General features: G+C 69.6%; 51 protein-coding genes, 2 tRNA genes and 1 riboswitch (1 of these 54 cut by a window edge). Of the genes, 28 read left to right on the forward strand and 25 right to left on the reverse strand.

The genetic code is table 11. From position 1 onward, the window contains the following. Window positions 1-314 precede the first annotated feature (314 nt). From AW270_RS33260 to AW270_RS33285, 6 genes are all read right to left on the reverse strand, one after another. Window positions 315-2,897 (reverse strand): valine--tRNA ligase, encoded by a 2,583-nt coding sequence (locus tag AW270_RS33260; protein ID WP_439649099.1) that lies wholly within the window; start codon window positions 2,895-2,897, stop codon window positions 315-317. Between the two features lie 48 nt (window positions 2,898-2,945). Continuing rightward, window positions 2,946-4,223, reverse strand: coding sequence for an ATP-dependent Clp protease ATP-binding subunit ClpX (gene clpX, locus AW270_RS33265; protein ID WP_061300106.1), 1,278 nt, complete (start codon window positions 4,221-4,223; stop codon window positions 2,946-2,948). Window positions 4,224-4,421: 198 nt separating this feature from the next. Next, window positions 4,422-5,066 carry an ATP-dependent Clp protease proteolytic subunit gene (locus AW270_RS33270; protein WP_061300107.1) on the reverse strand — a complete coding sequence of 215 codons (645 nt, stop codon included), beginning with the start codon at window positions 5,064-5,066 and terminating at the stop codon, window positions 4,422-4,424. 11 nt (window positions 5,067-5,077) lie between these two features. Further along, window positions 5,078-5,722 carry a ClpP family protease gene (locus tag AW270_RS33275; protein ID WP_030456813.1) on the reverse strand — a complete coding sequence of 215 codons (645 nt, stop codon included), beginning with the start codon at window positions 5,720-5,722 and terminating at the stop codon, window positions 5,078-5,080. 210 nt (window positions 5,723-5,932) lie between these two features. Next, complete coding sequence (gene tig / locus AW270_RS33280; RefSeq protein ID WP_061300108.1) at window positions 5,933-7,312, reverse strand: trigger factor; 1,380 nt, start codon at window positions 7,310-7,312, stop codon at window positions 5,933-5,935. A 173-nt stretch (window positions 7,313-7,485) separates the two neighbouring features. After that, complete coding sequence (locus AW270_RS33285; RefSeq protein ID WP_082802030.1) at window positions 7,486-8,355, reverse strand: Sco1979 family transcriptional regulator; 870 nt, start codon at window positions 8,353-8,355, stop codon at window positions 7,486-7,488. Window positions 8,356-8,619: 264 nt separating this feature from the next. Here AW270_RS33285 and AW270_RS33290 point away from each other — a divergent pair, with 264 nt between their 5' ends. Further along, window positions 8,620-9,087: an ATP-binding protein gene (locus AW270_RS33290; RefSeq protein ID WP_061300109.1), complete on the forward strand. Its 468-nt coding sequence runs from the start codon at window positions 8,620-8,622 to the stop codon at window positions 9,085-9,087. Window positions 9,088-9,271: 184 nt separating this feature from the next. Here AW270_RS33290 and AW270_RS41610 read toward each other — a convergent pair whose 3' ends face one another. Genes AW270_RS41610 through AW270_RS33305 form a run of 3 tightly spaced genes read right to left on the reverse strand, consistent with a single transcriptional unit; the run spans window position 9,272 to window position 11,552 of the window. Further along, window positions 9,272-10,180: a GNAT family N-acetyltransferase gene (locus AW270_RS41610; RefSeq protein WP_245674987.1), complete on the reverse strand. Its 909-nt coding sequence runs from the start codon at window positions 10,178-10,180 to the stop codon at window positions 9,272-9,274. Beyond that, window positions 10,177-11,073 carry an SDR family oxidoreductase gene (locus AW270_RS33300; RefSeq protein WP_061300110.1) on the reverse strand — a complete coding sequence of 299 codons (897 nt, stop codon included), beginning with the start codon at window positions 11,071-11,073 and terminating at the stop codon, window positions 10,177-10,179. Before AW270_RS33300 ends, AW270_RS41610 begins: the two co-directional genes overlap by 4 nt. Window positions 11,074-11,078: 5 nt before the next feature. Further along, window positions 11,079-11,552: a flavoprotein gene (locus tag AW270_RS33305; RefSeq protein ID WP_061300111.1), complete on the reverse strand. Its 474-nt coding sequence runs from the start codon at window positions 11,550-11,552 to the stop codon at window positions 11,079-11,081. A 25-nt stretch (window positions 11,553-11,577) separates the two neighbouring features. On the opposite strand from AW270_RS33305, the gene cutA reads away from it, so the two are divergent. Continuing rightward, the gene (gene cutA, locus AW270_RS33310; protein WP_061300112.1) at window positions 11,578-11,898 is read left to right on the forward strand and encodes a divalent-cation tolerance protein CutA; all 321 of its coding nucleotides are present in this window, start codon (window positions 11,578-11,580) and stop codon (window positions 11,896-11,898) included. On the opposite strand, the gene AW270_RS33315 is transcribed toward cutA, so the two are convergent. After that, a complete protein-coding gene (locus AW270_RS33315; protein ID WP_061300113.1) occupies window positions 11,892-13,157 on the reverse strand; it encodes a hypothetical protein in 1,266 nt (421 codons plus the stop codon). The genes cutA and AW270_RS33315 overlap by 7 nt on opposite strands. Window positions 13,158-13,281: 124 nt before the next feature. Beyond that, a tRNA-Gly gene (locus AW270_RS33320) sits at window positions 13,282-13,355 on the reverse strand. Window positions 13,356-13,444: 89 nt separating this feature from the next. On the opposite strand from AW270_RS33320, the gene AW270_RS33325 reads away from it, so the two are divergent. Continuing rightward, a tRNA-Pro gene (locus tag AW270_RS33325) sits at window positions 13,445-13,518 on the forward strand. A 272-nt stretch (window positions 13,519-13,790) separates the two neighbouring features. Beyond that, complete coding sequence (locus AW270_RS33330) at window positions 13,791-15,527, forward strand: ATP-binding SpoIIE family protein phosphatase (RefSeq protein ID WP_061300114.1); 1,737 nt, start codon at window positions 13,791-13,793, stop codon at window positions 15,525-15,527. Window positions 15,528-15,539: 12 nt separating this feature from the next. Here the strand turns inward: AW270_RS33330 and AW270_RS33335 are convergent, their stop codons facing one another. Further along, a complete protein-coding gene (locus AW270_RS33335; RefSeq protein ID WP_061300115.1) occupies window positions 15,540-15,956 on the reverse strand; it encodes a DUF7144 family membrane protein in 417 nt (138 codons plus the stop codon). Window positions 15,957-16,289: 333 nt separating this feature from the next. On the opposite strand from AW270_RS33335, the gene AW270_RS33340 reads away from it, so the two are divergent. The 11 genes from AW270_RS33340 to AW270_RS33390 all read left to right on the forward strand — a co-directional run bounded on the left by AW270_RS33340 (window position 16,290) and on the right by AW270_RS33390 (window position 30,810). Then, window positions 16,290-16,862, forward strand: coding sequence for a TIGR03086 family metal-binding protein (locus AW270_RS33340; RefSeq protein ID WP_063819429.1), 573 nt, complete (start codon window positions 16,290-16,292; stop codon window positions 16,860-16,862). 74 nt (window positions 16,863-16,936) lie between these two features. After that, the gene (locus AW270_RS33345; protein WP_061300116.1) at window positions 16,937-17,710 is read left to right on the forward strand and encodes a DeoR/GlpR family DNA-binding transcription regulator; all 774 of its coding nucleotides are present in this window, start codon (window positions 16,937-16,939) and stop codon (window positions 17,708-17,710) included. After that, complete coding sequence (locus AW270_RS33350) at window positions 17,711-18,727, forward strand: galactose-1-phosphate uridylyltransferase (RefSeq protein WP_061300117.1); 1,017 nt, start codon at window positions 17,711-17,713, stop codon at window positions 18,725-18,727. It abuts the gene before it with no gap. Window positions 18,728-18,802: 75 nt separating this feature from the next. Further along, window positions 18,803-18,940, forward strand: a riboswitch (cyclic di-AMP (ydaO/yuaA leader). Between the two features lie 52 nt (window positions 18,941-18,992). Continuing rightward, on the forward strand, window positions 18,993-19,916 hold the full coding sequence (locus AW270_RS33355; RefSeq protein ID WP_245674988.1) for a coiled-coil domain-containing protein: 924 nt from the start codon (window positions 18,993-18,995) through the stop codon (window positions 19,914-19,916). A gap of 897 nt (window positions 19,917-20,813) precedes the next feature. Beyond that, the gene (locus tag AW270_RS33360) at window positions 20,814-22,031 is read left to right on the forward strand and encodes a glycosyltransferase family 2 protein (RefSeq protein WP_218009406.1); all 1,218 of its coding nucleotides are present in this window, start codon (window positions 20,814-20,816) and stop codon (window positions 22,029-22,031) included. Between the two features lie 5 nt (window positions 22,032-22,036). Beyond that, a complete protein-coding gene (locus tag AW270_RS33365; RefSeq protein ID WP_157523008.1) occupies window positions 22,037-24,157 on the forward strand; it encodes a right-handed parallel beta-helix repeat-containing protein in 2,121 nt (706 codons plus the stop codon). Continuing rightward, complete coding sequence (locus tag AW270_RS33370; protein WP_061300120.1) at window positions 24,154-26,019, forward strand: right-handed parallel beta-helix repeat-containing protein; 1,866 nt, start codon at window positions 24,154-24,156, stop codon at window positions 26,017-26,019. Before AW270_RS33365 ends, AW270_RS33370 begins: the two co-directional genes overlap by 4 nt. A gap of 2 nt (window positions 26,020-26,021) precedes the next feature. Beyond that, on the forward strand, window positions 26,022-27,236 hold the full coding sequence (locus tag AW270_RS33375; RefSeq protein WP_061300121.1) for a right-handed parallel beta-helix repeat-containing protein: 1,215 nt from the start codon (window positions 26,022-26,024) through the stop codon (window positions 27,234-27,236). 21 nt (window positions 27,237-27,257) lie between these two features. Next, window positions 27,258-28,589, forward strand: coding sequence for a UDP-glucose dehydrogenase family protein (locus AW270_RS33380; RefSeq protein ID WP_061300122.1), 1,332 nt, complete (start codon window positions 27,258-27,260; stop codon window positions 28,587-28,589). Between the two features lie 74 nt (window positions 28,590-28,663). Then, the gene (locus AW270_RS33385; RefSeq protein ID WP_245674989.1) at window positions 28,664-30,391 is read left to right on the forward strand and encodes an MFS transporter; all 1,728 of its coding nucleotides are present in this window, start codon (window positions 28,664-28,666) and stop codon (window positions 30,389-30,391) included. Beyond that, on the forward strand, window positions 30,388-30,810 hold the full coding sequence (locus AW270_RS33390) for a MarR family winged helix-turn-helix transcriptional regulator (protein WP_063819431.1): 423 nt from the start codon (window positions 30,388-30,390) through the stop codon (window positions 30,808-30,810). Before AW270_RS33385 ends, AW270_RS33390 begins: the two co-directional genes overlap by 4 nt. A 16-nt stretch (window positions 30,811-30,826) precedes the next feature. On the opposite strand, the gene AW270_RS33395 is transcribed toward AW270_RS33390, so the two are convergent. Further along, window positions 30,827-31,609: an SDR family NAD(P)-dependent oxidoreductase gene (locus AW270_RS33395; RefSeq protein ID WP_061300125.1), complete on the reverse strand. Its 783-nt coding sequence runs from the start codon at window positions 31,607-31,609 to the stop codon at window positions 30,827-30,829. A 58-nt stretch (window positions 31,610-31,667) separates the two neighbouring features. On the opposite strand from AW270_RS33395, the gene AW270_RS33400 reads away from it, so the two are divergent. Then, a complete protein-coding gene (locus tag AW270_RS33400) occupies window positions 31,668-32,168 on the forward strand; it encodes a DinB family protein (RefSeq protein WP_061300126.1) in 501 nt (166 codons plus the stop codon). Here the strand turns inward: AW270_RS33400 and AW270_RS33405 are convergent, their stop codons facing one another. Further along, window positions 32,169-33,470 carry a M50 family metallopeptidase gene (locus AW270_RS33405; protein ID WP_061300127.1) on the reverse strand — a complete coding sequence of 434 codons (1,302 nt, stop codon included), beginning with the start codon at window positions 33,468-33,470 and terminating at the stop codon, window positions 32,169-32,171. 187 nt (window positions 33,471-33,657) lie between these two features. Between AW270_RS33405 and AW270_RS33410 the strand changes: the two genes are divergently transcribed. Next, window positions 33,658-34,263 carry a response regulator transcription factor gene (locus tag AW270_RS33410; RefSeq protein WP_061300128.1) on the forward strand — a complete coding sequence of 202 codons (606 nt, stop codon included), beginning with the start codon at window positions 33,658-33,660 and terminating at the stop codon, window positions 34,261-34,263. A gap of 176 nt (window positions 34,264-34,439) precedes the next feature. Here AW270_RS33410 and AW270_RS33415 read toward each other — a convergent pair whose 3' ends face one another. Further along, entirely contained in the window at window positions 34,440-35,552 is a 1,113-nt protein-coding gene (locus tag AW270_RS33415) for a PP2C family protein-serine/threonine phosphatase (protein WP_061300202.1), read from the reverse strand. Window positions 35,553-35,668: 116 nt separating this feature from the next. Here AW270_RS33415 and AW270_RS33420 point away from each other — a divergent pair, with 116 nt between their 5' ends. Beyond that, entirely contained in the window at window positions 35,669-36,892 is a 1,224-nt protein-coding gene (locus tag AW270_RS33420; RefSeq protein WP_061300129.1) for a GNAT family N-acetyltransferase, read from the forward strand. A gap of 14 nt (window positions 36,893-36,906) precedes the next feature. Further along, window positions 36,907-37,053 (forward strand): hypothetical protein, encoded by a 147-nt coding sequence (locus AW270_RS39255; protein WP_157523011.1) that lies wholly within the window; start codon window positions 36,907-36,909, stop codon window positions 37,051-37,053. Here the strand turns inward: AW270_RS39255 and AW270_RS33425 are convergent. Beyond that, a complete protein-coding gene (locus tag AW270_RS33425; protein ID WP_061300130.1) occupies window positions 37,050-37,517 on the reverse strand; it encodes a ribose-5-phosphate isomerase in 468 nt (155 codons plus the stop codon). The two genes, AW270_RS39255 and AW270_RS33425, sit on opposite strands and share 4 nt — an antisense overlap. A gap of 67 nt (window positions 37,518-37,584) precedes the next feature. On the opposite strand from AW270_RS33425, the gene def reads away from it, so the two are divergent. Then, complete coding sequence (gene def, locus AW270_RS33430; RefSeq protein WP_061300131.1) at window positions 37,585-38,073, forward strand: peptide deformylase; 489 nt, start codon at window positions 37,585-37,587, stop codon at window positions 38,071-38,073. Here the strand turns inward: def and AW270_RS33435 are convergent. The 3 genes from AW270_RS33435 to AW270_RS33445 are packed head-to-tail and all read right to left on the reverse strand — an operon-like array spanning window position 38,070 to window position 41,383. Then, window positions 38,070-39,275 (reverse strand): nucleotide sugar dehydrogenase, encoded by a 1,206-nt coding sequence (locus tag AW270_RS33435; protein ID WP_061300132.1) that lies wholly within the window; start codon window positions 39,273-39,275, stop codon window positions 38,070-38,072. The genes def and AW270_RS33435 overlap by 4 nt on opposite strands. Window positions 39,276-39,312: 37 nt before the next feature. Then, the gene (locus AW270_RS33440; RefSeq protein ID WP_157523014.1) at window positions 39,313-40,716 is read right to left on the reverse strand and encodes an aldehyde dehydrogenase family protein; all 1,404 of its coding nucleotides are present in this window, start codon (window positions 40,714-40,716) and stop codon (window positions 39,313-39,315) included. Between the two features lie 46 nt (window positions 40,717-40,762). Next, entirely contained in the window at window positions 40,763-41,383 is a 621-nt protein-coding gene (locus AW270_RS33445; RefSeq protein ID WP_061300134.1) for a mycothiol-dependent nitroreductase Rv2466c family protein, read from the reverse strand. A gap of 167 nt (window positions 41,384-41,550) precedes the next feature. On the opposite strand from AW270_RS33445, the gene pepN reads away from it, so the two are divergent. Together pepN and AW270_RS33455 are read left to right on the forward strand one after the other, a co-directional pair. Next, window positions 41,551-44,118, forward strand: a complete 2,568-nt coding sequence (gene pepN / locus AW270_RS33450; RefSeq protein ID WP_061300135.1) for an aminopeptidase N — start codon at window positions 41,551-41,553, stop codon at window positions 44,116-44,118. Between the two features lie 71 nt (window positions 44,119-44,189). Continuing rightward, on the forward strand, window positions 44,190-45,158 hold the full coding sequence (locus tag AW270_RS33455) for a hypothetical protein (protein ID WP_061300136.1): 969 nt from the start codon (window positions 44,190-44,192) through the stop codon (window positions 45,156-45,158). Window positions 45,159-45,161: 3 nt separating this feature from the next. Here AW270_RS33455 and AW270_RS33460 read toward each other — a convergent pair whose 3' ends face one another. Continuing rightward, window positions 45,162-46,559: an amidase gene (locus tag AW270_RS33460; protein WP_061300137.1), complete on the reverse strand. Its 1,398-nt coding sequence runs from the start codon at window positions 46,557-46,559 to the stop codon at window positions 45,162-45,164. Window positions 46,560-46,850: 291 nt separating this feature from the next. Between AW270_RS33460 and AW270_RS33465 the strand changes: the two genes are divergently transcribed. From AW270_RS33465 to AW270_RS33480, 4 genes are all read left to right on the forward strand, one after another. Next, window positions 46,851-47,501 (forward strand): nuclease-related domain-containing protein, encoded by a 651-nt coding sequence (locus AW270_RS33465; protein ID WP_245674990.1) that lies wholly within the window; start codon window positions 46,851-46,853, stop codon window positions 47,499-47,501. A 144-nt stretch (window positions 47,502-47,645) separates the two neighbouring features. After that, on the forward strand, window positions 47,646-49,481 hold the full coding sequence (gene ilvD / locus AW270_RS33470) for a dihydroxy-acid dehydratase (RefSeq protein WP_061300139.1): 1,836 nt from the start codon (window positions 47,646-47,648) through the stop codon (window positions 49,479-49,481). A gap of 38 nt (window positions 49,482-49,519) precedes the next feature. Then, window positions 49,520-50,008 (forward strand): helix-turn-helix transcriptional regulator, encoded by a 489-nt coding sequence (locus AW270_RS33475; protein ID WP_061300140.1) that lies wholly within the window; start codon window positions 49,520-49,522, stop codon window positions 50,006-50,008. A 50-nt stretch (window positions 50,009-50,058) separates the two neighbouring features. Continuing rightward, on the forward strand, window positions 50,059-50,922 hold the full coding sequence (locus tag AW270_RS33480) for a serine hydrolase (protein WP_157523017.1): 864 nt from the start codon (window positions 50,059-50,061) through the stop codon (window positions 50,920-50,922). A gap of 56 nt (window positions 50,923-50,978) precedes the next feature. Here AW270_RS33480 and AW270_RS38185 read toward each other — a convergent pair whose 3' ends face one another. From AW270_RS38185 to AW270_RS33490, 3 genes are read right to left on the reverse strand one after another with little or no spacing between them, the layout of a single operon-like run. Continuing rightward, window positions 50,979-51,200 carry an FmdB family zinc ribbon protein gene (locus AW270_RS38185; protein WP_082802033.1) on the reverse strand — a complete coding sequence of 74 codons (222 nt, stop codon included), beginning with the start codon at window positions 51,198-51,200 and terminating at the stop codon, window positions 50,979-50,981. Window positions 51,201-51,218: 18 nt separating this feature from the next. Then, window positions 51,219-52,037 (reverse strand): GNAT family N-acetyltransferase, encoded by an 819-nt coding sequence (locus tag AW270_RS33485; RefSeq protein WP_061300142.1) that lies wholly within the window; start codon window positions 52,035-52,037, stop codon window positions 51,219-51,221. 10 nt (window positions 52,038-52,047) lie between these two features. Continuing rightward, on the reverse strand, window positions 52,048-52,557 hold the full coding sequence (locus AW270_RS33490; RefSeq protein ID WP_061300143.1) for an HNH endonuclease: 510 nt from the start codon (window positions 52,555-52,557) through the stop codon (window positions 52,048-52,050). Between the two features lie 287 nt (window positions 52,558-52,844). On the opposite strand from AW270_RS33490, the gene AW270_RS33495 reads away from it, so the two are divergent. Then, window positions 52,845-54,911: a prolyl oligopeptidase family serine peptidase gene (locus AW270_RS33495; protein ID WP_061300144.1), complete on the forward strand. Its 2,067-nt coding sequence runs from the start codon at window positions 52,845-52,847 to the stop codon at window positions 54,909-54,911. Window positions 54,912-55,153: 242 nt separating this feature from the next. Here AW270_RS33495 and purU read toward each other — a convergent pair whose 3' ends face one another. Further along, window positions 55,154-56,002 (reverse strand): formyltetrahydrofolate deformylase, encoded by an 849-nt coding sequence (gene purU, locus AW270_RS33500; protein WP_061300145.1) that lies wholly within the window; start codon window positions 56,000-56,002, stop codon window positions 55,154-55,156. Window positions 56,003-56,082: 80 nt separating this feature from the next. On the opposite strand from purU, the gene AW270_RS33505 reads away from it, so the two are divergent. Next, the gene (locus AW270_RS33505) at window positions 56,083-56,520 is read left to right on the forward strand and encodes an NUDIX hydrolase (protein WP_061300146.1); all 438 of its coding nucleotides are present in this window, start codon (window positions 56,083-56,085) and stop codon (window positions 56,518-56,520) included. Here AW270_RS33505 and AW270_RS33510 read toward each other — a convergent pair. Next, window positions 56,501-57,076, reverse strand: partial view of an MFS transporter gene (locus AW270_RS33510; RefSeq protein ID WP_061300147.1) — the 3' end only. It continues 585 nt past the right edge of the window; 576 of the gene's 1,161 nt are visible here — the last part of the coding sequence; its start codon lies off the right edge, out of view — the gene reads right to left on this strand; the stop codon is at window positions 56,501-56,503. The genes AW270_RS33505 and AW270_RS33510 overlap by 20 nt on opposite strands.

Below are 57,076 nucleotides of genomic sequence, written 5' to 3' on the forward strand. Positions count from 1 at the left end.
GACTTGCTTTTAAGCTTTTATTTTTTCTTGCTGTTGTGCCTTTATCTTTTCAGCGGTTCCGGTTAGTGTCAAACTGGCACTTTTTCCGGTTCCTGCTAAAAGACAACCCGTCCAACTTACCCGCGTTCCCGGCGATGTCAAATCGCCCGGTTTCCCGGAGGAAGTTGATGGGACCGCCTCGGGGATCTGATCGCCCCGGCTCTTCCGAGTCCGGGCCGCGCCGTCCCGCTTGGCGTAACAAGAACATTAGCACCTGTGCGGCGATGTCGCGACCCGTTTCGGCAACCCGGTAATCATGCCCTGGCCATGGATCCCTAAACCTGGGGCAACGCAGAGAGTTGGGCCTCGAGGCGCGCGATGTCCTCGGCCGCCTGGGCGGCCCGCGCGCGGACCTTCCCGACCACGTCGTCGGGGGCCTTCGACATGAACTGCTCGTTGCCGAGCTTGCCGGTGACCTGTGCCTGTTCCTTCCTCGCGACCGCGAGGTCCTTCTCCAGGCGCTTGCGCTCGGCGGCCACGTCGATGGTGCCGGCCGTGTCGATCTCCACGACGACCGTGCCCACGGCGAGCCGGGCGGTCGGGGTGAAGTCGTCTCCCGACGGGTTGAGCCGCAACAGGGAACGGATGGCGTCCTCGTGCGCGGCGGTGGCCGTACCGGAGAGAGAAAGACGGGCGGCGACCCGCTGGCCGGGCTTGAGACCCTGGTCGGAGCGGAAGCGGCGGACCTCGGTGACCAGGTTCTGGACCGCCTCGATCTCCGACTCGGCCGCCGGGTCGGCATAGGACGGATCGCTCACCGGCCACGGGGCCACCACGATCGACTCCTTGCCGGTGACCGCGCGCCACAGCTCCTCGGTGACGAACGGGGTCAGCGGATGGAGCAGGCGCAGCAGCGCGTCGAAGACGTGGCCGAGGACGCGCTTGGTGTTCTCGGCGACCTGGCCGCCGCCGGCGATCTGGATCTTGGCGAGCTCCAGGTACCAGTCGCAGACCTCGTCCCACGCGAAGTGGTAGAGCGCGTCGCTGATCTTGGCGAACTCGAAGTCGTCGAAGGCGGTGTCGACCAGCGACACCACCGACTGGAGGCGCGACAGGATCCAGCGGTCGGCCGCGGTCAGCTCCTCGGGCAGGCCGTCGCTGACGGCGCCGTTCATGAGGGCGAACCGAGTGGCGTTCCAGATCTTGTTGCAGAAGTTACGGGAGCCGGCCGCCCAGTCTTCACTGATCGCCACGTCGGAGCCGGGGTTGGCGCCGCGCAGGAGGGTGAAGCGGGTGGCGTCGGCGCCGTAGCGCTCGATCCAGTCAAGGGGATCGATGACGTTGCCGAACGACTTCGACATCTTCTTGCCGTATTGGTCGCGGACCATGCCGTGGAGGGCGACGGTCTTGAACGGCGGCTGGCCGTCCATCGCGTAGAGGCCGAACATCATCATCCTGGCGACCCAGAAGAAGAGGATGTCGTAGCCGGTGACCAGGACGGTGGTCGGATAGAACTTCTTGAGGTCGTCGGTCTGCTCGGGCCAGCCGAGCGTCGAGAACGGCCACAGGCCCGAGGAGAACCAGGTGTCGAGGACGTCGGGGTCCTGCGTGTAGCCCTCGGGGATCTCGTCGTCGGGGCCGACGCAGACGACCTCGCCCTCGGGTCCGTAGTAGACCGGGATGCGGTGGCCCCACCACAGCTGGCGCGAAATGCACCAGTCGTGCATGTCGTCGACCCAGTCGAAGTAGCGCTTGGCCAGCTCCGGCGGGTGGATGCGGGTGCGGCCGTCGCGGACGGCGTCGCCGGCGGCCTTGGCCAGCGGCGAGACGTTGACGAACCACTGCAGCGACAGCCGCGGCTCGACCACGGTCTTGCAGCGCGAGCAGTGGCCGACGCTGTGGAGGTAGGGGCGCTTCTCGGCGACGATCCGGCCTTCGGCGCGCAGCGCCGCGACGACCGCGGGGCGCGCCTCGAACCGGTCGAGCCCCTCGAACGGGCCGGGGGCGGTGATCACGCCGCGTTCGTCCATCACCGTCAGGGACGGCAGGTCGTGGCGGCGGCCGATCTCGAAGTCGTTGGGGTCGTGGGCCGGGGTGACCTTGACCGCGCCGGTGCCGAACGCCGGGTCGACGTGGTCGTCGGCGACGATCGGGATGCGGCGGCCGGTCAGCGGCAGCTCGACCTCGCGGCCGACCAGGTGGGCGTAGCGCTCGTCGGAGGGATGGACCGCGATGGCGGTGTCGCCGAGCATGGTCTCGGCCCGGGTGGTGGCCACGACGATCGCGTCGGCGCCCTCGCCGTAGCGGATCGAGACGAGCTCGCCCTCGTCCTCCTGGTGTTCGACCTCGATGTCCGACAGGGCGGTCAGGCAGCGGGGGCACCAGTTGATGATGCGGTTGGCCCGGTAGATGAGGCCGTCGTCGAAGAGCCGCTTGAAGATCGTCTGGACGGCCCGCGACAGGCCCTCGTCCATCGTGAAGCGCTCGCGGGACCAGTCGACGCCGTCGCCGAGCTTGGTCATCTGGCCGAGGATCCGGCCGCCCGACTCCTCTTTCCACTGCCAGACCCGGTCGACGAAGGCCTCGCGGCCGAGGTCGTGGCGCGAGAGGCCCTCTTTGGCCAGCTCGCGCTCGACGACGTTCTGGGTCGCGATTCCCGCGTGGTCCATGCCGGGCAGCCACAGTGCGGCCTTGTCCTGCATGCGGGCCCGACGGGTCAGCGCGTCTTGGATCGAGTGGTCGAGGGCGTGGCCGACATGGAGCGAGCCGGTCACATTCGGCGGCGGGAGGACGATGCTGTACGGCTCTCGCCCGTCTACCGCGCTCGCTCCGAAGTGACCGGCCGCTACCCAGCGCTCGTAGCTGGGGGCCTCGACGTCGGCAGGGGCATACTGGGTCGGCAGTTCAGGCGTCGTCACGAAAGCCAAGTCTAGAAGCTCCGGACGAGCACCCCGGCCCAATATGTGTTATGCGGACTTCTCTCGCGGGGTGCGCTGCTGCTTGAGCTGGTCGCGCGGGATCAGCGTCGGGTTGACGTGTTCGAGGACGGCCTCACGGGTGATCACGACCCGGGCGACATCCTGTCGCGAGGGCACTTCGTACATCACCGAGAGGAGGACCTCCTCGAGGATCGCGCGCAGGCCACGGGCGCCGGTGCCACGCAGGATCGCCTGGTCGGCGATGGCCTCGAGCGCGTCGTCGGAGAACTCCAGCTCCACGTTGTCGAGCTCGAACAGCCGCCGGTACTGCTTGACCAGGGCGTTGCGGGGCTCGGTGAGGATCTGGATCAGCGCCGCGCGGTCGAGGTTGTGGACGCTGGTGATGACCGGCAGACGGCCCACGAACTCGGGGATCATCCCGAACTTCAGCAGGTCCTCGGGCATCACGTCGCCGAAGATGTCGACCGAGTCGACCTCTTCCTTCGACCGGATGATGGCGTTGAAGCCGATGCCCTTCTTGCCGACCCGGGACTCGATGATCTTCTCGAGGCCGGCGAAGGCGCCACCGCAGATGAACAGCACGTTGGTGGTGTCGATCTGGATGAACTCCTGGTGGGGATGCTTGCGGCCGCCCTGCGGAGGCACCGATGCGGTGGTGCCCTCCAGTATCTTCAGCAGCGCCTGCTGCACGCCCTCGCCCGAGACGTCGCGGGTGATCGACGGGTTCTCGCTCTTGCGGGCGATCTTGTCGACCTCGTCGATGTAGATGATGCCGGTCTCGGCCTTCTTGACGTCGTAGTCGGCGGCCTGGATCAGCTTCAGCAGGATGTTCTCGACGTCTTCGCCCACGTAGCCGGCCTCGGTGAGGGCGGTGGCGTCGGCGATGGCGAACGGCACGTTGAGCATCTTGGCCAGCGTCTGGGCCAGCAGCGTCTTGCCGGAGCCGGTGGGGCCGAGGAGCAGGATGTTGCTCTTGGAGAGCTCCAGCCCGTCGTCGCGGCCGCGCTCGCCCGACTGCACGCGCTTGTAGTGGTTGTAGACCGCGACGGAGAGCGCCTTCTTGGCCTTGTCCTGGCCGATGACGTAGGCGTCGAGGAATTCGTAGATCTCTCGGGGCTTGGGGAGGTTGTCCCACTTCAGCTCGGAGGACTCGGACAGCTCCTCTTCGATGATCTCGTTGCAGAGCTCGATGCACTCATCGCAGATGTAGACACCTGGCCCAGCGATGAGCTTCTTGACCTGCTTCTGGCTCTTGCCACAGAACGAGCATTTGAGCAGGTCTCCCCCGTCGCCGATGCGTGCCACCCCAGAATCTCCTTTGCGTGGGACCACCATGCTGACGCGGTCCGGTCATTCGCGCCGGTCACTTCGGTGCGAAAACGTCATCCCGCTCAGGTTTCGACGTTACCGTCTTCCGGGCCCTCAGTGAGCCCCCTAGCGGTGAGTCGCACCGGAAGGTGCCCAATTGGGCACCGTTCCGGTGCACTTGCGACCTTCGATCTCCTACGAGGCGACGGCAGCCGTCTGCCGCTTGCGGGACGGAATGATGTCGTCGACGATTCCGTACGCCTTGGCCTCTTCGGCGCTGAGGATCTTGTCGCGCTCGATGTCACGACGGACCTCGGCCGGGTCCTTGCCGGTGTGCTTGGCCACGATCGTCTCCAGCAGATCCCGCATGCGCAGGATCTCGCGGGCCTGGATCTCGATGTCGGATCCCTGGCCGCCGCCCTCGGTGGAGGGCTGGTGGATCAGGACCCGGGCGTTCGGCAGGGCGAAGCGCTTGCCGGGCGTGCCGCCCGACAGGAGCACCGCCGCGGCCGAGGCCGCCTGGCCCAGGCACACCGTCTGGATCTCCGGCCGGACGAACTGCATCGTGTCGTAGATCGCCGTCATGGCCGTGAAGGAGCCGCCGGGCGAGTTGATGTAGATGCTGATGTCACGGTCGGGGTCGAGCGACTCGAGCGTCAGGAGCTGCGCCATCACGTCGTTCGCCGACGCGTCGTCGATCTGCACGCCGAGGAAGATGATGCGGTCCTCGAACAGCTTGTTGTACGGGTTCATCTCCTTCACGCCGTAAGTCGTGCGCTCGACGAACGAAGGGATGATGTAGCGGCCGTTGATGTCACCCGGCCGGATCAGGTCACTCATGGACGCTCCCGTCATGAAACGGCGCCCTCGGAGGGCACCTGCCGCGCGCTGCGCACGACTTGGTCGATGAAGCCGTAGTCCTTGGCCTCGTCGGCCGTGAACCAGCGGTCGCGGTCGGAGTCGCGCTCGATCTGGTCGAGCGGCTGCCCGGTGTGGTGGGCGATGCGCTCGGCCAAGGTCTTCTTGACGTAGAGCATCTGCTCGGCCTGGATCGCGATGTCGGCGGCGGTGCCGCCGATGCCGCCCGAGGGCTGGTGCATCATGATCCGGGCGTGGGGCAGGGCGTACCGCTTACCGGGAGCGCCGGCGCAGAGCAGGAACTGGCCCATGGAAGCGGCCAGGCCCATCGCCACCGTGCAGACGTCGTTCGGCACATACTCCATCATGTCGTAAATCGCCATGCCGGCCGTCACGGAACCGCCGGGAGAGTTGATGTACATCCAGATGTCCCGGTTGGGATCGTCGGCGGCGAGCAGCAGGAGCTCGGCGCAGAGCCGGTTGGCGACCTCGTCATTGACCTGAGTGCCGAGCACCACGATTCGCTCACGCAGCAGACGCTGGTAGAGCTGGTCTTCAAGCCGGGCGGGGCCGTTCTCTCTGCCACGCGACTCGGGCTCGAAGCCGATGGGCTGGAAGAAGGTCGGCGGGCTGGTCACAGCGTCACCTTCCGATGCGTCGTTATCGATTGGCTTTGCTCGACCCTAACGCGCGCCACCGATAGGTCATGCCCCCTCACCCGGGTGTTCGCTGACGGCGCATGCTCCCCCACGCCCTGTTTGTACGGCTTTCGCCCTGTGCATGACGTACCGAACAAATGCCAACAGGCCCCCGGTGGAAACCGGGGGCCTGTCGAACGGCGGTGAGCCCTACTCGGCGGCGGCGCCGGCCGGGGACTGCTCGAGCCCCTCAGCGGCCTGCTCGGGGTTGAGCTCGGCGTAGATGGCCTTGAGGTCGACCTCGTTGCCCTCGGTGTCGACGACCTTGGCGGCGTCGCCCACGACCGACTTGGCCTTCTCGCGGACGATCTCCATCATCGCGAGGGTCAGCTGGTCGTTGTCGGCGAGGTGCTGGGCCAGCGTGTTGGGCGCGACGCCCATCTGGGCGGCCCGGCGGACGACGAACTGGGTCAGCTCCTCCTCGGCCACGCCGATGTCCTCGGCCTTGACGATCTTGTCGAGGACGAAGCCCATCTTCAGCGCGCGGGCGGAGTTGGCGTCGAACTCGGCGAAGCGCTCCTCCTCCGTCGTCTGGTAGAGACGGAAGTAGGCCTCGCGGCTCAGGCCGCTCTCGGCGATCTGGTGCTCGAGGTTGTGCTTGCGCGCGTCGACCTCGGACTTGAGGGCGCTCTCGGGCAGCGGGATGTCGAGCGAGCCGATCAGGGCGTCGACGGCCTTCTCACGGGCCTGCACGACCTGCTCGATCAGCTTGTTGCGGCGGACCTGCTCGCGGATGCTGTTCTTCAGCTCCTCGAGCGTGTCGAACTCGCTCGCGAGCTGGGCGAACTCGTCGTCGAGCTCGGGGAGGACCTTCTCCTTGACCGACTTGACGTTGATGATCACGTCGGCCTCCTCGCCGGCGTTCTCACCGCCGACGAGCGTGGTGCGGAAGGTCTTCTCCTCGTCGGCCGCCAGGCCTTCGAGAGCGGCGTCGAGGCCCTCGAGGACCGAACCGGCGCCGACCTCGTAGGAGACGTCGGCGGCCTGCTGCTCGTCGAGGTTGCGGCCGTCGATCTCGGCGCGCAGGTCCATCACGACGTAGTCGCCCTTGGTGGCCGCGCGGTCGACGCCGGCCAGCGTCGCGAAGCGCTGGCGCAGCGCGTCGAGCTGGGTGTCGACGTCGGCGTCGGCGACGGTCGCGGGCTCGACGGTGACCTCGGTGCCCTCGTAGGCGGGCAGGTCGAAGGTGGGACGGACGTCGACCTCGGCGGTGAACTCGACCTGCTGGCCGTCGTCGATCCGGGTGACCTCGATCTCCGGCTGGCTCACGGGGAAGAGATCGACTTCGTCGACGGCGCGGCCGTAGAGGCCGGGCAGCGCGTCGTTGAGCGTCTCCTCGAGCACGACCGCGCGGCCGAAGCGCTGCTCGATGATCCGGGCCGGAACCTTACCGGGGCGGAAGCCGGGGACGCGCACCTGCTGCGCGACCTTCTTGTAGGCGGCCTTCAGGCTCGGCTCGAGCTCCTCGAACGGCACCTCGACGGTGAGCTTCACCCGAGTGGGGCTGAGCTCCTCGACAGCGGTCTTCACGGGGTGGTCTCCTAAATAACAGCATCTGGTGATCGCGGGCGCGTCATGCACAGCTACCGCGGCACGTTACGCGCACCGCGCCCACGAAGAGGGCACATGGGCATGCTCCACTGCGGCGGGGTGTCCAGCGCCAAACTTCAGCATAGAGCAGAGCGGCCCCCGCCAGTGACGCCTCAGAGCTCGCGCGAGATCTTTCTGAGAATGTCGACGGTCTCGGTCGGCGTGGTGGAGACGGCGCACAGCCGCTCCATCACCTCGCTGTACTTGTCGACCTCGTCGCGTTTGTCGAGATAGAGCGCGCTGCCGAGCTGTTCAACGTAGACGATGTCGGGGAGCTCCGCTTCGGGGAAGCGCAGGATGCTGAACGCCCCTCCCTCGGCGGCGTGTCCGCCGAAGTGGAAGGGCATCACCTGGATCGTGACATTCGTCTGGTCCATCAGCTCGATCAGGTGCTGGATCTGACCGCGCATGACGTCGACGCCGCCGATGGGACGGCGCAGCGCCGCCTCGTCGATGACCGCCCAGAAGGTGGGCGGCCGGTGGTTCTCCAGGACCTGGCGCTGGCGTTCGAGCCGCAGGTCGACACGCCGGGCGATCTCCTCGGGCGCCGAGCCGACCGCGCCGGCCGTGATGACCGCGCGTGCGTATTCCTTGGTCTGGAGCAGGCCGGGGACGAACTGGACCTCATAGGTCCGGATGCGGGCCGCCGCCTCCTCCAGGCCGACGAACGCCTGGAACCAGCCGGGCAGCACGTCGCTGAAGCGGTGCCACCAGCCGGGCTCGTTGGCCTGCTTGACCAGTTCGAGGATGGGCTTGCGGGCGGCGTCGTCGTCGACTCCGTACATGGTGAGGAGGTCTTCGACGTCGCGCTCGCGGAAGCTGACGCGGCCCAGCTCCATGCGGCTGATCTTCGACTCGGAGCCCCGGATGAGGTGTCCGGCCTCGAAGCGCGTGATGCCGCGGTTCTCCCGCAGCCTGCGCAACTGGGTTCCGAGGAGGATCCGCAGCGCCGTGGGACCTTGTCCCGGCTGGGTACGTGTCACGGCGCCTCCCTCTCTGCTCGACTCGCCGGAGAAGGTCGAGCCGACACCCCCAGCCCACACAGTGTCACCACTTCCGGCCAGGAAGACAAGGCTTGAACCCCCCGTCCATTTCACAATCGCTCAACGTTTTGGGCAAGTGCACAAGGCGCCTGCACGTGCATTTGGGTCTTGCAGGGGGCGGGTCGTTGACCCATGATGGCCTAGTGCATATTGGGCCAAAGGTGCACTAGTTCTCAAATCTGGCGATCGGGAGGTGCGGGCAGGATGTTGGATAATCCCATATCCTCCCGCGATGTCGGCGTGCAGCGCCTCGTGCGCACCGCCCCCGAGTCCGACGCCACCACCTGTCCGTTACGGCCCCTGGCGGATTCGGTCAAGACCGCACGCGATGTTACGCGATCGACGTTGCAGGGTTGGGGACTTTCGGAACTCACCGAGGACGCGACCCTGGTCGTTTCGGAGCTGGTGACCAACGCGGTTCGTTACGCTCTGTATCCGTCTTCGGCTTTGAACGACCACCCCATCACCCTCATGCTGGTCCGGCTGACGCCCCACGTGCTCCTCGCCGTGGCCGACCCCAGCAACGAGGTGCCCACCCCCAAGGAGCCCGACTTCATCTCGGAGAACGGGCGAGGCCTCTACATAGTGGAGACCTACAGCCAGGCGTGGGGCTGGGACCCGCTGGACGAAGGCGGCAAGGCCGTCTGGGCGATGTTCCGCGCCGACCGCTAGGTCCGTTTTTTCTCCGTCACGGCTCCGCCTGCCCCGGCCCCGACCGCCGCCTCCGGATCCCCCCGTTCCCGGCGCCGACCGGCCGCGTCCGCCCCGCGTCCCGACGTCAGATGCACTCCGTGGTGGATTTCCGGACAGCGGACCGATCCGCGCCGGAGCCGGGCCGGCCCGCTGCCCGAAAGTTTCAGCTCAGCACGTGGAGGACGAACCCCTCGGCGTTGACGCTCTTCCTGGTGAAGCCGAGTTTCTCCAGAAGACGGACGGAGCCGGTGTTCCCCTCGTGGGGGTCGGCGTGGAGGGGACGCACCTGCTCCTCTTCCAGGAACAGGGTCAGGGCGCGGGTGCCGACGCCCATCCCCCAGAACTCGCGGCCGAGCCAGTAGCCCAGGTAGCGCTGGTCGCCCTCCCACCAGGCGATGACGTTGCCGGCGATCCGGCCGCCGACCTCGACGGTCCGGACGCGGCAGGTCTCGTCGGAGAGGATCCGCTCGCGCCAGTGGGTCATGAACCTCTCACGCTCGCGGGACGGGAACCGGCTGCGCCGGGCGGCCTCGGGATCCTGTTCCTGGGCGTGGAAGGTCTCAAGATCGGAATCTCTGACTTCTCTCAGGCGAACGTGCATCCGCAGACGCGCGAGGTCGGTCATGTCCTTCTCCCTACGAGGCAGGCCCGGCACCCAGACGGGCATCATTTCCTTGATCTCGATCTGCGCGGCAACACCGATGACCGGGCAGGTCAGCTCACCCAGACGGCCCATGGGGGCGTCGAGCAGGTCAGCGGGCCAGGGCTCACCTTGATAAGGCCCGCCGGCCACGGTCAGGCCGGGCCCGAGCAGGGCGAAGCTGACCTCGACCCCGTCTCTGACCAGGTCGCGCTGCTGGTCGCGGGGCGGCCCCGGCTGCGGGGCGAAGCGGCGCTCGACGAGGGCCCCCTCCAGGCGGTCGGCGTCGCCGGCCCAGGCGAACCAGTCGACATCGGTATGGTCGCGGGTCACCTCTCCGAGCGTGAAGTCCATCGCCCAGCCGCCGCGCAGCCGGACGTCGAACCCCATTCCCGCGATCTCGGCGATCGCCGTCAACTGGCGGTCTCTCACCGGTAGCCCGTGGTGTCGGCCGGTTTCCCGGGGTCCTGGACCTCGACCAGGTAGCGCCAGGCGTCGGGGCGGCTGCCGTCGACGTCGGTGAAGCCGTAGACCTGGGCGAGGCCGCCGCTGGAGAGCGACTGCCCGTTCCACCTGGCCCGACTGGGGTCCTGGACGAGCGCCGCGACGGCCCGGCCCACGTAGGCGGGCGACTCGGAGATCGCGAAGTGGGGCTCCGAAGTGATCGCCTCGCGCCAGGTCTCCTCGGTGACGCCGTAGTGCTCCAGCATCAGCTCCGACCGCAGCCAGCCCGGGGTCAGGGCCACCGCGGTGGCGCCCCGCGGCCCCAGCTCCTTGGACTGGGCGAACGCCATGCGGAGCACCGAGGACTTCACCAGGTCGTAGAAGAAGGAGACGCGGTAGTTGACGGCGTTGTAGTCGGCCGTGCCGTCGGTCATCTCCACGACCAGGCCGCCCTCGTTCCTCAGCAGCAGCGGCAGCGCGAAGTGGCTGGTGATGATGTGGGTGTCGATCGCCAGGCGCAGCATGCGCATGCCGTCGTCGAGGTCGTGTTCCCACAGCGGCTTGTCCCAGCTGAACAGGTTCTCGCCGCCCCAGATGTTGTTCACCAGGACGTCGAGCCGCCCCTGCTCCCTGTCGATCCGCGCGACGAGCTCGCTGACCTGGTCTCTTTCGAGGTGGTCGACCTGGACGGGGATGCCGAGCCCGCCGGCCCGGGTGACGAGGTCGGCGGTCTCCTCGATGGTCTCGGGCCGCCGGTATTCCGACTGCTCGCTTCGGGTGGTGCGCCCGGTGACGTAGACGGTGGCCCCGATCGCGCCCAGTCCGGCGGCGATGCCTCTCCCCGCGCCGCGGGTCGCTCCAGCTACGAGTGCGATGGTCATGCGCCTCAGTCTGTCGGCCCCGACTGACAAAATGACGCCAGCGCCTCCTGCCAGGAACCCGCGAACCGCACGCCTTCCTCCTTCAGCGCCGCCACCGCCGCCTTGTAGGGGGTCCGGGTGGCCAGGGCGTCGTTCACGAAGGGCACCAGCGTCACCGGGATGCCGAGCCCGGGAGCCTCCGCCAGCAGCCCCAGGGCATAGGTGTCGGTGATGCCCAGCGCGAACTTGTTCACGGTGTTGAACGTGGCCGGATAGACCACGATCGCGGTCGCCCGGGGCGGCTTGGGCTCGCTCGGGTGGCGGTAGTGGACGCGCACCTTGTTGCCGGTACGCCGCTCCAGGTCCGCCGCGTCGATGAAACCGGCCGCCTGGGGAGTGGCGACGATCTGCACCGTCCACGACCGCGACCGGGCTTCGGCGATCAGATCGGGCAGGTCCCGCACCGGCCCGGCGGCGCAGACGATGACATAGAGGTCCATGGGTCTCCCGGGTTAGCGTGCAGGCATGCCTGACCATATTGAGGTTCGCGTCACGGCCGGATCCCCCGACGAGGCCGACCGCCTCGCCGACGCCGTGGTCGGCCGCCGGTTCGCCGCCTGCGCCCAGATCGTCGGTCCGATCACCTCTGTCTATTGGTGGGACGGCAAGGTGACGCGCTCGCAGGAATGGCTGGTGCTGTTCAAGACGACCGCGGCCCGGTTCGGGGACCTGGCGGGGTGCGTGCGGGAGGTGCACTCCTATGACGTACCGGAGATCATCGCGGTGCCCGTCGCCATAGGGACGGCCGACTATCTCGGCTGGATCGACCGGGAGACCGATCACTGAACCTCGCCCAGGCCCTCCCGGCTCCGGTAGGTGGCGCGCAGGTCGATCAGCTTCTCCCTGGCCAGCTCGTCCAGCGCCCGGCGCCGTTCCGGGTCCTCCTCCCAGGTGGCCTCAGCGCACAGGACCCTGGCCGCCTCGTGGGGCTCGGCGTCGCGGGCGATATACCAGACGGTGTCGCCGCAGCCGCGCCTGTCGTGATCGTGGCGCAGGATCGTCACGATCCCCGAGACGAGGATCTGCCTGCTCCACGGGTTCCTGGCGAGGATCCGCCGATCGACGGTCAGCCCGTCGTCCATGAGTTCGCCGCCGAGCATGTCGTCCTCCCACCGCCAGACGCGGCGGCTGCCACCCGGTGGGACGTTCATGGCGTCGCGGCCTTCGACGGGCACGGAGAACGTCCGGGTGCCGCCGCGGCACAGCTCCTTGGCGATGCGCTCGGCGTCGGCGCGCTCGCGCAGCCGATCCTCGCCGAGGTCCTGCCGGGACGAGGAACCCCACCGCTCCTGCTCGGCGTGGTAGCGGTCGATCAGCGGGTCCTTGAACCGGCCCGCACGCGCCCCCGGCGGGGTGCAGGAGGCCAGGGTGAGGTCCGCGCCGTCGGCGATGTCGAGCCCCGCCTGGCGCAGCGACTCGTGCACGGTGACTCCCCTGTCCTCGGCCTGGCGGCGTAACCTGCGCAGCCAGCCGTCGAAGGTGTCCAGGTCGGGGTCCGGGCGCAGCGACGCCCAGTCGGCCGCCGCCGAGACGGGCACCGGCACCTCCCGCCGCGCCGGCGGCTGCGCGAGCTGCTCCGGCTCCAGGTCGATCGAGTAGTAGAGCACTCCACGCGCGATGTAGGAGTAGGGCGCCGCGTGCGCGATCGGGTCGAAGACGTCCCGGATCGGCCAGAACCGGAGCAGCCACGTCTCCTCGCACTCGCCCGTGCCATGCCCGTCACCCGGTTCGGGCTCGCGCAGGTAGGTGTGCAGGCCGTACTCGAAACGCGGTGGCCCGATCAGGAAGTCATGTCCGATGTTGTCCATCATCGCGATGACCGCGACCACGCCGCTCTCCGCGACGAACGTCGTCGAGTCGACGGGCGTCCACGAGGCGTCGGCGGGCTCGGGCTCGGCGTCCCAGGCCTCCAGCCGCAGGCCCGCCACGAAGTGGTACATCTCGTCGGTGGGCGAGCTCAGCTCCGGCAGGTCGGTGCCCTCCAGGCCGAAGGTGTTGTACTCGACGTAGATCTCGTCGTCGAGCCTTCGCAGCAGTCGCGCCATGTCCCTGTCCTCGCCCTGTTGGTGATCATCCCGGCAGGACGGACTATGGCTCACGGCACCGACAGATTAATTCGGAAAGGCGAAAGGCCAGGTCCCCTGCTGCGGGTGACCTGGCCTTTCAACGTGGAGCGGACGACGGGAATCGAACCCGCGTAGCCAGTTTGGAAGACTGGGGCTCTACCATTGAGCTACGTCCGCGCGCGCCGGTCGGCTTCTGGTCTAGACTTCATCCGGCCGTCAGTGCGTAAGCGTACCGGAGATCTCGGGGCGTCGGCGCCAGGCGGCAACGGGGTGTGGCGCAGCTTGGTAGCGCACCTGCTTTGGGAGCAGGGGGCCGCAGGTTCAAATCCTGTCACCCCGACACACATCTGCCTCGGCGTGTCCATGGCCGCGCGGGGCCCGGCGGGCCTGCTGACAAAAGGTAATAATTCCCGTCGCCTTCCTTCTCGCGTGATACCGGTCATTGGGTCGTGAACACCGACGAACACTGCCTTTCCGCGCAGATGACCTAGGCGCTTACCAGCCCCCGGACGATCGATGTGGCCTTGACTCTGCGATCCACCGGGTAAAGCGCCGTACAGTCTGGGAAAAGGCATGAAATGCCTCGGTTGTCCTCCCTACGATGCGGAACTGATGAACCGGAACAGCGTGATCAAGACGCCGGCGCCGGGTGACCGGCTTGAGTGGCGGCAGGCCTCGGCGGCCTCGGCTCAGGAGCGGCTGGCCTACCTCAACGAGGCCAGCCGGCGCATCGGGACGACCCTGGACCTCGGTGAGACGGGCCGGGAGCTCATGGACATCGCCGTGCCCCGGTTCGCCGACACCTCGGCGATCATGGTGCAGGATCGGCTGGTCATCGACGGCGAGTTCCCGTCGCGGCCGGTCGACGGGACGGCGCTGGTGCGGCGGATCGCGATGGGGGTCGCGGAGGCCGAGCCGGACGAGTGGGTGCGGGCGTTCCCGATCAACGAGGTGACGGTCTACTCCGCGCAGCTGCCGCAGGCGCAGTGCATGTCGACCGGGTATCCGATCATGTATCCGGAGCTCGACGAGCACACCGCCGAGCTCATCGGGGCCGCCCTCGACCGGGACGTGCTGGCCAAGCTGCTCCTGGGCGGGTCGTTCATCGCCGTGCCGCTGCGGGCTCGCGGACGGGTGCTGGGGTGCGCGGTGTTCACCCGCAACCCCGGCGGGCCCGCGTTCGAGGAGCAGGACGTCGCGGTCGCCGAGGAGCTGGCCGCGCGGACCGCCGTCTGCATCGACAACGCGCGCCTGTACGCCCGGGAGCGGCGCACCGCCCTCACTCTCCAGAGCAGCCTGCTGCCGGCCGACCTCCACACGCCGCTCGGCATGGAGATCGCCTCCCGCTACCTTCCGGCGAGCGACCTCATGGGGGTCGGTGGCGACTGGTTCGACGTCATACCGCTGCCGGGGTGCCGGGCGGCGCTCGTCGTGGGCGACGTCATGGGCCACGGGACCCGCGCCGCGGCCACGATGGGGCAGCTCAGGACGGCCGCGCGGACGCTGGCCTCCCTCGACCTGCCCCCCGACGAGGTGCTGTTCCGGCTCAACCGGATGAGCCAGGACCTCGACCCGACCCAGATCGCCACGGCCGTCTACGCGACCTACGACCCGGTCACCCGGACCTGCGCGCTGGCGCGGGCGGGGCACGTGCCGCCGGTGCTGATCCACCCCGACGGGAGCAGCGAGATCATCGAGCTGCCCTCGGGGCTGCCGCTGGGGATCGGGAGCGAGCCGCTGGAGACGGTGGAGATGGTGCTGCCGCCGGGCGGGGTGCTCGCCTTCTACACCGACGGCCTGGTGGAGAGCAGGGACCGGGACATCGATCTGGGGATCATGGCGCTGCGCCGGCTGCTGTCGGGGCCGAGCGAGGATCTGGAAGAGATGTGCGACGTGACGATCAACAGTCAGCGACCCGGGCACGAGCGCGACGACATCGCGCTGCTGCTTGCCCGGGTCCATGAACTCGCGCCCGACGAGATCGCCTCCTGCTCGCTGCCGGCCGATCCCCGCTTCGTCAGCCACGCGCGCCGGTTCGTCCGGGCGACACTGGCCGAGTGGGGGCTCGGGTCCGTCTGCGACATCACCGAGCTGGTGGTCAGCGAGCTGGTGACCAACGCGCTCAAGCACGGCTGGCCGCCGATCGAGCTGAGGTTGCTGAGGGGCCGGGGCAGAACCCTGGTCTGCGAGGTCGCCGACGGCTCGCCCACCGTCCCGGCGCTGCGCTCTCCGACTTCGGAGGACGACACCGGGCGCGGGCTGCAGCTCATCAAGCGCCTCACCTACCGGTGGGGCACGCGCCCGACCCCTCTCGGGAAGATCGTCTGGGTGGAGCAGCGGCTCCCCTAGGCGACCGGTCCCCTAGGCGATGCTCCCCCGCGGCGGCACGACCAGGCCGTAGATGACGACCACGGCCAGTGCGACCACGATGAGCGACCAGATCGGGAACGCCCCCGCGTAGGCGAACTGGCCCAGGATCACCAGTGCCGCCAGGACGATGCCCAGCATGCGGGCCCACATCGCCCCCTGCAGGATGCCGACGCCCGCGATGACCATGAGGACCCCGGCCACCAGCCAGATGATGCCCCATGCGGTGAGGTTGAAGATCAGCACGCCGGATGATCCGACCACGAGGTAGTGACTCCTCAAGATCGCGGCGAACCCGCCGACGATGTTGAGCAGCCCTACCACGATGCCGAGGATCCCGGCGAAGCGCAGCCAGTTGGAGGGGTGCGGCAGTCGTCCGCCCGAAGTGGGTGTCGTGGATGCGGTGGTCAACGCGACCAGCTCCTTCCTCGTCGACTAGCAATAGCCACCATAACCACATAAACCGCCACAAATGCCTCATATGGCGCAGTATTGGCGATGCGAGGTCCTCTTTTGAGAAGTCCACGGGGATTCGCGGTGCATTCGGGGCGGAGGCTTGCGAAAACGCCGAAGGGGACGCGGGTGAGGCGCTGGCACGGTTTTTGCCCGCTCCGACGTTAGGCGGCGCACTTCCCGGCTCACCCCGGGCAGCGGGGAGCAAGGGCCAGTGCCAGGAATGCCCTAAATTGTCACTTCCGTCCGGAGCCCCATGACGCGGGCTCGTGTTCGGGTTAACGTCGAATTGTGACGATCGGAATCGCAGACGCCTACCGCCGGGCCCTGGACGCCTTCGGTACGCGCGTCCACCTCATCAAGCCCGGCCAGTGGGACCTGCGGACGCCGTGTGTCGACTGGGACGTCCACGCCCTGGTGAACCATCTGGTCTACGAGACGCTCTGGGCGCCCGAACTGCTCGCCGGCCGCAGCATGGCCGAAGTGGGCGACGTGTTCGACGGCGACCTCCTCGGCGACGACGCCATCAAGGCGTTCGACTTCGCCGCCCACGCCGCGATCACGGCCGCCGCCGCCGAAGGCGTGCTCGACCGGACCGTGCACCTGTCGTTCGGCGACGTCTCGGGACGTGAGTACGTCACCGAGCTGTTCGCCGACGCCCTCATCCACACCTGGGACCTGTCGAACGCGATCGGCGTCGCCGACCGGCTCGACCCGGAACTCGTCTCGCTCTGCGCCTCGTGGTTCGCCGACAGCGAGGAGGGTTACCGCAGCTCCGGGGTGATCGGCGGGCACGTGCCGGTGCCGGGCGACGCCGACGAGCAGACACGGCTGCTGGCCGCCTGGGGCCGCCGGGCCCACTAGCACCCCTACTTCTCCCCACGTTCCAACATTTTCTATGCGATGATTTGTTGGAACGTGTGTGGAGAGGAGAGGCGATGCTGGCTCAGCAGCGGCAGCAGGCGATCCTCGAACGGGTCAGGCGCATGGGCGGGGTGCGGGTCGCCGACCTCGTCCGCGACCTCGGCGTCTCCGACATGACGATCCGCCGCGACCTGGAGGCGCTCGCCGACCGGGGCCTCATAGAGAAGGTGCACGGCGGGGCCACCGTCGCCGGGCCGGGGTCGACCGAGGAGCCCGGTTTCGCGGCCAAGTCGGTCAGGCAGCAGCCCGAGAAGGAGGCCATCGCCCGCGCCGCCGCCGCGCTGGTCCGGCCGGGCACCGCCGTCGCCCTGTCGGCCGGCACCACGACCTGGACCTTCGCCCACCACCTGGTCGACGTCCCCGGCCTGACCCTCATCACCAACTCGGTGCCGGTGGCCGAGGTGTTCCACCGGGCCGGGCGGCCCGACCAGACGGTGGTCCTGGTGGGAGGTGTGCGGACCCCGTCCGACGCCCTCGTCGGCCCGATCGCGGTGCAGGCGATCCGGTCGCTCAACGTCGACACCCTCGTCCTGGGGGTCCACGGCATGAACGCGCGGGCCGGGTTCACCACGCCCAACCTGCTGGAGGCCGAGACCGACCGCGAGCTGGTGGCCGCCGCGCAGCAGCTCGTCGTGCTGGCCGACCACACCAAGTGGGGCACTGTCGGCATCTCCACCATCGCCCGGCTCGACCGGGCCAACGTGCTCGTCACCGATTCCGGCCTGGACAAGGAGGCCCGCGAGGAGCTCGCCGAGCACGTCGGCGAGCTGATCGTCGCGGAACCCTAAATGAAGCGCCATCCCACCCACCTGGCCGACGGCCGGGAGCTCATCTATTTCGACCTGGCCGAGCGTGACCACTCCGCCGCCGACCCCCGCGACCTGCCGCCCCGCCCCGAACCCTCGGAGCTCCGGCACGACCCGCTGCTCGACGAGTGGGTCGCCATCGCCGGCCACCGGCAGACCCGCACCCATCTCCCCCCGCCCGAGGAGTGCCCGCTCTGCCCGGGGCGTCCGTGGTCGGAGATCCCCTCGGCCTACGACGTGGCCGTGTTCGAGAACCGGTTCCCCTCGTTCAGCGGGCCCATCGGACGCTGCGAGGTGGTCTGCTTCACCGACGACCACGACGCGTCGTTCGCCGGCCTGAGCGACGAGCGGGCCGGGCTGGTGATGGACGCCTGGGTCGACCGCACTCTGGAGCTGTCGGCTCTCGACGGCGTGGAGCAGGTCTTCTGCTTCGAGAACCGGGGCGAGGAAATCGGTATCACTTTGCCCCATCCGCACGGGCAGATCTATGCGTATCCCTATGTGACACCCCGCACCCAGCGGATGCTCACCGTCGCCCGGCCCGGTTCCCTCGCGGCCGTGCTGGCGGACGAGCGTGCCGGGGAGCGGGTGGTCGCCACGAACGACCACTGGACGGCCTTCGTTCCGAGGGCCGCCCGGTATCCGTTCGAGGTGCACCTCTATCCCCACCGGCAGGCGCCCGACCTGCCCTCGCTCACCACCGAGGAGCGGGCGGCGTTCGGGCCGCTCTACACCGGGGTGCTGCGGGCCCTCGACGGGCTGTTCGGGGTGCGCATGCCCTATGTCGCCGCCTGGCACCAGGCGCCGGTCCGATGGGGAAGGGAGGTGGCGTATGTGCACATGGAGCTGTTCAGCATCCGCAGGGCCGAGGCGAAGCTCAAGTACCTGGCGGGATCGGAGTCCGCCATGGGCGCGTTCGTCAACGACGTCCGTCCCGAGGAGGCCGCCGCCATGCTCAGAGCGGCATCGGGAAAGATGGAACGCCACATAACAGACTGATATCCAATCGGCCGCAACTTCAAGTAGCAGTTGCCTCATCTTTGCCACTACTATCCACACCAACCCGCCGAGATCTCGGCGGATCTGCCTAATCCTGGGCGTGTCGCCCAGGAGCCGGGGACCCACCTGAACCTGGGGTAAAGACGCCGCCGAGCGTCCGGGCTTCTCCGCCCGCATCCGTCAGCTAACCCGGCCGGCGCTAGGAGAGGAGTGGGCGCTGCCCGCCACGTCGCATCGTCGCAACCGCCGGCTGACCCTGCTGCCGGTGGCGGTCCTGCTGGCCGCGTTCTGCGCCGCGCTGGTGTCCGGCCCGGCGACCGCAGCTCCCAAGCCCGATGCGGACAAGCTGCGCAAGCAGCTCGCCAGCCAGGAGAAGAAGGTCAACTCGCTGATCGCCCAGTACCACGCGGCGCGCGAGGACCTCGCCAAGGCCAAGACCGCGTCGAAGACGGCGCAGGCGAAGCTGGAGAAGGCGCACACCGACTTCGCCGCCGCCCAGCGGGAGATGGCCCGGCTGGCCGGCCTCAGCTACCAGTCGATCCCCGGCAACGGCGGGATCATCCTGCCGCCCGGCATGGGCATGTCGCCGCTCGCGATGCAGCTCGGCAACGAGCAGGCCGCGATCGTGCGCAACTACAAGCAGAAGGAAGAGGCGCGAGCGAAGGCGGCGGCCGAGGCCAAGGCGCTGATCACCGAGATCGACGAGAAGTCCAAGGACATCGAGAAGCGCCGCGTCGAGGCCGAGGGCCTGATCGACGACATCAAGGACCGGCTCGACGAGCTGATCCCGATCGGGCCGGGCAAGCTCGCCAACGGCGGCTGGGCCCCGCAGCTGCCGACCGGGGCCGACAACATCACGGCCCGCACCCGCCTGATGCGCGAGGAGGCCAAGAGCGCCTTCAAGCTGAGCAACTCCATCGGCTGCTTCCGCGTCGACACGATGGGCGAGCACCCGCTCGGCCGCGCCTGCGACTTCATGATGACGACCGGCGGCGCGGCGGCCACCGGCTCGGCCAAGGTCCTGGGCGACCAGCTGGCCGCTTGGGCCCTGAAGAACCGCACCAAGCTCGGCGTGAAGTACGTCATCTGGCGGCAGCGGATCAACAGCGGCACCGGCTGGCGCTTCATGAGCAACCGCGGCGGCAACACCGCCAACCATTACGACCACGTGCACATCTCGATGTTCTGAGCCCCGGGACCCGGCCGGCCCCCGCGTCCGACCCCCGCGGGACCGGCGGCCCGCCCAGCAAGTTCTCAGGTAGCCCGACTACCCTGCGAAGACCACTAGACCCAAAACCCCCACAAAGACCATCGAACCCCCCGTAAGCTCCCATTGACCAACTGCCCCACCCATCGATCACGCGGGTGTGCGCGCCCAGCCCCCGCGGCTCGCACACCCGCGTGATCATCCTTCGGAACCCGAAGTAAGTGATCATTTGCAGAAGCGCCCGAAGGTTTACCGAGTTTCATAACGATCATGTTTCAGCGCTTTTCCGAGGCCTGGTTACGCGCATGTGAATTCTGCTGCAAATGACCGCCGTCCGGACCGCCGCTGGACCCGCCAACCTGGAGCCCCTACCGCCCTCCACCAGGAAAGTTCCCCTTCGCACCGTGTTTACCTTCAGCCCCTCGGGCCTTACAGATAAAAGTTTCAACGACAGCCCCGTTGACACCCGACTTATCCCGAAATTAGCTTATGGAACGGTACACCTCGGGACCGCTGTGGCACCTGTTCCAGCTGTGACTCTTCGCAGCCGGGCGGGCGCGGATCCCGACTGCCTCCCTCCCATGCCACGCGAGAGGACCAGCGTGAGATCCGCTGATTTTTCCCAGGCCCGCGGTCACCGGGCCCGCCGTACCGGCTCGGCCATCGGGTTCACCCCTTCCTAGGGGCCCGACCTCTCAATTGACTTCGATGTCCGAAGTTGACGTTAAGCCGAACAAAAAGTGAGCCCCGCCGGTCGTCTCATTCACTGAGATACACCGGAACGACTCGGGGCGTTCTTTCGCGTGCGAAAAAGCTCAGGAGAACAAGGTCGTGGGGTCAGATTCATCGAATTGGCTCGATTCCGCCTATGAATGGCTGGTGAGGTCGAGCGCCAACGGAAGCTGGCGGGACATCATCCCGCTCGGGCTGGCGGGTCTGCTCGTCTGGGGGCTGTGGATCTACCGGGTCGTGCTGTCCCGGCTGGCCAAGCCCGTCGTCAACGGTTACCGCGCCTCCGTCTCGGTCGTGGTGCCGTCCTTCCGCGAGGACGCGGAGATCCTGGTCCGGTGCCTGGAGAGCTGGCTCTCCCAGAACCCGGGCGAAGTGATCATCGTCGTCGACATCGCGGACACCGAATGTCACGCGAAGCTCCGCGAGGTCAACGACCCCCGGCTGCGCGTGCTCATCTACGAGCACTCGGGCAAGCGCTCGGCGCTGGGCGTCGGCATCCGCGCCGCCCGCGGCGACATCGTGGTGTTCGCCGACTCCGACACCTGGTGGGAGCCCGGCCTGCTCGACGCGGTCCAGATGCCCTTCGAGGACCCGCAGGTCGGTGGCGTCGGCACCCAGCAGAACGTGTTCCAGCGCACCACCAGCGTCTGGCGGCGCATCGCCGACTGGCTGGTCAACCTGCGCTACTACGACTACGTGCCGGCCATGGGCAGCCGGGGTGGCGTGGCCTGCCTGTCCGGCCGCACCGCCGCCTACCGCCGGTCGGCGATCCTCCCGGTCGTCCACCACCTGGAGAACGAGTTCTTCCTCGGCCGCCGGTGCATCGCCGGTGACGACGGCCGGCTCACCTGGCTGGTGCTGGCCTCCGGTTACAAGACGGTCCACCAGTCGTCGGCGCGGGCGATCTCGATGTTCCCGAGCTCCTTCCGGGCCTTCTTCAAGCAGCGCATCCGCTGGAGCCGCAACTCCTACCGCTGCTACCTGACCGCCCTGTGGAAGGGCTGGCTGTGGAAGACGCCGCTGGTCACCAAGGTGACCGTGCTGCAGATCCTGCTCACGCCGGTCACCATGGGCGTCACCCTGGGCTACCTGTTCTTCAGCCGCCTGGAGCTGACCCCCTGGGGCATCGGCACCTGCGTCGGCTGGCTGCTCATCGGCCGCGGCATCCGGGGCTGGTCGCACCTCAAGCGCCACCCGCAGGAGATCCTGCTGCTGCCCCTGACGACCCTGGTCATCATCGGGATCGCGCTGCCGATCAAGCTCTACGCGTTCATCACCATGAACAAGCAGGGCTGGCTGACCCGCAAGTCCGACCAGGCCGGCTCGGAGGGCCAGACGGCCGCCACGCTGCAGGGACTGGCCTGATGGCGGTGAACAGATCCGTCGCGGCGGCCGGGGCCGTGCTGCTCTGCTGCCTCACGATCGGCGTCTCGCCCGCCGTCGCCGCGCCGTCCCCCTCGGCCGACCCGTCCGCCTCTCCCTCGGCGAACGGGAAGCCCAAGAAGGACACCGGCATAGCGGAGACCATCCCCCGGTCCACCCCGGAGACCACCCCGGAGGCCGCGCCCAGCGCGGTGCCGAGCTCCGAGGCCGTGCCGAGCGCGGTGCCGAGCGCCGCGCCCAGCATCCCGAGCTCGGAGCCCGAGCCGCTCATCAAGATCTCCGCCGAGGACGCAGAGTCCCAGGCGGCGCTGGTCGACATGGAGGACCAGCGCATCCTGCAGACCCGTGCGGCCCTCACCGCGCTCCTGCAGCAGGGCGGGTTCTTCGCGGCGCAGCGCAAGGCCCCGCAGATCTTCTCCTCCTCGTTCGGCAAGACGATGGTGCTGCCGGCCCGCAACGACGAGAGGCCGTACACCCTGCGGGACCTCCAGTCGGTCGACAACGGCAAGTACGTCCGGCTGATGACCGACGGCTCCTACCTGCTGGGCATCCACGTCTTCGTGGCCGACGGGGCGACGCTCCAGCTCCGGGGTCCGGTGACGCTGCGGATGGGCAGCATCCCGGGGTCCTTCAGCTCGATCATCACCTTCGGCGGCAACATCGACATCAAGGGCACCGCGACCAAGCCGGTCCGGATCACCAGCTGGGACGTCAAGGCCAGCAAACCCGACCTCGACACCTCCGACGGGCGGGCCTACATCCGCGCGGTGGGCGGCCAGTTCGACATGGTGTACGGCCAGGTGTCCGACCTCGGCTTCTGGAGCGGACGTACCGGCGGCATCGCGCTGACCGGCACCGAACGCCCCTCCTCCGCCTACCGGCACCGCACCAAGACGCAGCGCCACCAGGACAAGGCCGAGCGGCTGGCCAGGAACACCAAGGACGAGGGCGGCGGCAACTACGGCGACGTCGAGACCTACCCGATCGGGCCCGGCACCGCTTCCCACGTGCCGGCCGACGAACTGGTCACCGGCAAGATCGCCAACAGCGTCATCACGCGGGACGCCTACGGGCTGTTCGTCTCCGGCTCGAACCAGACGCAGATCGTGAACAACAAGATCCGGGACAGCATCGTCCACGGCGTGTTCATGCACCGGTTCGCCAAGAACGCGACGATCTCCGACACCGAGGTGACCGGCAGCGGGGGCGACGGCTTCGTGCTCTCCAGGGCCACCGAGAAGGTCCAGGTCAACAACTGCCTGGCCGAGAACAACGGGCGCAACGGCTTCACCCTCGACGGCCGGGCGCTGGCCCACGGCCCGTCGGCCTCGGGTGAGTCACTGGCCGTCTACGGCGACAGCTCGGTCAACAACAGCGTGGCCAAGGGCAACGGCCGCTACGGCATCGAGGTGATGGGCGGCATCCGGCAGGCCGTGCAGACCAGCGAGGTCATCGGCGGCGACATGGGCATCGTGGTCCGGGCCGGCGCCGAGGCCGTGCAGCTGTCGGGCAACAAGCTCAGCGGCCAGACGCGCCAGGGCATCGCGCTGCGCGACGGCGTGAGCAACGCCCACGTCTCCGGCAACACCATCACCGGCGGCCCGACCGGCGTGTACATGCGCGACTCCAACGGCCAGGTGATCGGCAACAAGATCACCACCGTGAAGAACCCGAACGCCCACGGCGTCACCATCGTCGGCGCGGCCGACGGCTCCGAGGTCGCCCGCAACACGATCGTCGGCGCGGGCACCAGCGCGGTCAGCACCGCCAGGTCCAGCGGCGACGTGAGCGACCACAACAACGACGAGGAGAAGTGGGTCGACACGTCGACCTTCTGGAGCAAGGCCAAGAGATACGTCAAGCCCATGAACGTCATCTGGGCCGGCGTGATCCTGCTCATCCTCGTCTCGGCGATCCGGTCGCGCGGCGTCATGGAGCGCCGCCGCAACGGCATCGTCGACCCGTACGAGCTGCAGAAGGCGATGGAGGACCGTCCGGCCTGGACCCTGGGCAACGCGGCCACCTCCGAGCCGAGCAGCGGGTTCAACGGACGCCACAGGCCGACGCAGCCGGCGGTCCCGACGGTGACCGTGGGAGGCGGGCGATGAAGAAGGCCTGGATCACGTTCTTCGTGCTGCTCCTGCTCGGGGCGGGTGTGTGGGGGTACCTGTCCTACGCCGACCAGCCCGAGCCGATCCCGGCGGTCGACGACGTCAGCGCCGCCGACGCCAAGCAGCAGTCGAACCTGGTCGACCAGGAGGACCTGCGCATCATGCAGACCCGGGCGACGCTGATGTCGGCGATCGCCCGCGGCGGCCCCAACGCGCAGCGGGCCCGGCAGCCGCACATCTCCAGCTCGGCCAACGGCCAGACGCTGGTGCTGCCGTCGCGGCGCGAGCCCTACCGGGTCGCCGACCTGGAGAAGCTGGGCGGGGAGTACTTCCAGAAGCAGACCGACGGGTCGTACGTCCTGGGCATCAACCTGTTCGTCGGCCCGAACGCCAAGCTGGTGCTGCAGAACGCGACCGGCCCCCTGGTGATCCGGATGCGCAGCGAACCGGGGTCGTTCACCACGATCGTCGGCTTCGGCGCCAGCATCCGCATCAACGGCTCGCCGCAGAACCCGGTGCGCCTCACGAGCTGGGACCCGAACATCAACACGGCCGACGCGCGCGTCAACGACGGCCGAGCCTACGTCCGGGTCATCGGCGGCGAGCTGCGGATGAGCCACACCCAGGTCGAGTACCTCGGGTTCTGGAGCGGCTCGACCGGCGGCCTCGCGCTGACCGGCAGCGACCGCACCACCCTGGACGCCAAGGTCACCACCGCGACCCCGCCCACCACCGAGAAGGTGCTGCTCCCGGGCGGCGCGCTGCTGCCCCGCATGGGCGACGACGACCAGGTGGAGATCACCGACGGCAAGGGCAAGAACAAGGTCGCCTACAAGCTGCCGGAGGCCAACCTGGTCACCGGTGAGATCACCGACACCGCGATCACCGGCAACGCTTACGGGATCTTCATCACCGCGTCCAACCAGACCCGCATGGCCAACGTGCAGGTGAGCGGGAGCCTGGTCGACGGGGTGCTGCTGCACCGGTTCGCCCGCAACGCCACGATCGAGAACACCACCGTGACCGGGTCGCGCGGCGACGGGTTCGTACTCTCGCGCGGCACCCAGAACGTGACGATCACCGGCTCGGGCGCGGTCTCCAACGGCGGCAACGGCTTCACCATCAGCGGCCTGCCGCTGGCGCGCGGCCCGTCGGCCTCGGGCGAGTCGCTGACCAGCTTCGGCGGCAGCTCGGTGACCAGCTCGTGGGCCAGGGAGAACAAGCGCTACGGCGTGGAGATCCAGGGCGGCGTGGACCTGTCGGTGCAGACTACCGAGGTCACCGGCGGGCAGACGGGCATCGTGGTGAACAAGGACGCGACCGGGGTCCGGGTCTCCGGCAACCGGATCAGCGGCCAGTGGAGCCAGGGCATCGCGGTCCGCGACGGCGTCACCGGCGCCAAGATCGTCGGGAACATCGTCGGCAACACCCCCACCGCCATCTACCTGCGCAACGCCGAGGCCGAGGTGACCGGCAACACGGTCAACCAGGCGACCCTGCACGGCGTCTCGGTGCTGGGCGTGGCGACCGGCAGCACGATCACCGGCAACACGCTGGGCGGCGCCGGCCGCAGCGCGCTGGACACCGACCGCGCGACCGGGATCGCCGCGGTGACCACCAACAACGTCGACGGCTGGCAGGACACGGCGGACTTCTGGACCACGGTCAAGCGCATCGCCAAGCCGATGAACCTGATCTGGTTCGGCGTCATCCTGGTCATCGTGATCTCCGCGATCCGGGCCCTGGGCAGCAACGGGCCCCGCGTCGGCCGTCGCATCGTCAACCCGTACGAGAGGCAGGCCGTCATGGAGGAGCGCCCGGTCTGGTCGCTCACCGGGACGTCCGCCGAGAGGACCTGACCATGCGCATCGAGATCGACATCGACAAGAAGACCCTGATCGGGGCGGCGGCCGGTGCGGCCTTCACGATCCTGATCGTGGTCATCATGTACGGGATCTTCGGCGGCGACGGCGGTCAGGAGCAACAGCCCGGGATGAAGGTCGAGAACATCCAGCCCGACAACGGCGCCCGTTCTCTCCCGACGCTGGGCACCGACGACGGCGCGGTCGAGGAGGACTTCCCGGAAGAGGAGGAGCCGGTGCGGAACGAGGAGGAGAACAAGGACTTCGAGCCGTTCGTGGCCAGCCAGCAGCCTCCGGACATCGCGATCCCCGACGGCGAGGGCAAGATCGCCTGTCCCGAGGCGACCGTGACCGTCACCACCGCCGAGGAGCTCACCGGCGCGCTCGCGCAGGCCCAGCCGGGCGACGTGATCTTCATGGAGCCGGGCGAGTACCAGGGCCATTTCGTGGCCGCCGCGAAGGGCACCAAGGACCAGCCCATCTTCGTCTGCGGCTCGCGGGACGCGATCATCGACGGCGGCGGCGTCAAGGAGGGCTACGCCTTCCACCTGAACGAGGCCGACTACTGGCGGCTGATCGGCTTCACCGTCCGGCACGCCCAGAAGGGCGTGATGGCCGACAAGAGCAACTTCAACGTCGTCCAGGACCTCGACGTGAACCACATCGGCGACGAGGGCATCCACTTCAGGAACTTCAGCTCCGACAACATCGCCCAGTACAACATCATCTGGGGTACCGGCCTGCGCCGTGACAAGTACGGCGAGGGGGTCTACTTCGGCACCGCCGAGAGCAACTGGGCCACCTTCTCCGGCGGCCAGATGGACAAGAGCGACCGCAACATCGCGCGCGGGAACGTCATCCGCGCCACCGCCGAGTCCATCGACATCAAGGAGGGGACCACCGGCGGAAAGATCATCGGAAACATCTTCGACGGCTCGGCCCTCACCGGCGACGGACACAACGACAGTTGGGTGGACGTCAAGGGGAACGGCTACCTGATCGAACGCAACACCGGCCGCGGGACCAGCGCGGACGGCTTCCAGACCCACAAGATCATCAATGGCTGGGGAACCGGGAACACCTTCCGGCTCAACGTCATCGATCTGGGCGGTTCAGGGGGCTACGGCATCAACGACACCGCAGGCGGCAACACCATCGCCTGCGACAACGAGGTGACCGGCGGCCCGCTCACCAAAAAGAGCGAATGCTCCTGAGTTTCTGCGAGAGAACTGACAATGACTGAAACCGCACTCCCCCGGCTCACCGTCATCGGGACCGGGTATCTCGGAGCCACTCACGCGATCTGCATGGCCTCCCTCGGCTACGAGGTGGTCGGCCTGGACACCGACCCCCGCAAGATCGAGCGGCTGCAGTCCGGCGAGGTGCCCTTCTTCGAGCCGGGCCTGCCGGAACTGCTCGCCAAGACGATGGAGACCGGCCGGCTCCGGTTCACCACCTCGGTGGAGGAGGCCGCCGCCCACGGCGACGTCCACTTCATCTGCGTGGGCACCCCGCAGAAGCCCGGCATGGACGCCGCCGACCTGACCTACGTCGACGCGTCCGTGGCCGCCCTCGCCCCTCTCCTGGACCGCAAGGTGCTGGTCGTCGGCAAGTCGACCGTCCCCGTCGGTACCGCCGCACGACTGACCGCGCTGGTCAAGGAGCTGGCCCCGGCCGGCGACGAGATCGAGCTCGCCTGGAACCCCGAGTTCCTGCGTGAGGGCTTCGCCGTGGACGACACCCTGCGCCCCGACCGGCTCGTGTTCGGCGTGGCCTCCGACTGGGCGCGCGAGCAGCTGGAGGCGTCGTTCCGGCCGATCATCGATTTGGGCACCCCGGTCGTGGTGACCGACCTGGCCACCTCGGAGCTGGTGAAGGTGGCGGCGAACTCGTTCCTGGCCACGAAGATCTCCTACATCAACGCGATGGCGGAGATCTGCGAGGCCACCGGGGCCGACGTCCGCCACCTGGCCAAGGCGCTGGCCCACGACGACCGCATCGGCGGCCGGTTCCTCCAGCCGGGTCTGGGCTTCGGCGGCGGCTGCCTGCCCAAGGACATCCGCGCCTTCGCCCACCGGGCCGAGGAGATCGGCGTCGGCCAGGCCGTGTCGTTCCTGCGCGAGGTGGACGCGATCAACCGCCGCCGCCGCTCGCGCACGATCGACCTGGTCCGCGAGATGCTCGGCGGCCAGCTCAACGGCAAGAAGGTGGCCTGCCTGGGCGCGGCCTTCAAGCCGAACAGCGACGACATCCGCGACGCCCCGGCGCTCGACGTGGCCCGCACCATGCACGGCCTGGGCGCCAACGTCCGCGTCTACGACCCGGCCGCGCTCGACAACGCCCGCCGCGCCTACCCCGAGCTGCGCTACGGCACCAGCGCCATGGACGTGGCGGCCGACGCCGACGTCGTGGTGCTGCTGACCGAGTGGGCCGAGTTCCGCGAGATCGAGCCCTCCGCCCTGGCCGCCGTGGTGAAGCACCGCCGCATCGTGGACGGCCGCCACGCCCTGGACGCCGAGTTCTGGCGTGCCGAGGGCTGGGAGTACCGGGCGCTCGGCATGCCGTAAATCCGCCTGAAGACAGGGGACACGCCATCGCGTGTCCCTTTTGTCTTGTATGGGGCATTTTCGCAATCCGGGACTTGTTGGTTAGGACAAGCAAGTACTTCGGGGGCCTCATGTCGAACCGGTATCCGTGGATCGCGCTGAGCAACACCACCCTGGGCATGCTGCTCGCCACCCTCAACGCCTCGATCGTGATCATCTCGCTGCCGTCGATCTTCCGCGGCATCCACCTGAACCCGCTCGAACCCGGCAACGTCTCCTACCTGCTCTGGGTCCTGATGGGCTACATGCTCGTCTCGGCGGTCCTGGTGGTCACGCTCGGGCGTCTCGGCGACATGTTCGGCCGGGTCCGCATGTACAACGCGGGCTTCGCCGTCTTCACCGTCGGCACGATCGTGCTGGCCCTGGACCCCTTCCAGGAGTCGGCCGGTGCCCTGTGGCTCATCGGCTGGCGGGTGTTCCAGGGCGTCGGCGGCGCGCTGCTGATGGCCAACTCGGCGGCGATCCTCACCGACGCCTTCCCCGCCGGGCGGCGCGGCATGGCCATGGGCATCAACCAGGTCGCCGGGATCGCCGGGACCTTCCTCGGGCTGGTCGCGGGCGGGCTGCTGTCGCAGGTCGACTGGCGGCTGGTGTTCTTCGCCTCGGCGCCCATCGGGATCATCGGGACGGTGTGGGCGTACCGGAGTCTGCGGGAGACCGTCACCAAGGTCGAGGGCGCGAAGATCGACTGGTGGGGGAACCTGGCCTTCGCGGCCGGTCTCACGATGGTGCTGGCGGCGGTGACCTACGGCATCCAGCCCTACGGCGGCCACTCCATGGGCTGGACCAACCCGCTCGTGGTCGGCGGCGTCGTGCTGGGCCTGCTGATCCTGGCGGTCTTCTGCCTGATCGAGACCAAGGTGGCGCAGCCGATGTTCCACCTCTCGCTGTTCCGGATCAGGGCCTTCGCGGCCGGGAACGTGGCCGGGCTGCTGGCCTCGATCGCCCGGGGCGGCCTGCAGTTCATGCTGATCATCTGGCTCCAGGGCATCTGGCTGCCCCTGCACGGCTACCGCTTCGAGGACACCCCGCTGTGGGCCGGGATCTACCTGCTGCCGCTGACCGCGGGCTTCCTGCTGGCCGGCCCGGTGTCGGGCTACCTGTCCGACCGGTACGGCGCCCGCGCCTTCGCCTCCGGAGGGCTGATGCTGTCGGCGCTGGCCTTCGCCGGGCTGCTGGTGGTGCCGATCGACTTCCCCTACGGGGGGTTCGCGGCGCTGATCTTCCTGAACGGCGTCGGGTCGGGCCTGTTCACCGCGCCCAACACCACCGCGATCATGAACTCGGTCCCGGCCGGGCAGCGCGGCGTGGCCTCGGGCATGCGCGCCACGTTCACCAACGCCGGGATGGTCCTGTCGATCGGGGTCTTCTTCTCGCTGATGATCGCCGGGCTGGCGAACACGCTGCCGCAGACCCTGACCGGCGGCCTCGCCCAGCACGGCGTCCCCGCCGGAGTCGCCGCGGCGGTCGCCGCGCTGCCGCCGGTCGGCATCCTGTTCGCGGCCTTCCTCGGCTACAACCCGATCGAGAACCTGCTGGCCCCGACCGGCGCGCTCGCCCACGTGACCCCGGCGAACGCCGCCGCCCTGACCGGCCGGGAGTACTTCCCGACCCTCATCTCCGGCCCCTTCCACCAGGGTCTGGTGGTGGTGTTCGCGCTGGCCATCGCGATGTCGCTGATCGCCGCCGTCGCCTCGCTCCTGAGAGGCGGCCGGTACGTCCACGACGAGCTGATCCTCCCCGAGGCCACGGTGAGCCGATGATGACCGATGTGGATCTGCTGGCCGAACGGCTCAAGTCGGCCCTGGCCCGCCTCGGGCGGCGGGCCCGCCGCCAGACGCGCGGCGACCTGACCGCCGGTCAGACCTCGACGCTGGCGGCGGTCTCCCAGCTCGGCCCGGTCAGGCTCGGCGACCTGGCCGCCCACGAGGGCGTCAGCGCCCCGACGCTGAGCCGGCTGGTGGGCGGCCTGGAGGGCTTGGGCCTGCTGGTGCGCGCCCCCGACCCTGCCGACGGCCGGGCCTCCCTGATCAGCCTGAGCCCGACCGGGGAGGCCGAGCTCACCCGGCTGCGGGGCGACAGCATCGCCTTCCTCGTGGCCCGGATCTCGGCCCTGCCGCCGGAGGAGCGGGAGGCGCTGGCGGCGGCCCTGCCCGCCATCGAGCGCCTGGCCGGCTCATGAGCGGGTCATGACCCTGTCACGACGCCGTCATGCGCATCATCTGCGGCGGCTTGTTCCCGGCCCCGAGCCCGCCGTCGACCGGCAGCGTCACCCCGGTGATGTACGACGACTGGTCGGAGAACAGCCAGATGACCGTCGCCGCGACCTCCTCGGGCAGCCCGACCCGGCGCATCGGGGTGGCGTTCCCGGCCTTGCGCTGGACGTCCTCCCCCGCCGCCTCCAGGTGGTAGGTCAGGATCGGCCCCGGGGCCAGCACGTTGGCCCTGATCCCCTGGTCGGCGTAGTCGAGGGCGGCCACCTTGGTCAGCCCGATGATCCCGGCCTTGGCCGCGACGTAGCCCGCGAGGTTGGCGGTGCCCTGCACCCCGGCCACCGAGGCCATGTTGACGATCGACCCGCCGCCCGAGGCCATCATGGCGGGGATCTGGAACTTCATCCCGAGGAAGGTGCCCCGGACGTTGGTGCGGATGCCGAGGTCGAAGTCGAGCGGGTCGATCTCGGCCAGCGGCGCGGGCACCGGCCCGTCGGTGGCGTTGTTGAACGCGGCGTCCAGCCGCCCGAACTTCTCCATGGTCAGGGCGACGAGCCGCTCGGCCGAGTCGGAGTCGCCCACGTCGGTGGGCACGGCCAGCGCCCGCCCGCCGAAGGTGCGGATGTCGGCCGCGACGGTCTCGATGGCGGTGGAATCACGGGCGGCCAGGACGACGGCGGCCCCGGCACGGGCCAGGGCCCGCGCGGTGACCGCCCCGATGCCCCGGCTCGCTCCGGCGACAATCGCGACTTTCCCGTCAAGTGTCATAAATGACTTGTTCCCCGGCGATGTCGGGTATCTGTCTAGCGTTTGGCACCATAACCCCATGAGAATCGACCCGCCCCTCGCCGGCGACGAGCGCGCGACCCTGGCCTCCTTCCTCGACTACCACCGCGACACCCTGGCGATGAAGTGCGAGGGCCTCACCGGCGACCAGCTGAGGCTGCGCGCGGTCGAGCCCTCGTCGCTCTCGCTGCTCGGCCTGGTCAGGCATCTGGCCGACGTCGAGCGGGCGTGGTTCCGCATCCGCCTGAACGGCGAGGACCTGCCGCCGATCTTCTTCACCGACGCCGCCCCCGACGACGACTTCGACGCCCTCGACACCGCCCCGGCCGAGGAGGTCTTCGCCACCTGGAAGGCCGAGATCGAGCTGGCCCGGAAGATCAGCGCGGAGACCGACCTCGACGCTCTGATGAAGCGGCCCAACCGGGCGGGCGAGCACATGTCGCACCGCTGGATCCTCGTCCACATGATCGAGGAGTACGCGCGCCACAACGGCCACGCCGACCTGCTGCGCGAGCGGATCGACGGCGCGACCGGCGAGTAGCTAGCCGCTCAGCCTGATGGGGTTGACGATGTCGGCGAAGATCAGCAGGCCGCCCATGAAGAGCAGCACGACCGCCATCGCGTAGGTGAGCGGCAGCGCCTTGGCCACGTCGACGTAGCCGGGCGCGGGCCGCCGGGTGAGACGGGCGAAGCCGCGCTTGAGGCCCTCCCACAGGCCGCCCGCGATGTGGCCGCCGTCGAGCGGCAGCAGCGGGACCAGGTTGAAGATGCCGATCGCCAGGTTCAGCCCGGCCAGCAGGTTGATGAAGATGACGATCTTGTTCTCGAGCGGCGCGGCCGAGGCGGCGATCTCCCCGCCGATGCGGCCCGCGCCGACGATCCCGATCGGGCCGTTGGGATCGCGCTCCTCACCGGAGAAGGCGGCGTGCCAGACGCCGACCATCTTGGAGGGGATGTCGACCATCGACACGGCGGTCCGGGTGGTCATGTCCCACATCTCGGAGACGACGTAGCCGGGGCCCTGCCGCTCGATCACCTGGGTCGGCTCGACGCCGAGGAACCCGACGTTCTGCACGACCTTGCTGGGGTCCTCCAGGTCGGGCCGCGCGGTCGCGATCAGGTTCACGGTGAGGGTCTGCCGCTGGCCGGCCCGGTCGATGACGATGGGCACCGGGCCCGCGCCGTGGGCCCGGATCGTCGCGGTCGCCGACTCCCACGAGGTCACCGGCTTGCCGTCGATGGAGACGAAGGTGTCACCCTTCTGCAGCCCGGCCGCGAGGGCGGGCGTCTGGGGGTCGGTGGCCCTGCACTCGCGGTTGGCCTCGGTGGCCGGGATCACGCACTTGCTGATGTCGTTGACGGTCGGCTTCAGCACGGTCACGCCGAAGCCCATCATGACGATCGCGAACAGCACGAAGGCCAGCACGAAGTTCATGAACGGCCCGCCGGACATGATGATGACCTTCTGCCACCACGGCTTGCGGTAGAAGACCCGGCTCTCGTCGCCGGGCTTGATCTCCTCACCGGCGACCTGGCGGGCGTTCTCGATGAGGCCCTGCCACGGGCCGGTCGAGATCGACCGCAGCTTGTTGGGGTCGTCGCTCGGGCGCGGCGGCAGCATCCCGATCATGCGGATGTAACCGCCCATCGGGATCCACTTGACGCCGTATTCGGTCTCGCCGCGCCGGCGCGACCACAGGGTGGACCCGAATCCCACCATGTACTGCGTGACCCGCACGCCGAAGATCTTCGCCGGGACGAGGTGGCCGATCTCGTGGAGCGCGATCGACACCAGCAGGCCGACGAACAGGATCACGAACCCGGCAACGAACTGCCAGCTCATCGGCGCATACCCCCGGCAGGCGGAAAATCAGTCTCGCATCGAGAGTAGCCCACCCCGTCCGGAGTCCCGTCGTGTCCGCATTCGCGGGTATTTCCCCTGGGCAACTTGCGGTGGGTTTGCCGAACGTAGAGACTTCGATGACACTGTGCGTCTGCCCGATCACCCTGAGGTATGAGATGGGGGCCTCATGATCAAGATATTGGTGGCCGAGCACCTTCCCTTCGTCCGCCACGGCCTGGTCGCCTCCCTCAACGGAGAGAGCGATCTCGAAGTGGTGGCGGGGGTGGCCTCGGGGGAGGACGCCATCCCGGCCGCGCTCCGGCACCGGCCCGACACCGCCGTCATCAACATCGACCTGCCCGCCATGGGCGGCCTGACGGCCGCGACCCGGCTCCTGGAGAAGGTGCCCGGGTGCCGGGTGATGATCCTCTCCTCGCAGGCCAACCCGGGGCAGGTGCGGCGGGCGTTCGCGGCCAACGCGCTGGGCTTCATGGGCACCGACGCCGGGCCCGAGAAGCTGGCCGAGGGCATCCGGCTGATCGCGGCCGGGCGCCGGGCGGTCGACTCCGACCTGGCCGTGGCCGCGCTCCAGACGGCGGAGAACCCGCTGACCCGGCGCGAGCTCGACGTGCTCCGCATCGCCGCGCAGGGGGCGCGGTCGAAGGAGATCGCCGACGAGCTCTACCTGTCGGTGGGAACGGTCCGCAACCACCTGTCGCGGATCATGTGCAAGACGGGGGCCAGGAACCGGGTCGACGCGGTCAGGATCGCGAGCGACTCCGGCTGGTTATAGAGATCGCTCACAACCCCGAGCTGGAGATACAGGGCCGGGCCTCCGCAGGTGAGCCGCGCCGCCAACCTGAGAAGGCCCGGGGACCCTGAATGGGGCCGCTCTCCGGCGACACCCCCGTACCGCCGGTGACCGGATAAAGGGTCTCAAGTCACATCAGTCACGACCAGTGACTAACGTCACGGTCTCCAGATCAGGACGAGGGCGCAGTCATCGTTGTGACCCGACGACATGGCGTTCACGAGCTGGCGGGCGCTCTTGGAGAACCCGCCGGGCAGCAGCCGTTCGGCCTCGCCGAGGAGCTTGTCGAGGCCGGCGTCGATGTCGCGCCCAGGCTGCTCGATCAGCCCGTCGGTGTAGAGCATGAGCGCGTCGCCCCTGCGCAGGGTGCCCCGGTCGGGCTCGCAGGCCAGGTCGGGCACCACCCCGAGCACGACGCCCTTGGCCGCCGAGACCCGCCAGGTGCCGGTGCCGGAGTCGAACTTCACGACCGGCGGGTGGCCCGCCGAGGTGATCTCGTAGGCCCCGGTGGCCAGGTCGAGGCTCAGGTGGACGGCCGTGACGAACCCCTCGCCCTCGCGCTGGCGGCGCAGGTAGGCGTTGCACGCCCCGAGGAAGTCGCTCACCGAGCCGAGGAGGCCGCCGAACGTGCCGGAGAGGAGGAGGGCCCTCGTCCCCGCGTCGACGCCCTTGCCCGAGACGTCGACCACCGCGAGCTCGACCCGCGTCCCCTCGCGCATGGAGACCACGAAGTCGCCGCCGAACGACGAGCCGCCGGCCTGTTTCAGCACGACCTTGCCGCCCCACGCCTTTGGGAAGGAGGGCAGCTCGCTCTGTCTCTTCAGCCGGTCGCGCAGCTCCAGCAGCATCGCGTCGCCGCGCAGGCCCTGCACGCCGAGCGTGCCGCGGGTGCGCGACATCAGCCCGGCCAGGACGACGGTGAAAGCCATGGTGAGCAGGTAGCCGGGCCCGACCTGGCGGGCGCCGTAGGTGATGCCCAGGTAGGTGACCGACGCGGCCACGGCGACCAGCAGGGTCACCAGGCTGCGGAACCGGAGCTGGAGCCCGGCGACGAGGGTCACCAGGATGAGCAGCGAAGGAGAGAACCAACGCGTCGAGATCTGGACGCCGAGCACTCCGATGAGCAGGCTCACGACGGCCAGGGCGATCAGCAGATGGCTATCTTTCGACGAACTCTTCCTTACGAACCGGACGATCGGCACCAGAAACGGGACCCGCACCAAAATCGCGCGGAGCCGGGGGGGAATGAGCGGCACCGGACGGGAACTCATGATGTCCCGACTGTATCGGTCGGCTTCGTGGTGAGGCGCTGTCTTGACCAACACCTTGATCATTTAGGACGTATATTGGGTGGCCGTCCCTCTTTGCCCGGCCCTACGGTGGTGCCGTGAATCACCCCGTTCGCCCCATCGCGGATTCCGAGTTCCCCGCCGCGTGCGACCTGCTCGACGAGGCCTTCGTCTCCTCCTGGGCCCCCGGCCAGGTGCAGAGGTTCCGGGCGGTCAGCGAGCTCGACCGTTCCCTCGCCGCCTTCGACGGCGACCGGATGATCGGCTTCACCCAGGTCATGAGCTTCGACATGACGGTGCCCGGCGGCGTGCTCCCGGTGGCGGGCGTGACCTCCGTGGGCGTGCTGGCCTCCCACCGGCGTCGGGGGGTGCTGAACTTCCTGATGCGCAGGCAGCTCGCCGACGTGCGTGACCGGGGTGAGGTCGTCGCGGCGCTCTACGCCTCCGAGGCCGCCATCTACGGCCGCTACGGCTACGGCCGCGCGGTCGACAACGTCTTCTACACGATCCCCAAGCACTCCAGCGCCTTCCGCGCCGACGCCCCCGCCGACCCGGCGCTGCGGCTGCGGGTGGAGCCGCCCGAGAGGGTCCGCGCGGAGTTCGTGAAGCTCTTCGACCGGGTCCGGACCTCCCGGCCGGGTCTCTACACGCGCACCGAGGCCCGCTGGAACGCGGTGCTGGCCGACGACGACAACGCCCGCGGCGGGTCGGGCCGGCTGCGCTGCGTGCTGGCCGAGGACGACCACGGCGTGCGCGGCTACGCCCTGTTCCGGGTGCGGCGCGCCACGACCGACCACGACGTGCCCGACGGCGTGGTGGAGCTGCAGGAGCTGTTCGCCCTCGACCCGGCCGCCTACGCGATGGTCTGGCGGAGCGTGCTCGACCGCGACCTGTGCTCGCGGGTGTTCGCGGCCAACCGGCCCATGGACGACCCGATCATGCACCTGCTGGCCGAGCCCCGCCACCTGACCGCGGGCACCCTCGACGAGCTGTGGATCCGCCTGGTCGACGTGCCCGCCGCCCTCACCCAGCGCGTCTACAGCGCACCGGTCGACCTGGTGATCGAGGTCGACGACGACGTGTGCCCGTGGAACGCCGGGCGCTGGCGGCTGTCGACGGCCAAGGCGACCTGTGAGCGGACCGAGGACACGCCCGATCTCAGCCTGGACGTGCGGATCCTGGGCGCCGGATATCTCGGGGGGCGGTCGCTGGAGTCCTACCGGATGGCGGGTCAGATCGCCGAGCACCGCGAAGGCGCGGTGCGGGAGCTGTCGGCGGCCATGTCGTGGAGCCCGCTGCCCTGGGGCGGGCTCGTCTTCTGACCTACGCTGCTGTCATGGCCCTCACGAGTCTGACGATCACGGCGATCACCGCCATGCGCGCCCGCGACGTGTCCCGTCCGTCGAAGGAACAGCAGGAGGCCGCCGACCGGCGGCCCCTGCGTGACGAGATGCCCCGTAAGGAGACCCGCAAGAAGCCTTAGGGCAGCGGGGGCAGCTCGCCGCTGCGCTCGTAGTCGCTCAGCATGTCGATGCGCCGGGTGTGGCGCTCGGCCCCCGAGTAGGGCGTGGCGAGGAACAGCTCGACGAAACGGGTGGCGTCGGCCTCGGAGTGCATCCGGGCGCCGATGCTGATCACGTTGGCGTCGTTGTGCTGCCGTCCGAGCGTGGCGGTCTCCTCGCTCCACGCCAGCGCGGCGCGCACGCCCTTGACCTTGTTGGCGGCGATGGCCTCGCCGTTGCCCGAACCGCCGATCACGACGCCGAACGAGCCCGGCTCGGCGACCACTCCGGCGGCCGCGCGGAGCACGAAGGGCGGATAGTCGTCTTCGGCGTCGAAGACGAAGGGGCCGCAGTCGACCACGTCGTGGCCGTTGTCTTTGAGCCAGCCGACCAGGTGGTTCTTCAGGTCGTAGCCGGCGTGGTCCGAACCGATGTAGACGCGCATACGGAGAGCTTCTCAGGTCCGTTAGAGTAACGGCCAATTACCCCCGTCAACCCTTACGGAGCGCCCCATGCGCGAGATCCGGTACGTCGGAGATCCGGTGCTGCGCACCCCGGCCGAGCCGGTGTCCGACTTCGACAAGGACCTGCGCCGCCTGATCGACGAGATGTTCGCGACGATGTACCTGGCCGACGGCGTCGGTCTCGCGGGCCCCCAGATCGGCGTGCCGAGACGCCTTTTCGTGTACGACATCAGCAACCGCAAGGGCGCCCTGGTCAACCCCGAGCTCGTCATCGACGACGACGCCGAGATCCTCGAGGAAGAGGGGTGTCTGTCCGTCCCGAGCAAGGAGACGGGCAAGCCTCTCTACTCCCCCACCCCGCGCGCGTCGGGCGTCACCGTCCGGGGCTTCGACCGGCTCGGCCGCCCGCAGGAGATCAAGGCGCGCGGCATGCTGGCCCGCTGCTTCCAGCACGAGTTCGACCACCTCAACGGCACTCTCTACGTCGACCACCTGCCGAAGGACGCCGCCCGCCGGATCATGCTCCAGGCCCCCTAGGGAACCTCCCAGCGGCTGGGCTCGGGCCGCTCCAGGCGGTAGGTCGCGTCCAGCACCGGCTGCTCCGGCCTCAGCCACCCGAGGTCGCCGCCCAGCGTGTGCACGATCACGAGGTCCCACGGTTCCGACCGGGGATCGGGCGCGCGCTTGAGGAGCTCTCCCCCGACCGGGAGCTCGACCACCAGCGGATCGGTGAACTCCACCCGCGCGCCCTGCCGCCGCAGCTCGGCGATGATCGGCGTCGCCGGCGTCTCCCGCGCGTCGGCCACCCCCGGCTTGTACGACACCCCCGCTATCAGCACGTTGGCGTCCCGGATGTCCCGCCCGGACGACGCCAGCATCTCCAGCGCCCGCCCCACCACCGCCTGCGGCCGGGCCGCGATGGCCCCCATCGCGGCGGTCAGCACCGTCGGCGCCGCCCGGCGCAGCCGCCACAGCAGGTAGTAGGGGTCGGAGGGCACGCACTGCCCGCCGACGCCGGGCCCCGGGTCGAACCGCATGAACCCGAACGGCTTGGTGGCCGCCGCCTCGATCACCTCGACCGGGTCCACCCCGACCTCGCGGGCGATGTCGGCGAACTCGTTGGCCAGCGCGATGTTGACCGCGCGGAAGGAGTTCTCCAGCAGCTTGCACAGCTCGGCCGCCTCCGGCGAGCTGACCCGGTGGACCTGCGGCGCGACCCGCTTGAGCAGTTCCTCGGCACGGTCGCCGGCCGTGGCCGAGGCGGGCCCGAGGACCCTCGGCACGTGTTCGAGCGGCCGCCCGCCCGGCCCCGGGTCGACCCGTTCGGGGCTGAACACCACGTCGACGTCCCTGAGGTGGTCGATCAGCAGGTCGCGGGTGGAGCCGACGTAGGTCGTCGAGGTGAGGATCACCAGCTGCCCCGGCACGGCGTGCGCGACGACCGTCCCGCAGGCCGCTCTGAGGGCGTTGAGATCGGGGACGTGGTGCTCGTCCACCGGCGTCGGGACGCAGATCACCACGGCGTCGGCGGCGGAGATCGCGGCCGGGTCGGTGGTGGTCTCCAGGCGGTGGCGGCGCAGCCGGGCGCGGTCGCGGGGCGACAGGTCGGCCTCGCCCTCGCGGATGGCGGCGAGCCGGGCGGCGCTGACGTCGTAGCCGGTCACCCGGCAGCCCGCTTCGAGGAAGGCCAGCGCGGTGGGCAGTCCGACGTAGCCCAGTCCCACGATCAAGACGTACATGACTTTGTGTATCCGGGCCCGGGTCAAGCCGGAAAGCTCACATCTGCAAAGACTTGACCTCAAGGAACTCGTCGAACCCGGCCTCGCCCAGCTCCCGGCCGACCCCCGACTGCCCGTAGCCGCCGAAGGGCGCCAGGGGGTTGAACCTGCCGCCGTTGATCGCGACCTGGCCGGTGCGCAGGCGGCGGGCCACGCCGACGGCCTGCTCCTCGTCCGCGGCCCAGACGGCCCCCGCGAGGCCGTAGGGGGTGCCGTTGGCGATCGAGACGGCCTCGTCGACGGTGCCGAAGGGGACGATCGACAGCACCGGGCCGAAGATCTCCTCCTGCTCGATCGTCATGCCCGGCGCGACCCCGGCGAAGACGGCGGGTTCGACGTAGTAGCCGCGCTCGTGAGGGGACTCGTCGCTCCCGGCGACCAGCCGGGCGCCCTCCTCCTGGCCGACGTTGAGGTAGCGGACCACCCGGTCGCGCTGGACCCGCGACACCAGGGGGCCGATGCGGGTGTCGTCGGCGAACGGATCGCCCACCACGTATTTGCGGGAGAACGCGACGGCCATCTGGACGGCCTCGTCGTAGTGGTCCCACTGGACGAGCATCCGCGACCAGGCCGAGCAGGTCTGGCCCGAGTTGCTGTAGGCGTTGGCGACCCCGGCCTTGACCGCGGTCTCCAGGTCGGCGCCGGGCAGGATCACGTTGGCCGACTTGCCGCCGAGCTCCAGCGCGACCCGCTTCACCGTGTCGCCCGCCAGCACCGCGACCCGGCGGCCGGCGGCGGTCGAGCCGGTGAAGGAGACCATGTCGACGTCGGGGTGGGCGGCCAGGGTCTCGCCGACGGTCCGGCCTGGACCGCTGACCAGGTTGAAGACGCCCGGCGGCAGCCCGGCCTCCGCCAGCACCTCGGCCAGCGCGTAGGCCGCCAGCGGGGCCACCTCGCTGGGCTTCAGCACGACCGTGCAGCCGGCCGACAGCGCGGCGCCGACCTTGCAGATCGCCTGGTGGAGGGGGTAGTTCCAGGGGGTGATGGCGGCGACCACGCCCACCGGCTCCCGGACCACCAGGGAGTTGCCGACGCGGGTGGTCTCGGCCTGCCGCCCGGCCATGCCGGCGAAGGACCTGAGCACTCCGGCGGGCATCTGCGTCTGGGTGCGCAGCGCGAAGCCCAGGGGCGCGCCCATGTCGGTCGCGATGATCTCCGCGATCGTCCGGGCGCGGGCCTCGATCAGCTCGGCCGCCCGTAAGAGCAGCGCGCCGCGCTCCTCCGGGGGCGTGGCCGCCCACCGGGGGAACGCGCGCCGGGCGGCGGTGACCGCCTCGGCCACGTCGTCGGCGGATCCGGCGGGGACCCGGTCGACGACCTCCTCGGTCGCCGGGTTGACGACGTCGACACCCTCGCCGGACGACGAGGGCGTCCACGCACCGTTCACGAAGAGCTGACGCATAAGCCCCATCCTTGCGTGAGCGTTGTCATATGGCGAGTTCCACCTGTCAATCGAAGATGGGGTCCCTGGTGCGGGTGCGCTTGAGCTCGAAGAACCCGTCGGTGGACGCGACCAGGACCACTCCGTCCCAGAGACGTCCGGCGGCCTCGCCCTTCGGGGCGGGGCTGATGACCGGGCCGAAGAAGGCGTTGCCCTCGACCGAGATCACCGGGGTGCCGACGTCCATGCCGACCTGGTCCATGCCCGCGTGGTGGGAGCGGCGGATGTCCTCGTCGTACTCGGTGGAGTCCATCTCGTTCACCAGCGCGGGGTCGAGCCCGGCGGCCTCCAGCGCCTCGGTCACGGTCTGCGCGACCCGGTCGAGGCGCTTGCTGCCCTTGCCCGGGTGAAGACGGGTGCCCAGCTGGGTGTAGAGCTCGCCGATCACCTCGTCGCCGTACTTGCGCTGGGCGGCGGCGACGACCCGGACGGGGCCGATGGCTTTGCTCAGAAGCGCCTGATATGACTCCGACACGTCACGCCCCTCATTCAGCATGGTGAGGCTCATCAGGTGCCAGCGCACGTCGACGGGACGGACTTTCTGCACTTCGAGCATCCACCTTGACGTCATCCAAGCCCAAGGACAGAAGGGGTCGAACCAGAAATCCGCGATCTTGCGTTCGGACATTTGCTCACTCTCCCGACAGGAATGTGGTTCCATCGATCGACAACTGGAGTCAGGGATCTACCTATTCCAGGTAGGGAAACATTTGAGTGCGGCTTTGTCCGGGCGGCGTGGCAGGATGCGGTCATCCCGGTCGCGACGGCGCGGCGGGCCGTCTGTGAGGAGCGGATGTGGCAGGCAATCTGACCCGTGACGAGGCCCGGGAGCGCGCCCGGCTGCTGACCGTTCAGTCCTATTCGGTCGAACTCGACCTGACCGAGGGCGATGAGCGGTTCGAAAGCGTCACGACGGTCCACTTCACGTGTGCGCAGCCGGGTGCCGACACCTTCATCGACCTGCACAACGCCCATGTGCGGTCGGTCACCCTCAACGGCACCAGGCTCGACGCCGGCGCCTACGACGAGGAGGCCGGCCGTTTCCCGCTCAGCGGCCTGGCCGAGCAGAACGAGCTCCTCATCGACGCCGACTGCACCTACATGCGGACCGGCGAGGGCCTCCACCGGTTCGTCGACCCGGTCGACAAGCGCGTCTACCTGCACAGCCAGTTCGAGACCGCCGACGCCCACCGCATGTACGCCTGCTTCGACCAGCCCGACCTCAAGGCCACCTTCGAGCTGACGGTCCTGGCCCCGGCCGACTGGGCGGTCATCTCCAACTCGGCGCCCGACGAGACGACCGAGCTGGAGGCGCACGAGGGCCGTCATGGCACGCTCCAGCCCGCCAAGCGGTGGCACTTCCCGGCCACGCCGGTCATGTCGACGTACATCACCGCGCTCGTGGCCGGCCCGTACGCCTCCGTGCACGACGAGCACGACGGCATTCCCCTGGGCATCTACGTTCGCCAGTCCCTGGCCGAACACCTCGACGCGGACAACATTTTCGAGGTAACCAAGCAGGGCTTCGATTTCTTCCACCGCGTCTTCGGCCTGCGCTACCCGTTCGGGAAGTACGACCAGCTGTTCGTCCCCGAGTTCAACGCCGGCGCGATGGAGAACGCGGGCTGCGTCACCTTCCTGGAGGACTACGTCTTCCGCTCCCGGGTGACCGACGCCCTGATCGAGCGCCGCGCCGAGACGATCCTCCACGAGATGGCCCACATGTGGTTCGGCGACCTCGTGACCATGCGCTGGTGGGACGACCTGTGGCTGAACGAGTCGTTCGCCACCTACATGTCGGTCCTCTGCCAGGCCGAGGCCACCCGCTGGGGCCAGGGCGCCTGGACGACCTTCGCCAACGTCGAGAAGGCCTGGGCCTACCGCCAGGACCAGCTCCCCTCGACCCACCCGATCGCCGCCGACATCCCCGACATGCACGCCGTCGAGGTCAACTTCGACGGCATCACCTACGCCAAGGGCGCCAGCGTCCTCAAGCAGCTCGTGGCCTACGTCGGGCTCGACAACTTCCTGGCCGGCGTCCGCGACTACTTCAACGAGCACGCCTGGGGCAACACCGAGCTGAAGGACCTGCTCGGCGCCCTGGAGCGCACGTCCGGCCGCGACCTGTCCTCCTGGTCGAAGGAGTGGCTGGAGACCTCCTGGGTCAACACCCTGCGGCCCTCCTTCGAGGTCGACGCCGAGGGCCGGTTCACCCGGTTCGAGGTGCTCCAGGAGGCCCCGGCCGACTACCCGACGCTGCGCTCCCACCGGGTCGCGATCGGCCTCTACTCCGAGCAGGCGGGCGTGCTGACCCGGGTCAAGCGGGTCGAGCTCGACGTCGTCGGCGCCCGCACCGCCGTGGCCGAGCTGGTCGGCGAGGTCCAGCCCGACCTGGTCCTGGTCAACGACGACGACCTGACCTACGCCAAGGTCCGCCTCGACGAGCGCTCGCTGGCGACCGTGATCAACGGCGGCATCGTCAAGTTCGCCGACTCGCTGCCGCGCGCCCTGTGCTGGTCGGCCGCCTGGGACATGACCCGCGACGGCGAGATGGCCACCCGCGACTACGTCACCCTGGTCGACACCGGCATCCACTCGGTCACCGACCTGACGGTGCTGCAGACCGTGCTGCGCCAGGCCCGCCAGGCGGTCCAGCAGTACGCCGCCCCCGAGTGGCGCGACACCGGCATGGCCACCCTGGCCGGCACGCTGCGCCGCCTGTTCCAGGGCGCCGAGGCCGGGTCGGACCACCAGCTCGCCTACCTCAACGCCTTCGCCGAGACGGCCACCTCCCAGGCCGACCTCGAGTTCCTCCACGCCATCCTGCTCGGCGTCTCGGCCCCGGCCGGGCTGACCGTCGACGCCGACCTGCGCTGGACGCTCACCCGGGCCCTGGTCGTGGGCGGGGTGCTCAGCGGCGCCGACATCGACGCCGAGCTGGTCCGCGACGCCACCGCCACGGGCGAGCGCTCGGCCGCGCAGGCCCGCGCCTCGATCCCGACCGAGGAGGCCAAGGCCAGCGCCTGGGCCCGCATCGTCAGCGGCGAGCTGAGCGGCGCGGTGCTGCGCTCGACCATCCTCGGCTTCGCCGAGCCGCGCCGCGTCGACCTCCTGGAGCCCTACGGCCCGGCGTTCTTCGCCGAGGTCGCCGGGATCTGGAAGAACTGGACCAGCGACACGGCCCAGAACTTCGCGATCGGCTGCTACCCCACCCATTTGATCCGCCCGGAGACGGCCGACGCCACCCACGAGCTGATCGCCTCCGCCCAGCCGCCCCACGGCCTGAAGCGGCTGCTGCTCGAAGGCGCCGACGGCATCGGCCGGGCGCTGCGGGCCCGCGCCAAGGACGCCGCGTCCGCCTGAACGGTCACGTAGGTTCAGGGGAGGCCGGGCCCGCACCCGGCCTCCCCCGTACCCCGTGAGAAAGTGAATGGATGGAGTCGGCCCACGACCTGCTCATCGCGCTGGCCCGCCGTTATTCCTTCGGCGACGTCGGCGCCCTGTCCGGTTCCGTGCTGCCCGATGCGGCACGCGCGACTCTGGTCGCGGCCGTCTGCGAGTTCGGCCAGCGTCTGCTGACGCTCGACGCCGAGGACTTCGCGAGCGAGCTCGACGCCCCGGTGATCCCCGCCGATCTCCGCCGCCGGGCGCGCGCCTGCCACATGCCGCAGACCCCCAAGGAGCGTCCCCGCGGCGCCCTCGACTCGCTGCGCCCCGCCTACTCGCTGCTCCTTGAGGTGATCAAGGTGCGGTGGGACCAGCGGGAGCTCAGCGCGATGATGGCCGCGGTGCACATCACGTCCGAATACCTGCCGCTGCTCGCCTTCGAAGAGGCGCTGGGCCACTCGGGCGACCCGGCCCGCTGGCCGGAGGGCCTCCAGGCGCCCGGCAGCCGTTTCGGCGTCATCGGCGAGAAGGAGTGCGACCACACCCGCTCCGAACAGTCGGCCACCCAGCGATCGCTCCGCGTGGCGTCGGAGCCGGCCGAGGGCTGGCGAGCCTACTTCGACCGCCAGCACAGCCAGGTCGCCGGAGCCATGGCCGTCTGCGTCGCCAAGTGCCGCACTCCCTGTACGGCCATGGACTGGGTCCCCGACAAGGAGACCCTGTCCACCCGCTGCCGCACCGCGCTCGCCTTCGCCGACACCCCGCTCGTCCGGCTGCGCCACGCCGCCCCGGTGGGTCACGGCTTCGGCGTCCCCTCACCCGAGGAGGTGCTGGAGGCCTGGCGGCGGAGCAGGGCCGTGCTGAACAAGAACGGCGTCGGCAACCAGGTGACCGTCGACGACGGCTTCCCCCTGGAGGGCCTGCCGAGCCTGGTCTCGGCCATCGCGGGCACCGACGTGCGGCCCGCGGGGCTGCTGGCCGACGTGTCGGAACACGTCGTCTCCCTGCTCAGGTAGGGGTCACCAGCCGGGTGGGCGGCGTTCTCCCCAGAAGCCGCCCACCGCCGCCTCGACCTGGGCCGACAGCGCGATCAGCGTGCCCTCCTCGGCCCACCGGCCGCCCAGCATGACCCCGACGGGCAGGCCTTCGGGCGTCCAGTGGATCGGCAGGTTGACCGAGGGCTGCCCGCTGACGTTGTAGACCGCCGCGAAGGGCGCGAACCGCTTGACGCGCTCGAAGGTCTCGGCGGGGTCGTCGACGTCCTCGAACCAGCCGATCTCCGGGGTCAGCCCGGTCACCGTGGGCGTCAGCACGGCGTCGAACTCGTTGGTGGCCAGCAGCGCGAACCGGGTGGTGAGCTGGATGGCCGACTGGGCCTTGAGGAAGTCGGGCGCGGACGTGGCGAACCCGCGCTCCCGCAGCCACGCCGTGATGGGCCGCATCAGGTGCTCCCGGTCGGGCGCGACCGGATGCATGCAGGCGAAGCTGAACCACATGCGCTCGAACAGCGGCACGGCGGAGGCGCCGTAGGGGTTGTCGATGTCGACGATCTCGTGCCCGAGCCCGTCGAGGAGGCGCGAGGCCTTCTCGTAGGCCGCCACGACCTCCGGGTGGAGCTCGGCGCCGTCGATCACCGGGTCGCGGTGGCGGGCGATCCTGAGCCGCCCCGGATCGCGTCTGGCGTGTTCGGCGAACGGGATACCGGAGTCGGGCGCCCAGTACATGTCCCCCGGCTGGTGGTGGGCGAGCACGTCGAGCAGGGCCGCCGCGTCGGCGACGTTCCGGGCCAGCGGCCCGCTGGCCGACAGGCCCGCCAGATCCGGGATCATCGGGGCGAGCGACACCCGTCCGCGGCTCGGCTTGATGCCCACCAGGCCGCAGGCCGCGGCCGGGATCCTGATCGACCCCGCTCCGTCACTGCCCTGCGCGACCGGCGCGAGCCCGGCCGCCACCGCGGCCGCGGCTCCCCCACTGGACCCACCGGCCGACCTCGTGACGTCCCAGGGGGTGCGGGCCGGTGGCGCGACGGTTGGTTCCGTGTAGCAGGGCAAACCGAACTCTGGCGTATTGGTCTTACCGGACATAACGGTCCCGGCCTCGCGGAGCCGGGTGACGAGGGAGTCGTCGACGGGCGCCCGGAAATCCTGATAAGTGGCCGAGCCGAACCTCACCGGCACGCCCTTGACGAAGTTCAGATCCTTCACCGGCACCGGCACGCCGAACAGCGGCCGGTCTCCCGGGCCTTCGCTTTCGAGGTTCCGGGCCTGCTCAAGGGCCATTTCCGCAGTCACGGTCACGTAGGCGCCGACCTCGTCGGCCCGCGAGAGATAGTGGTCCGCGATCTCGACGGGAGACAGCTCGCGGGCGCGTACGGCCGCGGCGAGTTCGAGTGCGGTGAGGTCATGAATGCCGGCCACTGCCGGAAGATATCTATAGATGATGCCCTATACCAGCATGAGCGAATCAGCAAATGTTGGCCACAAAAGTATGAACCAGGCTCCACTAGGCAACAGCTTGGCGCCTCAACTACGGTCTGTTATGTGGATAGCCGTCTAGCGCCCGAAGAGGGTCACGATACGTCACCGATCTGGGTGAGCGATCGTGAGGAGCGCCCCCCGACGCGACCTGACACGCCAGCGTCGACCTACGCGCCCGTAGAGCGCGCGTCTCTGCGGAGCACCTTGCAGCAGCCCAGATATCAGGATCTGGTGCGCCGAGCAGCCATCTCCGTCGCGGTGGGGATCGTGACGGGTCTGCTGTTCGGCAGCGTCCGAACCGGCCTGGTGTTCCTGGCGCTGACAGCGATCGGGCTGACCGTCTACCGGGCCAGGACCGTGTCGTCCGTCCCGGCGTGGCGGCGGCCGTCGGTCGCGGAGCGCCGGACCGAGGCCCAACTCAAGAAGCTCGAACGCGGTGGTTACCGCACGCTCCACGCCCGGTCGATCCCCGGCAGCGACGCCCAGATCGACCACCTCGTGGTGGGCCCGACGGGGGTGTACGCCGTCGACTCGGAGAAGTGGGACCGGCGTCTTCCCGTCCGCGTGCAGTCGCACCGCAAGCTCTTCCACGGGCCCTTCAACCAGAAGCCGCGCCTCGACGAGGCACGATGGGAGGCGACCCAGGCGAGCGACCTGATCAGCAAGGCGCTCGGCCGGGAGATCACCGTCGTCCCGTCGCTGGCCATCTACGGCCCGGCCATCCCCTGGCGGATCCTCAACGTCCGCGAGGTCGACGTGTTCTCCGGCGCCATGGTCCGCAAGTGGATCACCAAGCGGGAGAAGTCGCTCACGACCTCGGAGGTCGACTCGATCTTCAAGGCCGCGGAGAACGTCCTGCCCTCGCGCTACAGCGAGGTCTGACGCAGGAACGTTCCCATCCCCTGTCCGACAGGCCCGCGCCCATCTGGGCGCGGGCCGTTTCACGTTCTGGGACCCGTGTCTCAGCGCTCGGGCGGCGGACTTACCATGTATGGACGTCGAACGTCTTCTGATCGGAGTCTGGCCATGCCCGCCCTCAGGTCTCGAACGGTCACCCACGGCAGGAACATGGCCGGTGCCCGGGCCCTGCTCCGGGCGACCGGTGTAGCCGGCAGCGACTTCGGCAAGCCCATCGTCGCGGTGGCCAACAGCTTCACCCAGTTCGTGCCGGGCCACGTCCACCTCCGCGAGGTCGGCGACGTCGTGGCGGGGGCGATCCGGGAGGCCGGCGCGATCCCGCGCGAGTTCAACACCATCGCCGTCGACGACGGCATCGCGATGGGCCACGGCGGCATGCTCTACTCGCTGCCCTCCCGCGAGCTGATCGCCGACGCGGTCGAATACATGGTCAACGCCCACTGCGCCGACGCGCTGATCTGCGTCTCCAACTGCGACAAGATCACCCCTGGCATGCTGCTGGCCGCCATGCGGCTCAACATCCCGACCGTCTTCGTCTCGGGCGGCCCGATGGAGGCCGGCAAGACCCAGATCGCCGGCAAGGGCCGCAAGCTCGACCTGATCGACCCGATGATCGCCGCCGCCGACACCGCCGTCTCCGACGAGGACCTCCTCACGATGGAGGAGGAGGCCTGCCCGACGTGCGGCTCCTGCAGCGGCATGTTCACCGCCAACTCGATGAACTGCCTCGTCGAGGCGATCGGCCTGGGCCTGCCCGGCAACGGCACGATCCTGGCCACCCACAAGGCCCGCGAGCAGCTCTACAAGGACGCCGGGAAGACGATCGTCGAGATCACCCGTCGCCACTACGAGAACGACGACTTCTCCGTCCTGCCCCGCGCCATCGCCACCAAGGACGCCTTCGAGAACGCCATGGCCCTCGACGTCGCCATGGGCGGCTCGACCAACACGATCCTCCACATCCTGGCGGCGGCCCGCGAGGCCGGGGTCGACTTCGGCCTGAAGGAGATCAACGAGATCTCGCTGCGGGTGCCGTGCCTGTGCAAGGTCGCCCCGGCGACGAACAAATACCACATCGAAGACGTCCACCGGGCCGGCGGCATCCCCGCCATCCTGGCCGAGCTCGACCGCGGCGGCCTGCTCCACCGCGACACCGTCACCGTCAACGGCGGCACCCTGGGCGACCTGCTCGACCAGTGGGACGCGATCGCCCATCCCGCCGACCTCTGGTACGCCGCGCCCGGCAACGTCCGCACGGTGAAGCCCTACTCGCAGGACAACCGCTGGGAGACCCTCGACCTCGACCGCGCCGAGGGCTGCATCCGCGACGTCGCCCACGCCTACACCAAGGACGGCGGCCTGGCCGTCCTCTACGGCAACATCGCGACCGACGGCTGCGTCGTCAAGACGGCCGGCGTCGACGAGTCGATCTGGAAGTTCTCCGGCCCGGCCGTGGTGTTCGAGTCGCAGGAGGCCGCCGTCGACGGCATCCTCGGCGACAAGGTCAAGGAGGGCGACGTCGTCGTCATCCGCTACGAGGGCCCGAAGGGCGGCCCCGGCATGCAGGAGATGCTCTACCCGACGAGCTTCCTGAAGGGCCGCGGCCTGGGCAAGGCCTGCGCGCTGGTCACCGACGGCCGCTTCTCCGGCGGCACGTCAGGCCTGTCGATCGGCCACGCCTCCCCCGAGGCGGCCGAGGGCGGCGCGATCGCCCTGGTCGAAGACGGCGACCTGATCGAGATCGACATCCCCGGGCGTTCGATCGAGCTGCGGGTGCCCGAGGCCGACCTGGCCGCCCGCCGCGAGAGGCTGCTGGCCGAGCTGGGCCGCTACCGCCCGCGCGACCGCGAGCGCCCGGTCACCGCCGCCCTCCAGGCCTACGCCGCGCTGACCACCTCGGCCAGCACGGGAGCCTCACGAGACCTCTCCCAGCTCGCGAACTAGTTCGAGAAAATGTCAGTGGGCTTATCTAAAATCGAGGTATGGCCACTGTCATTCGGCACACCGGGTCCCTGACGACCGCCGAGGTCGCCGCCCTCGCGCTCTCGCTCGCCCACCTCGGCGCCGGTCCGCAGTCCGTGACCGCGCGCCGGGGTCTGCGCCACGCCCTCGACCACATCGAGCTGGACGACGACGTGATCGCGACGACCCTGTCCACCCTGACGACCCCCCTGTCCCCCGACGTCGCCCGCCGCGCCCGCGCGGTCGCCCAGGCCATCACCTCCCGGCTGGTCGTCCGCATCCACTACCTCGACGCCGCCGGGAACCTGAGCGTGCGCGACGTCGAACCGGTCACGTGTCTCGTCCACCGCGAACACTGGTATCTGGCGGGCTGGTGCCGGCTGCGCCGGGGCATCCGCGCCTTCCGCTTCGACCGCATCATCTCGGTCGAGTCCACCGACATCCCGGCTCGCCCCCACTTACCGGAACGTTTCCTGCCGTTCCAGCGCCGGAGTAAGACTGCGGCATAACCCGCGTGTCGTGAAACCGCCGGTCAGGGCCCTCGGCCGACTCTTTGATCATGAACCCGAGGTCCCTACCGGCGGCATGCACGCAGGTCAGGCCCGCACGCCTGGCCCCCACCCGCCCGCCCTGCACCGGCGGCGGGGTGATCTCCGCTCCGGCCCGTGAGGTGCCCATGGTGTCCGACGGGGCGTTCGGCCCGGCCGACCGCCTGACCCTGACCCGTGAGGTGGCCGCCTGTCTGCGCGCCCGTCCCGGCCGCGGCGCGGTGGCGATCCACGACCGCCTCACCGGGGCCCGCTTCGCCATGGAACCGGACCCGGGCCCGTTCCCGCTGGCCAGCGTCGCCAAGGTCGCCATCCTGCTCGGCACGCTGCTCAACGCCCAGGCCCAGGGCCGCGCCCTGACGGGAGCCGAGCGGGTGCGGGCCGAGGCGATGATCCGCCGCAGCGACAACGCGGCGGCCCAGGCACTGGCGGTCGAACTGGGCGGCAAGGAGGGCATGACCCGGCGGCTCCGCGACCTCGGCGTCGACCAGACCTGGCCCCAGACCGCCTGGGGCACCACCCTCAGCCACCCGGCCGACCAGCTGAAACTCCTCGACCTGCTGACCTCCCCCGACGGCCCCCTCGCCGTCGAGAACCGCCTCTACGCCCGTGCCCTCATGACCTCGGTGGAGCCTTCGCAGGCGTGGGGCGTCAGCGCGGCCGCCCTGCCCGGCGAGCAGGTCGCGATCAAGAACGGCTGGATGCCGGTGCGGGCCCATGGAGGGAGGTGGGTGGTCAACAGCGTCGGCCACCTGTCGTCGGACTCCTCCGACCTGCTCATCGCGATCCTGACGGAACGCAGTCCCGACACGGAGACCGGCATCAGAACCGTCCAGGAGGTGGCGGAGCTGGTGATCTCCGCCATGCGCCCCTGATCTCCAGCCTGACAGTGTTCCGCACCACACGGCCCCGCTTGCGGCCGGCTGCCGGGTCAGCCGCAGCAGCCTCCGCCGCAGCACCCGCCGCCACCGCTTGCCGAAGGCCTGGGGGCCGACGAGCCGGAGGCGGTGCCCGTCACGGCGACGGTGGAGAGGAGTTTGACCGTGTCGTCGTGGCCGCCGGGGCACGGCGCGGGGGCGTTGGCCTCGGCCATGGGGCGGTTGAGTTCGAAGGTCGAACCGCAGGCGCGGCAGCGGTAGTCATATCGAGGCATGCCACCAGAGTAAGGGGCTCAGGCGTAGGACACCGAGGCGTAGTCGCCCACGGGGACGTAGCCGAGTTTCCGGTAGATCGAGTTCGAGGTCGGGTTGGACAGATCGGTGAAGAGCAGGACCTCGGAGGCTCCCGCCGCCAGGGCCGCGGCCGTCGCCGTGTGGGTGACCGCCGAGCCGTAGCCGTGCCCCCGGTGCTCGGGCGGGGTGTAGACCGGGCCGATGCGGGACATCCCGGCGATCGGCTGGGAGAAGCCGGCCACGGAGACGGGGGCGCCACCCTCGTCGGCCCAGTAGACGAGTTCCTCCCGGTTGGTCCGGGCCGAGACCACGGGGGTCGGGTCGGTGTCGCGGTCGACGTGGGCCTCGTCCTGGAACGCGCGGAACCAGCCGACGAGATGGCCCAGGTCGCGGGCGGTGGCCGTACGGGACGAGCCGGAAGCCGTGTGCGGGGCCAGGGTGGTCAGACGGTGGAGGCGCTCGCTGCGGCGGCGGGTCTCGGGGCGCCACCAGAGGCGGGTGAAGGCGTCGGCCACGTCGAGGGGGGCGGAGATGCCGGGGATCGCGTGGTCCGCGGCGATCAGCTCGCGGACCAGGGAGCCCAGGGCGCTGGTCGGGACCGCCCCCAGCAGGAGCGGATAGGGCGGGGTGTGCAGGACCGCGCCGGCGATGTCGTCGCCGTCGACGAACCAGCCGCAGAGGTTGTCGTCACGGAAGACGCCGCCCCGCAACCCCCGCAACACGGTCAGCGGGACCGTGTTGCGGACGGGGTCGCGGAGCAGCCAGTCTTCGGCGTCACCGGGGAAATCGGTGACGTCGTCGCTCAGAACCCAGGTCATGATCCGGATCCTAGGCCGCCGACTCCTCGAGGTAGGGGGCCCATTGCGGGTCTCCGTCGAGCTGCGCGCCGATCAGCCTCCAGTGGGGCCCGTGAGGGACCGCCGGAGGCACCCGGAGCTGCCAGCCGATCTCCTCCAGGAGCTTGTCGGCCTTGCGATGGTTGCAGGGCATGCACGACGCCACGCAGTTCTCCCACGTGTGCGGGCCGCCCTTGGATCGGGGGATGACGTGGTCGATCGTCTCGGCCCGCTGCCCGCAGTAGGCGCAGCGGAAGTCGTCGCGGCGCATCAGCGCCGCCCGCGTGAGCGGGATTCTCGACCGGTAGGGAATGCGGACATAGCGACGGAGCCGGATCACCGACGGGATGTCGAGCGTCCGGGTCGCCGATCGGAGCACACCCCCGCGACCGTCACGGTGGACGATGTCGGCCTTCTCCCGGAGCACGAGCACGATCGCCCGGTGCATCGAGAGAGTGGTCAGTGGCTCGTAGGTGGCATTGAGGAGGAGAACCTGGCGCATCAGCCGACCTCCTCGGCCGTGGCTGTGCGCCGAAGTTGCGGCCCCGCCTGTTGGGACTCAGGTCGTTCTTTCACACGGACCTCCGCCGGACGGCCCAGCGGATGGTCACCACGGCACCGCCCTCAACCAAAGTGTGTCCTTTGCGAAGACAAGTCCGCCACCCCATAACCTGGGCAACTGGTACGCCTGATGCTCTTTATGCCCCGGCGATCATCTTTTTACTCCCCCCGCCAGGCGTGTCGGCCAACGGTGTCGGGCTGTCGGCGGGCTGCCTTAGAGTGCCAGGCATGACGCGACCTTCCTACCCCGCCGCCAGGCGTGCCGACGTGGCCGACGTGCTCCACGGCACCTCCGTGCCCGATCCCTACCGGTGGCTGGAGGAGCCGGCGTCCCCGGAGGTCGCCGACTGGCTGGCGGCGCAGGCCAAGCTGTTCGGCGAGGCCGAGATGGCCGGGCGCGAGCGGTTCCGCGGCCGGGTGGCCGAGCTGCTGAAGTCGGGCTCGGTCGGGGTGCCGGCCTGGCGCGGCGCGCGGCGGTTCTTCATGCGGCGCACGCCCGAGCAGGAGCACGCCGTGCTCTACGTCGTCGAGGCCGACGGGGCCGAGCGGGCCCTGCTCGACCCGATGGCGCTCGACCCGAGCGGCCTCACCACTCTCGACACCTGGCAGCCCGACAAGGAAGGCCGCCTGCTGGCCTACCAGATCTCGGTGGGCGGCGACGAGGAGTCGAAGCTCTACGTGATGGACATCACGAGCGGCGAGATCGTCGAGGGGCCGATCGACCGCTGCCGCTACTCCCCCGTGGCCTGGCTGCCCGGCGGTGAGCGGTTCTACTACGTCCGGCGGCTGGCCCCCGAGTTGCTGCCCGAGGGCGAGGAGCAGTTCCACCGGCGGGTCTACCTCCACACGGTCGGCGGCTCGCCCGACGACGACGTCATGATCTTCGGGGAGGGGCGGGAGAAGACCAACTACTACGGCGTCTCGGTCTCCCGCGACGGGTCGTGGCTGACGATCTCGGCCTCCCTCGGCACCGCCCCGCGCAACGACCTGTGGCTGGCCGACCTGCGCGAGGGCGACATCGCCGCGCCCGAGCTGGTGACCGTCCAGGAAGGGGTCGACGCCCAGACGGGGCTCCACTTCGGCCGCGACGGGCGGCTCTACGTCTTCACCGACCGCGACGCGCCCCGCGCGCGGGTCTGCGTGACCTCGCCGGCCGAGCCGGGCTACGAGTCGTGGCGTGACCTGCTGCCCGAAGACCCCGAGGCGGTGCTGAGCGACTACGCCATCCTCGACGACCTCGACGAGCCGGTCATGCTGGCGGGCTGGACCCGCCACGCCATCTCCGAGATCACGATCCACCGGCTCGACACCGGCGAGCGCATCGGCTCGGTGCCCACCCCCGGCATCGGCACGATCGGCGGCATCTCCGAGCGCCCCGAGGGCGGCCACGAGGCCTGGTTCGGCTACACCGACAACACCACCCCGCCGACGATCCAGCGCTACGACGCCAGGACCGGCGAGACCACCCTGTGGGCGGCCTCCCCCGGTTCGGTCGAGGTGCCCGAGGTGAAGACCGAACACCTGGTCTACCCCTCGTCCGACGGCGCCGAGGTCCACCTCCTGGTGATCTCCCCGGTCGACCGCGAAGGGCCGCGCCCGACCATCCTCAACGGCTACGGCGGGTTCGGCATCTCCATGACGCCCGGCTATTCGGCGTCGGTGCTGAGCTGGGTCGAGGCGGGCGGCGTCTACGCGATCGCCCAGCTCCGAGGGGGTGGCGAGCAGGGCGAGGAGTGGCACCGCGACGGCATGCTGGCCAACAAGCAGAACACCTTCCGCGACTTCGAGGCCGCCGCCGAGTTCCTGATCGCCCAGGGGATCACCACGCCCGCGATGCTCGGCATCTCCGGGGGCTCCAACGGCGGCCTGCTCGTGGGCGCGGCGCTGACCCGCCGCCCCGACCTGTTCGCCGCCGTCGTGTGCTCCGCGCCGCTGCTCGACATGATCCGCTACGAGAAGTTCGGGCTCGGCGCGACCTGGAACGTCGAATACGGCTCGGCCGACGACCCCGAGGAGTTCGGCTGGCTGTGGGCCTACTCGCCCTACCACCACGTGAAGGAGGGCGTCGACTACCCGGCGACCCTGTTCACCGTGTTCGCCAGCGACACCCGCGTCCACCCGCTCCACGCCTGGAAGACCGCCGCGGCCCTCCAGCACGCCACGACCGGCGACCGGCCGATCCTGCTCCGCAACGAGGCCGAGGCGGGCCACGGGGCGCGCGCGGTCAGCAAGAGCGTCGAACTCGCCGCCGACCAGCTCGCCTTCTTCGCCACCCACTTGGGCCTCAAGGCCTGATCACCGGCCCCACGGAGGAAGGTCCCGGGCCATACCCGGGCCTTCCTCTCCGGGCCGCACATCGATTTCTCTCGCGGGCCGCAGATCGGCTCAAGATCCTTTTCGGTTACGGCTCCGCCTGCCCTCACCCCGGCCGCCGCCTCCGGCAGGGACCGCACCCGGCGCCGACGCCCGTTCCCGCCGCGCGCCGCAACGGCGGATCTCCGACGCCACGACCGGAGCCGGAGGGCGGCCCGGACCCCCTAGCGGGGGAAGATCACCGTCTTGTGGCCGTCGAGGAGGATCCGGTGGTCGGCGTGCCACTTGACGGCTCGGGCCAGGGCCTGGGATTCCAGGTCCTTGCCGATGGCCACGAGGTCCTCCGGTGAGTGGGTGTGGTTCACCCGGGCGACCTCCTGCTCGATGATCGGGCCCTCGTCGAGGTCGGCGGTGACGTAGTGGGCGGTGGCCCCGATGAGTTTCACGCCGCGGGCGTGGGCCTGGTGGTAGGGGCGGGAGCCCTTGAACGACGGCAGGAACGAGTGGTGGATGTTGATCACCCGGCCGGCCAGCTTGCCGCACAGGTCGGCCGACAGGACCTGCATGTAGCGGGCCAGCACCACCAGGTCGGCGCGGTAGTGGTCGACCAGGGTGAGGATCTCCTGCTCCTGGCGCTCCTTGGTGGCGGGCGTGACCGGCAGGTGGTGGTAGTCGATGCCGTGTGACTGGGTGAGCGGGCGCAGGTCGGGGTGGTTGGAGGCGACCGCGACGATCTCGATGCCGAGGGTCTTCGACCTGACCCGGTAGAGCAGGTCGTTGAGGCAGTGGTCGAACTTGGAGACCAGGACCAGCACCCGGGGCAGGACCGCCCGGTCGAACAGCTGGAGTTCCATGCCGAAGTCGGGCGCGAGGGCGGCGAAGTCGCCGCGCAGCTCGTCGGCGGCGACCTCCGCGGTGAACTGCACGCGCATGAAGAATCGTTCGGAGACGGGGTCTCCGAACTGCTGGCTCTCGGTGATGTTGCAGCCGTGGCGGGCCAGCAGCCCGGAGACGGCGGCGACGACTCCGGGACGGTCGGGGCACGAGAGCGTCAGCACGTATTCGGCGGTCATTTTCCGCAAACCTTCAGTCGACGGGGTGACTCGGACGGAGAATGATACCCGGCCCGACACCGGTGGATGGGGGACAGACGGTGGCTGAGACCAGACCGGCGGCGCGTGTCGTCTGCCTCGACGGCGACGGCCGGGTGCTCCTCCTCCGATGGCACGACCATGTCAGCGACGAGACCTTCTGGGAACCCCCGGGCGGCGGCATCGATCCGGGCGAGTCCCCGCTGGCGGCGGCCCGCCGCGAACTCGCCGAGGAGACCGGCCTCCCGGGCGAGGCGGTCGAGGACCTCTGGGTGCCGGTGGAACGCGATTTCCACTGGCTGGGCGTCCACTACGTGAAGACCGAGCCGTTCTTCCTGGCCAGGTTCGCGGGGACGCCGCAGGTCGCGAGCGCCGACCTCACCGCCGAGGAGACGGGCACCTACCGGGGGCACGCCTGGCACACCCCCGACTCGCTCGACACGCTGCCCGAACGGGTGGAACCGCCGAACCTGCGCGACGTCATCGAACGCTTGCTGTGATCGCGATCAGGGTGGCCCCGCCGAGCAGGACCGCGATGGCCGTCGGCGGGCTCACCGACGCGATCAGCAGGCCGCCCGCGAGCGGCCCGAGGGCGACCCCGGCGGTCTCCAGCAGCATGTCGACCGACTTGACCCGGGCCAGCATGCCCGGCGGCACCTCGGTGAACATGTAGGTCCCCACCGCCACGTTCCCGACGATCCCGGCGAAGGTCATCGCGAACGAACTGACCGCGAAGGTCACCGGCGTGAACCAGAAGACCAGCGGGACCAGGGCCGCCACCCACGCCCACAGGCTGAGTTGGAACAGGCGGTAGCCGTACCGGCGGAAGAACCACTGGGCGCAGGCCGCGCCGGCCAGGCCGCCCGCGCCGGTGGCGGCGAACGCGGCGGCGGTGGCCGCGGCCGTGACGCCGCGTTCCTGCATGACGGCAAGGTAGACGAGGAAGAGCGCGTGCACGATCGCGTTCCCCAGGCCCAGCAGCGTGGTGGTGGCGCGCAGGAAGCGGTCGCGGGCGAGCCACCGCAGGCCCTCGGCCACCTCGGCGAGCAGGGATTT

This window comes from Herbidospora cretacea, assembly GCF_001570605.1.
In the GTDB taxonomy this organism is placed as follows: Bacteria; Actinomycetota; Actinomycetes; order Streptosporangiales; family Streptosporangiaceae; genus Herbidospora; species Herbidospora cretacea.

Bases quoted from the DNA above. Each gene is read 5' to 3' on its own strand.
- AW270_RS33300 (WP_061300110.1), bottom strand. From the start codon at position 11,073: ATGACCATCGCACTCGTAGCTGGAGCGACCCGCGGCGCGGGGAGAGGC.
- AW270_RS33495 (WP_061300144.1), top strand. From the start codon at position 52,845: ATGACGCGACCTTCCTACCCCGCCGCCAGGCGTGCCGACGTGGCCGAC.
- AW270_RS33475 (WP_061300140.1), top strand. From the start codon at position 49,520: ATGGCCACTGTCATTCGGCACACCGGGTCCCTGACGACCGCCGAGGTC.
- AW270_RS33435 (WP_061300132.1), bottom strand. From the start codon at position 39,275: ATGTACGTCTTGATCGTGGGACTGGGCTACGTCGGACTGCCCACCGCG.
- AW270_RS33410 (WP_061300128.1), top strand. From the start codon at position 33,658: ATGATCAAGATATTGGTGGCCGAGCACCTTCCCTTCGTCCGCCACGGC.
- AW270_RS33405 (WP_061300127.1), bottom strand. From the start codon at position 33,470: ATGAGCTGGCAGTTCGTTGCCGGGTTCGTGATCCTGTTCGTCGGCCTG.
- AW270_RS33375 (WP_061300121.1), top strand. From the start codon at position 26,022: ATGCGCATCGAGATCGACATCGACAAGAAGACCCTGATCGGGGCGGCG.
- AW270_RS33345 (WP_061300116.1), top strand. From the start codon at position 16,937: ATGCTGGCTCAGCAGCGGCAGCAGGCGATCCTCGAACGGGTCAGGCGC.
- def (WP_061300131.1), top strand. From the start codon at position 37,585: ATGCGCGAGATCCGGTACGTCGGAGATCCGGTGCTGCGCACCCCGGCC.
- AW270_RS39255 (WP_157523011.1), top strand. From the start codon at position 36,907: ATGGCCCTCACGAGTCTGACGATCACGGCGATCACCGCCATGCGCGCC.
- AW270_RS33380 (WP_061300122.1), top strand. From the start codon at position 27,258: ATGACTGAAACCGCACTCCCCCGGCTCACCGTCATCGGGACCGGGTAT.
- AW270_RS33330 (WP_061300114.1), top strand. From the start codon at position 13,791: ATGAACCGGAACAGCGTGATCAAGACGCCGGCGCCGGGTGACCGGCTT.
- AW270_RS33350 (WP_061300117.1), top strand. From the start codon at position 17,711: ATGAAGCGCCATCCCACCCACCTGGCCGACGGCCGGGAGCTCATCTAT.
- AW270_RS33445 (WP_061300134.1), bottom strand. From the start codon at position 41,383: ATGTCCGAACGCAAGATCGCGGATTTCTGGTTCGACCCCTTCTGTCCT.
- AW270_RS33270 (WP_061300107.1), bottom strand. From the start codon at position 5,066: ATGAGTGACCTGATCCGGCCGGGTGACATCAACGGCCGCTACATCATC.
- purU (WP_061300145.1), bottom strand. From the start codon at position 56,002: ATGACCGCCGAATACGTGCTGACGCTCTCGTGCCCCGACCGTCCCGGA.
- AW270_RS33395 (WP_061300125.1), bottom strand. From the start codon at position 31,609: ATGACACTTGACGGGAAAGTCGCGATTGTCGCCGGAGCGAGCCGGGGC.
- AW270_RS33290 (WP_061300109.1), top strand. From the start codon at position 8,620: ATGTTGGATAATCCCATATCCTCCCGCGATGTCGGCGTGCAGCGCCTC.
- AW270_RS33315 (WP_061300113.1), bottom strand. From the start codon at position 13,157: ATGGCGCGACTGCTGCGAAGGCTCGACGACGAGATCTACGTCGAGTAC.
- cutA (WP_061300112.1), top strand. From the start codon at position 11,578: ATGCCTGACCATATTGAGGTTCGCGTCACGGCCGGATCCCCCGACGAG.
- AW270_RS33425 (WP_061300130.1), bottom strand. From the start codon at position 37,517: ATGCGCGTCTACATCGGTTCGGACCACGCCGGCTACGACCTGAAGAAC.
- AW270_RS33490 (WP_061300143.1), bottom strand. From the start codon at position 52,557: ATGCGCCAGGTTCTCCTCCTCAATGCCACCTACGAGCCACTGACCACT.
- AW270_RS33400 (WP_061300126.1), top strand. From the start codon at position 31,668: ATGAGAATCGACCCGCCCCTCGCCGGCGACGAGCGCGCGACCCTGGCC.
- AW270_RS33370 (WP_061300120.1), top strand. From the start codon at position 24,154: ATGAAGAAGGCCTGGATCACGTTCTTCGTGCTGCTCCTGCTCGGGGCG.
- ilvD (WP_061300139.1), top strand. From the start codon at position 47,646: ATGCCCGCCCTCAGGTCTCGAACGGTCACCCACGGCAGGAACATGGCC.
- AW270_RS33415 (WP_061300202.1), bottom strand. From the start codon at position 35,552: ATGAGTTCCCGTCCGGTGCCGCTCATTCCCCCCCGGCTCCGCGCGATT.
- AW270_RS33480 (WP_157523017.1), top strand. From the start codon at position 50,059: ATGAACCCGAGGTCCCTACCGGCGGCATGCACGCAGGTCAGGCCCGCA.
- AW270_RS38185 (WP_082802033.1), bottom strand. From the start codon at position 51,200: ATGCCTCGATATGACTACCGCTGCCGCGCCTGCGGTTCGACCTTCGAA.
- AW270_RS33390 (WP_063819431.1), top strand. From the start codon at position 30,388: ATGATGACCGATGTGGATCTGCTGGCCGAACGGCTCAAGTCGGCCCTG.
- AW270_RS33440 (WP_157523014.1), bottom strand. From the start codon at position 40,716: ATGCGTCAGCTCTTCGTGAACGGTGCGTGGACGCCCTCGTCGTCCGGC.
- AW270_RS33305 (WP_061300111.1), bottom strand. From the start codon at position 11,552: ATGGACCTCTATGTCATCGTCTGCGCCGCCGGGCCGGTGCGGGACCTG.
- AW270_RS33485 (WP_061300142.1), bottom strand. From the start codon at position 52,037: ATGACCTGGGTTCTGAGCGACGACGTCACCGATTTCCCCGGTGACGCC.
- AW270_RS33455 (WP_061300136.1), top strand. From the start codon at position 44,190: ATGGAGTCGGCCCACGACCTGCTCATCGCGCTGGCCCGCCGTTATTCC.